The sequence below is a fragment of the Curtobacterium sp. MCLR17_034 genome, from assembly GCF_003234485.1.
In the GTDB taxonomy this organism is placed as follows: domain Bacteria; phylum Actinomycetota; class Actinomycetes; order Actinomycetales; family Microbacteriaceae; genus Curtobacterium; species Curtobacterium flaccumfaciens.
In genome coordinates, this window is the sequence record NZ_QKTH01000003.1 from 1 (window position 1) to 57,671 (window position 57,671).

General features: G+C 71.8%; 52 protein-coding genes (1 of these 52 running past the window's edge). 20 read left to right on the top strand and 32 right to left on the bottom strand.

Annotation, left to right across the window (positions count from 1 at the left end; all coding sequences use genetic code 11):
• Nucleotides 1-18: 18 nt before the first annotated feature.
• Complete coding sequence (locus tag DEI98_RS04510) at nt 19-627, bottom strand: hypothetical protein (protein WP_111038004.1); 609 nt, start codon at nt 625-627, stop codon at nt 19-21.
• Nucleotides 628-816: 189 nt separating this feature from the next.
• Between DEI98_RS04510 and DEI98_RS04515 the strand changes: the two genes are divergently transcribed.
• The 5 genes from DEI98_RS04515 (at nt 817) to DEI98_RS04535 (ending at nt 6,141) form a co-directional block, all read left to right on the top strand.
• The gene (locus tag DEI98_RS04515; protein WP_111093330.1) at nt 817-1,719 is read left to right on the top strand and encodes an ABC transporter permease; all 903 of its coding nucleotides are present in this window, start codon (nt 817-819) and stop codon (nt 1,717-1,719) included.
• 3 nt (nt 1,720-1,722) lie between these two features.
• A complete protein-coding gene (locus DEI98_RS04520; protein ID WP_111100072.1) occupies nt 1,723-2,952 on the top strand; it encodes an ABC transporter ATP-binding protein in 1,230 nt (409 codons plus the stop codon).
• Entirely contained in the window at nt 2,949-4,046 is a 1,098-nt protein-coding gene (locus DEI98_RS04525; protein ID WP_111100073.1) for a glycosyltransferase family 2 protein, read from the top strand. Before DEI98_RS04520 ends, DEI98_RS04525 begins: the two co-directional genes overlap by 4 nt.
• Before the next feature lie 74 nt (nt 4,047-4,120).
• Nucleotides 4,121-5,290 (top strand): glycosyltransferase family 1 protein, encoded by a 1,170-nt coding sequence (locus DEI98_RS04530; RefSeq protein WP_220037066.1) that lies wholly within the window; start codon nt 4,121-4,123, stop codon nt 5,288-5,290.
• On the top strand, nt 5,287-6,141 hold the full coding sequence (locus DEI98_RS04535; protein WP_071406439.1) for a glycosyltransferase family 2 protein: 855 nt from the start codon (nt 5,287-5,289) through the stop codon (nt 6,139-6,141). The genes DEI98_RS04530 and DEI98_RS04535 overlap by 4 nt, the downstream gene beginning before the upstream one ends.
• 468 nt (nt 6,142-6,609) lie before the next feature.
• On the opposite strand, the gene DEI98_RS04540 is transcribed toward DEI98_RS04535, so the two are convergent.
• The 3 genes from DEI98_RS04540 to DEI98_RS04550 form a co-directional block, all read right to left on the bottom strand.
• On the bottom strand, nt 6,610-8,313 hold the full coding sequence (locus tag DEI98_RS04540) for a glycosyltransferase (RefSeq protein ID WP_146243425.1): 1,704 nt from the start codon (nt 8,311-8,313) through the stop codon (nt 6,610-6,612).
• 122 nt (nt 8,314-8,435) lie between these two features.
• On the bottom strand, nt 8,436-9,299 hold the full coding sequence (rfbA, locus tag DEI98_RS04545) for a glucose-1-phosphate thymidylyltransferase RfbA (protein WP_111100076.1): 864 nt from the start codon (nt 9,297-9,299) through the stop codon (nt 8,436-8,438).
• A 14-nt stretch (nt 9,300-9,313) separates the two neighbouring features.
• Complete coding sequence (locus DEI98_RS04550) at nt 9,314-9,922, bottom strand: dTDP-4-dehydrorhamnose 3,5-epimerase family protein (protein ID WP_071406436.1); 609 nt, start codon at nt 9,920-9,922, stop codon at nt 9,314-9,316.
• A gap of 85 nt (nt 9,923-10,007) precedes the next feature.
• On the opposite strand from DEI98_RS04550, the gene DEI98_RS04555 reads away from it, so the two are divergent.
• The 6 genes from DEI98_RS04555 (at nt 10,008) to DEI98_RS04580 (ending at nt 17,284) form a co-directional block, all read left to right on the top strand.
• Nucleotides 10,008-10,949 (top strand): glycosyltransferase family 2 protein, encoded by a 942-nt coding sequence (locus DEI98_RS04555; RefSeq protein ID WP_071406435.1) that lies wholly within the window; start codon nt 10,008-10,010, stop codon nt 10,947-10,949.
• Nucleotides 10,939-12,498: a glycosyltransferase family 39 protein gene (locus DEI98_RS04560; RefSeq protein ID WP_111100077.1), complete on the top strand. Its 1,560-nt coding sequence runs from the start codon at nt 10,939-10,941 to the stop codon at nt 12,496-12,498. The genes DEI98_RS04555 and DEI98_RS04560 overlap by 11 nt, the downstream gene beginning before the upstream one ends.
• Nucleotides 12,495-14,105, top strand: coding sequence for a glycosyltransferase family 39 protein (locus DEI98_RS04565; protein WP_111100078.1), 1,611 nt, complete (start codon nt 12,495-12,497; stop codon nt 14,103-14,105). The genes DEI98_RS04560 and DEI98_RS04565 overlap by 4 nt, the downstream gene beginning before the upstream one ends.
• Complete coding sequence (rfbB, locus tag DEI98_RS04570) at nt 14,102-15,088, top strand: dTDP-glucose 4,6-dehydratase (protein ID WP_071406432.1); 987 nt, start codon at nt 14,102-14,104, stop codon at nt 15,086-15,088. The genes DEI98_RS04565 and rfbB overlap by 4 nt, the downstream gene beginning before the upstream one ends.
• Before the next feature lie 11 nt (nt 15,089-15,099).
• Nucleotides 15,100-15,951, top strand: a complete 852-nt coding sequence (gene rfbD, locus DEI98_RS04575) for a dTDP-4-dehydrorhamnose reductase (RefSeq protein ID WP_111100079.1) — start codon at nt 15,100-15,102, stop codon at nt 15,949-15,951.
• Nucleotides 15,952-16,141: 190 nt separating this feature from the next.
• Nucleotides 16,142-17,284 (top strand): glycosyltransferase family 1 protein, encoded by a 1,143-nt coding sequence (locus DEI98_RS04580; RefSeq protein ID WP_111095387.1) that lies wholly within the window; start codon nt 16,142-16,144, stop codon nt 17,282-17,284.
• A gap of 13 nt (nt 17,285-17,297) precedes the next feature.
• Here the strand turns inward: DEI98_RS04580 and DEI98_RS04585 are convergent, their stop codons facing one another.
• The 6 genes from DEI98_RS04585 to DEI98_RS04610 all read right to left on the bottom strand — a co-directional run bounded on the left by DEI98_RS04585 (nt 17,298) and on the right by DEI98_RS04610 (nt 23,309).
• Entirely contained in the window at nt 17,298-18,065 is a 768-nt protein-coding gene (locus tag DEI98_RS04585; RefSeq protein ID WP_111029466.1) for a family 16 glycosylhydrolase, read from the bottom strand.
• A 237-nt stretch (nt 18,066-18,302) separates the two neighbouring features.
• Nucleotides 18,303-18,575: a hypothetical protein gene (locus tag DEI98_RS04590; protein WP_111100080.1), complete on the bottom strand. Its 273-nt coding sequence runs from the start codon at nt 18,573-18,575 to the stop codon at nt 18,303-18,305.
• 40 nt (nt 18,576-18,615) lie between these two features.
• The gene (purE, locus tag DEI98_RS04595) at nt 18,616-19,128 is read right to left on the bottom strand and encodes a 5-(carboxyamino)imidazole ribonucleotide mutase (RefSeq protein ID WP_220037067.1); all 513 of its coding nucleotides are present in this window, start codon (nt 19,126-19,128) and stop codon (nt 18,616-18,618) included.
• 9 nt (nt 19,129-19,137) lie between these two features.
• Nucleotides 19,138-20,235 carry a glycosyltransferase gene (locus DEI98_RS04600; RefSeq protein ID WP_111100081.1) on the bottom strand — a complete coding sequence of 366 codons (1,098 nt, stop codon included), beginning with the start codon at nt 20,233-20,235 and terminating at the stop codon, nt 19,138-19,140.
• A 59-nt stretch (nt 20,236-20,294) separates the two neighbouring features.
• Nucleotides 20,295-21,950 carry a glycoside hydrolase family 6 protein gene (locus DEI98_RS18835; RefSeq protein ID WP_111100082.1) on the bottom strand — a complete coding sequence of 552 codons (1,656 nt, stop codon included), beginning with the start codon at nt 21,948-21,950 and terminating at the stop codon, nt 20,295-20,297.
• A 222-nt stretch (nt 21,951-22,172) separates the two neighbouring features.
• The gene (locus DEI98_RS04610) at nt 22,173-23,309 is read right to left on the bottom strand and encodes a 5-(carboxyamino)imidazole ribonucleotide synthase (protein WP_111100083.1); all 1,137 of its coding nucleotides are present in this window, start codon (nt 23,307-23,309) and stop codon (nt 22,173-22,175) included.
• 113 nt (nt 23,310-23,422) lie between these two features.
• Between DEI98_RS04610 and DEI98_RS04615 the strand changes: the two genes are divergently transcribed.
• Both DEI98_RS04615 and DEI98_RS04620 read left to right on the top strand, forming a co-directional pair.
• Nucleotides 23,423-23,911: a GtrA family protein gene (locus tag DEI98_RS04615; RefSeq protein ID WP_071406423.1), complete on the top strand. Its 489-nt coding sequence runs from the start codon at nt 23,423-23,425 to the stop codon at nt 23,909-23,911.
• 15 nt (nt 23,912-23,926) lie between these two features.
• On the top strand, nt 23,927-25,483 hold the full coding sequence (locus DEI98_RS04620) for a DUF2142 domain-containing protein (protein ID WP_111100084.1): 1,557 nt from the start codon (nt 23,927-23,929) through the stop codon (nt 25,481-25,483).
• A gap of 291 nt (nt 25,484-25,774) precedes the next feature.
• Here DEI98_RS04620 and DEI98_RS04625 read toward each other — a convergent pair whose 3' ends face one another.
• Both DEI98_RS04625 and DEI98_RS04630 read right to left on the bottom strand, forming a co-directional pair.
• Entirely contained in the window at nt 25,775-26,806 is a 1,032-nt protein-coding gene (locus tag DEI98_RS04625) for a lysylphosphatidylglycerol synthase domain-containing protein (protein WP_071406421.1), read from the bottom strand.
• Nucleotides 26,807-26,916: 110 nt separating this feature from the next.
• Complete coding sequence (locus DEI98_RS04630; RefSeq protein ID WP_111100085.1) at nt 26,917-28,788, bottom strand: glycosyltransferase family 39 protein; 1,872 nt, start codon at nt 28,786-28,788, stop codon at nt 26,917-26,919.
• A gap of 106 nt (nt 28,789-28,894) precedes the next feature.
• Between DEI98_RS04630 and DEI98_RS04635 the strand changes: the two genes are divergently transcribed.
• Nucleotides 28,895-30,172, top strand: coding sequence for an acyltransferase (locus tag DEI98_RS04635; RefSeq protein WP_181437939.1), 1,278 nt, complete (start codon nt 28,895-28,897; stop codon nt 30,170-30,172).
• A gap of 136 nt (nt 30,173-30,308) precedes the next feature.
• Nucleotides 30,309-31,259 (top strand): GH25 family lysozyme, encoded by a 951-nt coding sequence (locus DEI98_RS04640; RefSeq protein ID WP_110863324.1) that lies wholly within the window; start codon nt 30,309-30,311, stop codon nt 31,257-31,259.
• Nucleotides 31,260-31,265: 6 nt separating this feature from the next.
• Here the strand turns inward: DEI98_RS04640 and DEI98_RS04645 are convergent, their stop codons facing one another.
• Together DEI98_RS04645 and DEI98_RS04650 are read right to left on the bottom strand one after the other, a co-directional pair.
• Nucleotides 31,266-31,493 carry a hypothetical protein gene (locus DEI98_RS04645; protein ID WP_111029457.1) on the bottom strand — a complete coding sequence of 76 codons (228 nt, stop codon included), beginning with the start codon at nt 31,491-31,493 and terminating at the stop codon, nt 31,266-31,268.
• Between the two features lie 131 nt (nt 31,494-31,624).
• Nucleotides 31,625-32,848 (bottom strand): polysaccharide pyruvyl transferase family protein, encoded by a 1,224-nt coding sequence (locus DEI98_RS04650; protein WP_181437940.1) that lies wholly within the window; start codon nt 32,846-32,848, stop codon nt 31,625-31,627.
• A gap of 48 nt (nt 32,849-32,896) precedes the next feature.
• On the opposite strand from DEI98_RS04650, the gene DEI98_RS04655 reads away from it, so the two are divergent.
• Complete coding sequence (locus tag DEI98_RS04655) at nt 32,897-34,099, top strand: glycosyltransferase (RefSeq protein ID WP_146243426.1); 1,203 nt, start codon at nt 32,897-32,899, stop codon at nt 34,097-34,099.
• A 71-nt stretch (nt 34,100-34,170) separates the two neighbouring features.
• Here DEI98_RS04655 and DEI98_RS04660 read toward each other — a convergent pair whose 3' ends face one another.
• The 3 genes from DEI98_RS04660 to DEI98_RS04670 all read right to left on the bottom strand — a co-directional run bounded on the left by DEI98_RS04660 (nt 34,171) and on the right by DEI98_RS04670 (nt 36,914).
• A complete protein-coding gene (locus DEI98_RS04660) occupies nt 34,171-35,478 on the bottom strand; it encodes a UDP-glucose/GDP-mannose dehydrogenase family protein (protein ID WP_111046848.1) in 1,308 nt (435 codons plus the stop codon).
• An 82-nt stretch (nt 35,479-35,560) separates the two neighbouring features.
• The gene (locus tag DEI98_RS04665; RefSeq protein WP_071244247.1) at nt 35,561-36,109 is read right to left on the bottom strand and encodes a PH domain-containing protein; all 549 of its coding nucleotides are present in this window, start codon (nt 36,107-36,109) and stop codon (nt 35,561-35,563) included.
• A gap of 4 nt (nt 36,110-36,113) precedes the next feature.
• A complete protein-coding gene (locus DEI98_RS04670; protein WP_111100089.1) occupies nt 36,114-36,914 on the bottom strand; it encodes a biotin--[acetyl-CoA-carboxylase] ligase in 801 nt (266 codons plus the stop codon).
• A gap of 74 nt (nt 36,915-36,988) precedes the next feature.
• Between DEI98_RS04670 and DEI98_RS04675 the strand changes: the two genes are divergently transcribed.
• The gene (locus DEI98_RS04675; protein WP_071406413.1) at nt 36,989-38,584 is read left to right on the top strand and encodes an acyl-CoA carboxylase subunit beta; all 1,596 of its coding nucleotides are present in this window, start codon (nt 36,989-36,991) and stop codon (nt 38,582-38,584) included.
• Nucleotides 38,584-38,889 (top strand): acyl-CoA carboxylase subunit epsilon, encoded by a 306-nt coding sequence (locus DEI98_RS04680; protein WP_258370740.1) that lies wholly within the window; start codon nt 38,584-38,586, stop codon nt 38,887-38,889. Before DEI98_RS04675 ends, DEI98_RS04680 begins: the two co-directional genes overlap by 1 nt.
• Nucleotides 38,890-39,537: 648 nt before the next feature.
• Here DEI98_RS04680 and DEI98_RS04685 read toward each other — a convergent pair.
• From DEI98_RS04685 to DEI98_RS04700, 4 genes are all read right to left on the bottom strand, one after another.
• The gene (locus DEI98_RS04685) at nt 39,538-40,587 is read right to left on the bottom strand and encodes a hypothetical protein (RefSeq protein ID WP_071406459.1); all 1,050 of its coding nucleotides are present in this window, start codon (nt 40,585-40,587) and stop codon (nt 39,538-39,540) included.
• Nucleotides 40,584-41,837 carry a sensor histidine kinase gene (locus DEI98_RS04690; RefSeq protein ID WP_110863330.1) on the bottom strand — a complete coding sequence of 418 codons (1,254 nt, stop codon included), beginning with the start codon at nt 41,835-41,837 and terminating at the stop codon, nt 40,584-40,586. The genes DEI98_RS04685 and DEI98_RS04690 overlap by 4 nt, the downstream gene beginning before the upstream one ends.
• A 5-nt stretch (nt 41,838-41,842) precedes the next feature.
• A complete protein-coding gene (locus DEI98_RS04695; RefSeq protein WP_110863331.1) occupies nt 41,843-42,562 on the bottom strand; it encodes a response regulator transcription factor in 720 nt (239 codons plus the stop codon).
• A 176-nt stretch (nt 42,563-42,738) separates the two neighbouring features.
• Nucleotides 42,739-43,998 (bottom strand): class I SAM-dependent RNA methyltransferase, encoded by a 1,260-nt coding sequence (locus DEI98_RS04700; protein WP_111100090.1) that lies wholly within the window; start codon nt 43,996-43,998, stop codon nt 42,739-42,741.
• A 14-nt stretch (nt 43,999-44,012) separates the two neighbouring features.
• On the opposite strand from DEI98_RS04700, the gene DEI98_RS04705 reads away from it, so the two are divergent.
• A complete protein-coding gene (locus tag DEI98_RS04705; protein ID WP_111100091.1) occupies nt 44,013-44,807 on the top strand; it encodes a nucleoside triphosphate pyrophosphatase in 795 nt (264 codons plus the stop codon).
• A 95-nt stretch (nt 44,808-44,902) separates the two neighbouring features.
• Entirely contained in the window at nt 44,903-46,687 is a 1,785-nt protein-coding gene (locus DEI98_RS04710) for a biotin carboxylase N-terminal domain-containing protein (RefSeq protein WP_111100092.1), read from the top strand.
• Here DEI98_RS04710 and DEI98_RS04715 read toward each other — a convergent pair.
• The 11 genes from DEI98_RS04715 to DEI98_RS04765 form a co-directional block, all read right to left on the bottom strand.
• On the bottom strand, nt 46,663-47,718 hold the full coding sequence (locus DEI98_RS04715) for a hypothetical protein (RefSeq protein WP_111100093.1): 1,056 nt from the start codon (nt 47,716-47,718) through the stop codon (nt 46,663-46,665). The genes DEI98_RS04710 and DEI98_RS04715 overlap by 25 nt on opposite strands.
• A gap of 160 nt (nt 47,719-47,878) precedes the next feature.
• Nucleotides 47,879-49,555, bottom strand: a complete 1,677-nt coding sequence (locus DEI98_RS04720; protein ID WP_111100094.1) for a phospho-sugar mutase — start codon at nt 49,553-49,555, stop codon at nt 47,879-47,881.
• Entirely contained in the window at nt 49,552-50,394 is an 843-nt protein-coding gene (locus DEI98_RS04725; protein WP_111100095.1) for a purine-nucleoside phosphorylase, read from the bottom strand. Before DEI98_RS04725 ends, DEI98_RS04720 begins: the two co-directional genes overlap by 4 nt.
• 76 nt (nt 50,395-50,470) lie before the next feature.
• Nucleotides 50,471-50,749, bottom strand: coding sequence for a PTS sugar transporter subunit IIB (locus DEI98_RS04730; RefSeq protein ID WP_027466460.1), 279 nt, complete (start codon nt 50,747-50,749; stop codon nt 50,471-50,473).
• A complete protein-coding gene (locus DEI98_RS04735) occupies nt 50,746-51,192 on the bottom strand; it encodes a PTS sugar transporter subunit IIA (RefSeq protein ID WP_111095373.1) in 447 nt (148 codons plus the stop codon). Before DEI98_RS04735 ends, DEI98_RS04730 begins: the two co-directional genes overlap by 4 nt.
• Before the next feature lie 3 nt (nt 51,193-51,195).
• The gene (locus tag DEI98_RS04740) at nt 51,196-52,308 is read right to left on the bottom strand and encodes an adenosine deaminase (RefSeq protein WP_111022313.1); all 1,113 of its coding nucleotides are present in this window, start codon (nt 52,306-52,308) and stop codon (nt 51,196-51,198) included.
• Between the two features lie 120 nt (nt 52,309-52,428).
• Complete coding sequence (locus DEI98_RS04745) at nt 52,429-53,727, bottom strand: thymidine phosphorylase (protein ID WP_111088153.1); 1,299 nt, start codon at nt 53,725-53,727, stop codon at nt 52,429-52,431.
• Nucleotides 53,728-53,732: 5 nt separating this feature from the next.
• Nucleotides 53,733-54,215: a cytidine deaminase gene (locus tag DEI98_RS04750; protein WP_071406404.1), complete on the bottom strand. Its 483-nt coding sequence runs from the start codon at nt 54,213-54,215 to the stop codon at nt 53,733-53,735.
• A gap of 19 nt (nt 54,216-54,234) precedes the next feature.
• A complete protein-coding gene (locus tag DEI98_RS04755; protein WP_111022310.1) occupies nt 54,235-55,527 on the bottom strand; it encodes an ABC transporter permease in 1,293 nt (430 codons plus the stop codon).
• Nucleotides 55,524-56,891: an ABC transporter permease gene (locus DEI98_RS04760; RefSeq protein WP_181437941.1), complete on the bottom strand. Its 1,368-nt coding sequence runs from the start codon at nt 56,889-56,891 to the stop codon at nt 55,524-55,526. Before DEI98_RS04760 ends, DEI98_RS04755 begins: the two co-directional genes overlap by 4 nt.
• Before the next feature lie 55 nt (nt 56,892-56,946).
• A protein-coding gene (locus DEI98_RS04765) for an ABC transporter ATP-binding protein (protein ID WP_110863341.1) crosses the window boundary here: on the bottom strand, nt 56,947-57,671 show its end. The gene runs 796 nt beyond the window's last position; the window shows 725 of its 1,521 coding nt (coding positions 797-1,521); its start codon lies beyond the right edge, outside the window — the gene reads right to left on this strand; it ends in the stop codon at nt 56,947-56,949.

Sequence of the window (57,671 nt, forward strand, 5' to 3'; positions counted from 1 at the left end):
GGGTGCGGGGGGTGCGCATCACGGGACCTCGGCGGTCAGGGGGTCGGACGTCGTCGACGCGGAGCCGACGGCGTAGGTCAGGGTGACGGACCAGGTGCCGCTCGACACCTTCGCCGCGGGGAACGACACCTGCGCGCAGTTCACCGACGAGGCACTCGCCTGTGCGGTGCTCGTGGCGGTGCGCGTGACGCCGTCCTTCGTCGCGGTGAAGGTGCACTTCCCGCTCGTGTCGGTCGTACCGGAGACCAGGCCACCGGCCTGGAGGGTCTTCGAGCCGGTGTCCCAGCCGGCGAACGTGACGACGGACGTGGCCGGGTACTCCGACGGGTCGGTGTCCGGCTGGTTCGTCGCGCCGCTGCCCGGGAACGCACCGGGGGTGTCGTCGTCGGAGGCGCCGGCGTCGTCGCCGTCACCGTCGTCGGACCCACCGTCGGTCGGCGTCGAGGCCGCGTCGGTGGGGACCGAGGTCGCCGAGTCGTCGTCCGTCGGGGTCGCACTCGGGGTGCGCGAGACGGACGCGGACGGCGACGGGGTGGCGTCGTCGCCACCACCGGAACAACCGGCCAAGAGGAGACTGAGTGCACCGACCACCGCGAACGCAGCGATCGGCCTGGATGCGAGGAGCATGCTGACGGGCCGTCCTGTGGATGTTGACAAGGGTCCGGGTTGCAACAACGGTAACTCGAAAGTGAAGGTTGAGGGTTGGATCGGCCGGAATCACCCCCACTCGGGGTGCACGACGACCGTCGCCCAACCCCGTCCCGCGGGCCCGGTGAGTATGCTGTTCCGGTCCTGCCCCCACGAACGAAGAGACGTATGGTCGACCAAGCCCGCATGACCGCGCTCGCGAAGGAACCCCTCGTCGTGATCGGCGCTCCGACGAGCGCCTTCCGCGGGACCTTCCGCGAGCTGCGCGACGTCTTCCGGCAGCGCGAGATGCTCGGCATGCTCGTCCGACGTGACCTGAAGGCCCGGTACAAGGACTCGGCACTCGGGTTCGTGTGGACGCTCGTGCGCCCGCTGACCCAGTTGCTCATCTACTACTTCGTCATCGGCAAGGTCCTCGGCGCCGCCAACGGCATCGACAACTTCGCGATCTACGTCTTCACCGGCCTGACCGCCTACACGCTCTTCAGCGAGATCGTCGCCGGGTCGACCGGGTCGATCGTCGGCAACTCCGGGCTGATCAAGAAGGTCTACGTCCCGCGCGAGGTCTTCCCGCTCGCCAGCGTGGGCGCGGCCCTGGTGAACTTCACCATCCAGTTCGCGATCCTGCTGGCCGCGACGGTCGTCATCGGCGTCTTCCCGTGGCACGAGGGCCTGGTCTACCTGATCCCCTCGCTCGCGGTGATCCTGGTCTACGGCGCGGCCATCGGTCTGGTGCTGTCCGCGCTCAACGTGTACCTGCGCGACGTGCAGTTCGTCATCGACGTCGGCCTGATGGTCCTGCTCTGGGCCTCACCGATCGTCTACTCGTACTCGCGGGTGGTCGCCACCGTGAACGCCGACTGGCTCCTCACCCTCTACACGAACAACCCGCTGACCCTGTCGGTGCTCGGCCTGCAGAACGCGATCTGGCTGCACGACCCCGCCGACGTCACGTACCCGGACCACCTGATGCTCCGGCTGGGGATCGCGTTCGTGATCGGCATCCTCTGCCTCATCGGTGCGCAGCGGATCTTCTCCCGCCTGCAGGGCAACTTCGCGCAGGAGCTCTAGACCATGGCCATCAGCACCCCCGTCGCCCCGACGACCGCCGGCGAGACCGCCGAGCGTCCCGACGTCATCGTCATCGACCACGTCCGCAAGCGCTTCACGGTCCGCAAGGACAACACCTTGCGCGAGCGCATCGTCACGCTCGGCCGCGCCGGGCGGAAGCACCGCCAGGACTTCTGGGCCCTCGACGACGTCACGGTGTCGATCCAGGCCGGCTCGACCGTCGGGCTCATCGGCCAGAACGGCTCCGGCAAGTCGACCCTGCTCAAGGCCATCGGCGGCATCATCCAGCCGACCTCCGGCACGGTGTCGCGCCGCGGTCGCCTCGCCGCGCTGCTCGAGCTCGGCGCCGGGTTCCACCCCGACCTGTCCGGCCGCGAGAACGTCTACCTCAACGCGAGCCTGCTCGGCCTCAGCCGCAAGCAGACCGACGAGAAGTTCGACGACATCCTGGCGTTCTCGGGCATCGGGGACTTCATCGACACCCAGGTGAAGTTCTACTCATCGGGCATGTACGTGCGGCTCGCGTTCGCCGTCGCCGTGCACACCGACCCCGACGTCCTGCTCGTCGACGAGGTCCTGGCCGTCGGTGACGAGGCCTTCCAGCGCAAGTGCCTCGACCGCATCCGCACCTTCCAGGAGGCCGGCAAGACGATCATCATCGTCACGCACTCCCTCAGCCAGGTGCAGGAGATGTGCGACCGCGTCGTCCTGCTCAACAAGGGCAAGGTGCTGCACGACGGTGACCCCGTCCAGGCCGTGAGCATGTTCCGCGAGGTGCTCGAGGAACGCCGTCAGGGCGAGCTCAGCACCGACGTCGCCGTCGGCCGGGGCAAGGTCATCGGCGCGAGCGTGCGCGTCGACGGCAAGGAGCCCCGCGCCGAGGTCCTGCCGGGCGACGACCTCGTCGTGGACATGGAGTTCGAGCACCTGGACGGCATCGCCGACTGGGAGGCCGCGGTCCAGATCAACAACGCCGGTGGCCAGGTCGTCTACGGCACCACCACCGGCATCATGGGCCTCGAACTGCAGCCGCTGCACGGTCGCCGGAAGCTCCGCCTGCGGATCGCCGACACCGCGTTCGGCACCGGCAAGTACTTCATCAACGTGTCGATGATGGACTCGGCCGGGCGCCACCTGCACGACATGCCGGAGTGCGACTCGTTCGAGGTCCCCGGGTTCGAGCACGCCGTGGGCACGGTCTACGCTGAACCCTCGATCGAGGAGCTCGACTGACCCCGGACGACGGCGACACCGGGACCAGCGCCGACGGCACGCCCCGTGGTGACTCCGCGCCCCGGACCGACGGCACGCTCCGCACCGCGGTCGTCGTCGTCAACTGGAACCGCGCCGACCTGACCACCGCGGCCGTCCGCGCCGTGCTCGACGAGGGCACGGCCGACGACGTCATCGTCGTCGACAACGGGTCGTCCGACGACTCCGTCGCGGTGCTCCGCCGTGCCCTGCCGGACGCCACCGTCGTCGCACGCGGCGACAACGGCGGCTTCGCGGCCGGTGCCAACGCCGGCATCCGGCACACGGACGCCGACGTCGTCGTGCTCCTGAACAACGACGCCGTGCCCGCACCGGGCTTCGTCGCGGCGCTCCGCGACCACCTGGCGCACGCCGGGCCCGAGGTCGCCGCGGTGACGGGCCGCATCGTGCTCGCCGGACGCTGGACGGGCCTCCCGGCCGGGCTGGAGCCCGCACCCGGCCAGCGCGTGCTGCGCGACCACGACGGCCGTCGCTGGACGCCGTCGGCGGACGGCGAGGTCCGGCTCAACTCGACCGGCGTCCGCGTCGACCGCGACGGCAACGGGATGGACCGCGACTGGTTCGCGCCCGTCGACCGGGTCGCCGACGTCGACGTCTTCGGGTTCTCCGGCGGCGCGTCCGCGCTCCGGCGCACGGCGCTGGACGACGTCGGCCTGCTCGACGAGTCCCTGTTCATGTACTACGAGGACACCGAGCTCGCCTGGCGGCTGCACCGCCGCGGATGGCGCGTCGAGCACGCGGCCGAGGCGGTCGTCGAGCACGACCACTCGGCGTCGTCCGGCGTGCAGAGCGACCTGTTCGTCTTCCGGAACGCGCGCAACCGCATCGTCGTCGCGCTCTGGCACGCTCCGTGGCCGACCGTCGTGCGGGCGAGCGTCCGCACCCTGGTGCGCGGTCTGCGTGGGCTGGCCTCCGGTCGCACCCGCCGGGAGGCGCGGCTCGTCCTGACGGCGTTCGCGGACGTCGTGGGGACCCTGCCGGTCCACCTCGCGCGCCGGCTGCGCGAGACCCGGCGCGCGTCCGTCCCGCGCCGCAGCGTGGACCCGGGCGCATGAGTGCAGCGGGCTATCCTGGACACTCCCCCGTCGACGGCCCCGGCCACGACGTCCCCGCCCGGAAGGAACCACGCGTGCCGCAGCTCACCGTCCTCGTCGACGGGACCGCGGTACCGCAGGCGCTCGGCGGCGTCGGACGCTACGTCGAGGGGGTCGTGTCCCACCTGACCGACCCGTCGCTCGACGTCCACCTGGTCGTCCGCCCCGTGCACGCTCCGCACTTCGCCGCCGTCGCGCCGCACGCGACCGTGCACACGGCGCCGGGCTGGACCGACTCGGTGCCGCTCCGGTTCCTGTGGGAGCAGACCGGGCTGCCGGCGCTCGGCCGTCGGCTCGGGGCGCAGGTGCTGCACTCCCCGCACTACACGTTCCCGTTCAGCTGGCGCGGCGGGTCCGTCGTCACGCTGCACGACGCCACGTTCTTCTCGAACCCCGAGTGGCACTCGCGCCTGAAGCGCACCTTCTTCACCTGGTGGAGCCGCCGGTCCCTGCGCACCCGACCCGTCGTCATCGTGCCGAGCGCCGCGACCGCGACCGAGGCCGCCCGGGTCGTGCGGGGCATCCGCGCCGACGTCCGGGTCGCACCGCTCGGCGTCGACCGCACGGTGTTCCACGAGCCCGACGTCGCCGCGGTCGAGGACGCCCGGATCGCCGCCACCCTGCCCGAGGGTGCCCCGTGGATCGCGTTCCTCGGCACCATCGAACCGCGGAAGAACGTCACGGCGCTGCTCGACGCGTACGCCTCGGTGCGCGCCGCGCGTGCGGCTGCAGGGTCGGACGGTCACCCGGGTGCGGAGACCCCGTGGCTCGTGCTGTCCGGGGCCCGCGGCTGGGACGAGGCGGCCATCGCGCGGCTCGACGCCCTGCAGCCCACCGACCACGTCATCGAGGCCGGCTACCTGCCGATCGAGGACCTCGCCGGGTTCCTCGGCGGTGCCGAGTTCGTCGTCTACCCGTCCCTCGGTGAGGGCTTCGGGCTGCCCGTGGTCGAGGCGATGGCCTCCGGCGCGTGCGTCCTGACCACCCGGCGGCTGTCGCTGCCCGAGGTCGGCGGTGACGCGGCCGTCTACAGCGAGCCCGACGCGACCGCGCTGGCGTCCGCGATGACGGCGCTGCTGGACGATCCCGCGCTCGTGGCCTCGCACCGTGCGGCGGCGCTGACGCGGGCCTCCGCGTTCACCTGGGACGCCACGGCAGCCGTGCACGTCGAGGCCTACGAGTCCGTCGCCGGGGGTGCGCGGTGATCCGGGTCGCGGTGCTGACGGTCACCTACAACACCGGCGAGACCATCCGGCCGTTCCTGGCGAGCGTCGCCGGTGCCTCGAAGGACCCGGTCGCCGTCGTCATCGCGGACAACGGCTCGGCCGACATCGACGCGCTCCGGGCGATCGGTGAGTCCTACGGCGCCGTCGTGGTGTCCTCCGGTGGCAACCGCGGCTACGGCGGCGGCATCGACGCGGCACTGAGCGCCCTCGACGACGTGCTGCCGGACGTCCGTCCGGAGTTCCTGCTCGTGACGAACCCCGACGTCGTGCTCGGCGAGGGCTCGATCGACGAACTCGTGGCCGCCGCCGACCGGTTGCCGTCGGGTGGGTCGTTCGGCCCCCGGATCCTCGACGACCAGGGCGAGACCTACCCGTCCGCCCGGCAGCTCCCCTCGCTCCGGACCGGCCTCGGCCACGCGGCGTTCTCGCGGTTCTGGCCGGCGAACCCGTGGAGCCAGCGGTACTGGTCCACCACGAAGGTCGTCGAGCGCGAGGCCGGCTGGCTCTCCGGTGCGTGCTTCCTCATCCGGACGTCGCTCTTCCGCGAGCTCGACGGGTTCGACGAGTCGTACTTCATGTACTTCGAGGACGTCGACCTCGGGCAGCGCGTCGGACGGTCGGGTCGAGCGAACGTGTACGTGCCCTCGGCGGTCGTCACCCACACCGGAGCCCACTCGACGTCGTCCAACCGGCGCCGGATGGAGATCGAGCACCACCGGAGCGCCTACCGGTTCCTGTCGCGGAAGTACCGGGCGTGGTGGCTCTGGCCCCTGCGCGTCGTGCTGCACGCGGGCCTGTCGCTCCGCGCCCGCTGGGTCACGCGCAAGTAGCTCCCGCTCGGTCGGGGTCGTTGCGCGCGGGGTCTGCCGTCGCGCCCCCGCACGGGCATCGCGCCCCGACTCCTCGGGGCGCAACGACGGCAGCGGGGCGCGCACATCGGTCGCGGGTTCGGAGGCCCCGGTTCGATCGCGTTCCGCACAACCGAAGTGCACGCGAACCGCGGGATTGCGCGGCTCGAACCCACTTTGGTTGTGCGGAGCGTCGCGCGGCGCACGCGTCCGCCGCGGCGGTTCCTCCGCGGTGCGCCCCCGCGCGGGCATCGCGCCCCGACTCCTCGGGGCGCAACGACCGCAGCGGGGCGCGCACATCGGTCGCGGGTTCGGAGGCCCCGGTTCGATCGCGTTCCGCACAACCGAAGTGCACGCGAACCGCGGGATTGCGCGGCTCGAACACACTTTGGTTGTGCGGAGCGTCGCGCGGCGGGGACGCGGGCAGCGGGTGGCGACGGCGTCGGCGGGTCAGGGGTGCAGGCGCGCGCGCGACGCGCGGGCCGCCGCCAGCAGCACGGCAGCGCGGGCGTCGAAGGAGTGCTCGGCGGCGATGCGCTCGGCCACGGCGGCACGCTCGGCAGCCGACGGCCACGAGCGCGCCGGGTCGAGCAGGTCGGCCAGCTCGTCGCGGGAGCCCGCCACCTCGAGGGTCGGGACGTCCAGCACGTCGGACAGCCCGGCCACCGGGTCGGTCACGACGACTCCCCCGGACGCCAGCACGTCGAACACCCGGTTGGACACGAAGCCCCCGGCGGCCATGTCGGGCCAGTGGTCGTTGAGCACCACACGCGCCGAGGCGTAGGCCGCCGCGACCTCGGCCCGGGTCAGCGACGGTTCGCCGAGCGACTCCGCGGGGACGACCTCGTCCCAGCCCGGACCGTGCACGCGCAGATCGGCACCGAGCGCGACCGCGTCGGACACGATGGGTCGCGCGGCGCCGCGGGTCGAGCCGACGAACACCACCTGGTCGGCATCGGGGCTCGTCGCCGTGCGCGCGCCCGGGTGGAACACGGCCGGCTCGGTCGCCTGCAGCAGGGTCCGGACCGGCACGCCCGCACGCGCAGCGGCCGCGGCTGCCCACACCGGCCCGGCCGCGAACACCGCGTCGAACGACCGCAGTTCCGTGTCGGCGACGTCGTCGGGGTGGCTGATCACCCAGAGCAGGTTCACCGACGCCGGGTTCGGCGGCACCCGGTCGAGGCCCCGGATCACCAACGTCACGTCGTCCGAGGCATCGTCGGCCCGCACGTGGGCGTCACGTCGGTCGATCCGGACGCGCTGCCCCAGCCGCTCGAGTGCCCCGGCGAGCTCGGCGGCGAAGTGCACGTCGCCCCAGCCGTCGCCCTCCGGCCCGGCGGGCGCAGCGATCTTGAGCGACCAGGTGAGGTGTTCGGCGTCACCGCCGGTCACGCGCGCGGCCGGGGCCACCGGCCGGGCACCCCAGGGCGGCAGGGGCGGTCCGGTGACGACACCGTCGCCCTCGGACGCGCGGTCGCGCCAGGCGGTGAACGCGTCGACGGTCGCGGCGTCGACGGTCCGACCGGCCTCGACCGAGCGAGTCGCCTCGCCGACGACGCGCACGGCTCCGCCGTCGGCATCGGCGACCGCGCGGCTCCAGGCCGTCAGGGTCATGCGTTCGTCCGGGAGGCACGGTGCCGGCACCAGTGCCGCCCCCGGCACCGAGAGCACCGGCTGGTCCGCCGCGAAGACGGTGTCGACGTCGGTCACGGCGTCGACGCGGTCGTCCGACCACGGCAGGGCACCGGGCCGCAGCAGCCGAGCGCCGGAGCGGAAGGTGCCGTCCGGCATCCGGACCCGGGCCTGCGCGACCGAGCCCGCCGCCGCGAGGGCGTGCAGCGCCGGCACGTCGACCGACACCGAGGTGTCGACCACCACGAGCGTCCGGCCCACACCGGCTGCGACCCCGGCGTTGATCGCCGAGCCGAGGCCGTCGACGGGTTCCGGTCGGACCCACGGCAGGCGACGGCCGAACGGGTCGACCGGCGACGCGTCCGCGACGTAGCTCACGGCCCGGACGTCGACCCCACGATCGAAGGCACCACGGGCGACCGACACGAGCCGGCCGACCTCGGCGTGCCGGTCCGAACGGGTCGTGACGAGCACCGTGACGTCCTGGTCGAGCCGCGGCAGCGGGTCCGGGAACCCGGTCACGGGAACGACGGACGCCGCCGTCACGGACGCGGGACGGGCCTCCTGGCCGGGGTGGCCGGAGGCCGTCGCATCCGGACGGCGGCGTCGACCGAACCAACCGGGGGCGGGGGTCACGTGCGGAGCTAGACGCCGAGGAGTCGCTGCAGGTAGACGCCGTAGCCGCCCTTGACCAGCGGCGCGGCGAGCTCGGCGAGCTGCGCGTCGTCGATCCAGCCGTTCCGCCAGGCGATCTCCTCGATGCAGCCGATCTTGAAGCCCTGACGGTCCTCGATGACCTTCACGTACTCCGACGCCTGCATCATCGACTCGAACGTGCCGGTGTCGAGCCACGCGGTGCCGCGGTCGAGGACCTGGACGCCGAGCTCGCCGGCCTCGAGGTAGCGCTCGTTGACCGTGGAGATCTCGAGCTCGCCGCGGGCGCTCGGCTCGATCGTCTTCGCGATCTCGATGACCTTGTTGTCGTAGAAGTACAGGCCGGGGACGGCGTAGTTCGACTTCGGCTCGGCCGGCTTCTCCTCGATGGAGACGGCGGTGAAGTCGTCGTCGAACTCCACGACGCCGTACGCCTTCGGGTCGGCCACGTGGTAAGCGAAGATCGTCGCGCCCTGGACGTCGGTGTTCTTCCGGAGGTTCGTGCCGAGGCCGGTGCCGTGGAAGATGTTGTCGCCGAGGACGAGGGCGACGCTGTCGTCGCCGATGAACTCCTCGCCGATGACGAAGGCCTGCGCCAGACCGTCCGGGGACGGCTGCACGGCGTACTCGATCTCCATGCCGAACGCCGAGCCGTCGCCGAGCAGGGCCCGGAACTGGTCGTTGTACTCCGGCGTCGTGATGACCAACACCTGTCGGACGCCCGCCATCATCAGGGTCGACAGGGGGTAGTAGACCATCGGCTTGTCGTAGATCGGCATGAGCTGCTTGCTGATGCCCTTGGTGATCGGCCAGAGGCGCGTGCCGGAACCGCCGGCGAGGATGATGCCCTTCATCGGTGTCCCGTCCCTTACTTCTTCGTCCGGAGCGACTCGGTGTACGCGACGCACTCCTCGTACGTCGGCAGCAGGCCCTGTGCCGCGGCTTCCTCGAGGGTGGGGGCGCTGGTGTCCTTCTCGGACAGCACCAGCTCGCCGAGGCCCTCGGGCAGGTCGAGCCCGACCGTCGGGTCGAGGATCGTGATCCCCTTCTCGCGCTCGGGGTTGTAGTGCGCGCTGACCAGGTAGTTCACGGTCGACTGGTCCTCGAGCGCGACGATCGCGTGGCCGAGCCCCTCGGACAGGTAGACGGCCTTGCGGTCGACGTCGTCGATCCGGACGGAGTCCCACTGGCCGAACGTCGGGGACCCGACGCGGATGTCGACGATGTAGTCGATGAACGCCCCGCGCACGGCGGTGACGTACTTCGCCTGGCTCGGTGCGACGAGGGCGTAGTGGATGCCGCGGGCGACACCGGCCGCGGAGATCGACATGTTCACCTGGCGGAGGTCGAGCGGGTGACCGACGGTCTCCTCGAGCACGTCGGCGCGGTACGCCTCGAGGAATGCTCCTCGTGCGTCGCCGTGCTGGACGGGCGTGAACTCCCACGCGCCAGGGATCTTCAGTTCGCGGATCTGCACCGGGGAAGCCTAGCAAGCCGTGAGTTCGCATAGGCTGTCATGGTTCTGAGCATTGCCGACTCCCGAAACGAGACCAAGCGAGCCCGTGAAGCTATTCGTCCAGATCCCCTGCCTCAACGAGGAGAACACCCTCGCCAGCGTCATCGACTCCATCCCGCGGGAGATCGACGGCATCGACGAGATCGAGATCCTGGTGATCAACGACGGCAGCACCGACCGCACCGTCGAGGTCGCCAAGGAGCACGGCGTCAAGCACTTCGTGCACCACACCACGAACATGGGCCTCGCCCGCTCGTTCCGTGACGGCGTCGACTACGCGCTGCTGCACGGTGCGGACATCGTCGTGAACACCGACGGGGACAACCAGTACCCGCAGGCGCAGATCGCCGAGCTCGTGCAGCCGATCCTCCGGAAGGAAGCCGAGATCGTCATCGGCGACCGGCAGACGCGCACCATCGAGCACTTCTCCGGCTTCAAGAAGGTCATGCAGCGCTTCGGCTCGTGGGTCGCGAGCCGCGCTGCCGGGCTCGACCTGCCCGACGCGGCGAGCGGGTTCCGCGCGTACTCGAAGTACTCGCTCATCCGCCTGAACATCGTGACGCGCTTCAGCTACTGCATGGAGACCATCGTGCAGGCCGGCTACAAGCGCCTGGCGATCGCGTCGGTGCCGATCACGACGAACCCGAAGACCCGCGAGTCGCGGCTCTTCAACAACATCTTCCAGCACATGTTCGAGTCCGGCTCGGCGATCGCCCGTGTCTACCTGATGTACCGGCCGATGGCGCTGTTCCTCTGGGTCGCCGCGGTGCTCGGTGCGCTCGGACTCTGGCCGCTCATCCGGTACCTGGTGCTCCTGGCGATGCAGACCGGCGGCAACCACCTGCAGTCGATCATCCTCGGTGTCGTCCTGCTCATCACGGCGCTCCTGTCCATAGTCATCGGCGTCGTGGCCGACCTCACCCGCCTCAACCGCACGCTGGCCGAGGAGCAGCTCGACCTGCAGAAACTGCAGCGGTATGGCGACTGACACGGCACCGGCCGTGTCGCGCTCCGACGTCCGACCCGCGGTCGGGCGGCGCGAGCGCATCCTCGTGATCGCGTTGACGGTGGCGTTCGCCGCCGTCCTCGCGGTCTGGGCCGTCGTCACCACGACGTACAAGGCCCCGGACGAGCCGACCCACGTCGACGCCGTGCTGCACCTGGCGATCGGTGACGGCTGGCCGGCACCCGGTGCGATGCACTACCTCAACGCGGTGCACGACACCCAGATCAGCAACATGCGGCAGTCGACCGACGTGAACCAGACGTGGGGCGAGCTGCTCCGCGAGTTCCCGGGCGTGCACCCGACGAGCATCGACCAGATGTCGCAGCACCCCGCCACGTACTACGCCCTGGCCGCCGGGGTCCTGCAGCTGGTGCACTTCGAGGACCTCCGCTGGGACCTCGCCGTCATGGTGCTGCGACTGTTCGACGCCCTGCTCGTCCTGCCGCTGCCGTTCCTGGCGTGGGCGACCGTGCGTCGGCTGACGCGGTCACCACGGGCCGCCCTGGTCGGCGGTGCGGCGGTGTTCGCCCTGCCCGAGGTCGCCTCGATCGGCACGTCGGTCACGAACGACGCGCTCATGCTGCCGTTGGCCGGGGCGCTCGTGTACTTCGTGGTGCGACTGCTCACCGGCGACCTGCGGGTGCGCACGACCGTCTGGATCGGGCTGCTGCTCGGCGCGATGCTGCTCGTCAAGGGCACAGCACTGCCAGCGATCCCGTTCGTGGGCATCGCCGTGATGGCCGCTGGCTGCACCCGGGCGACCGTCTGGCGGAACGCGCTCCGGACGCTGTGGACCCTGGGACTCGCCGCCGTCGTCGGCGGCTGGTGGTGGCTGCGCAACATCCTCGTGTACCGCGACATCCAGCCGGACGGCATGGCCGGCGCACGTCCGCCGATGCCCTTCCCGGCCGGCACCGCGGCCAGCCCCGAGGTGTTCCTCCGCGACTACTGGAACGGCGTTACCCGGACCTTCTGGGGCAGCGTCGGTGGTCTCACCCAGTTCCAGCTCGCCCAGGTCCTGATCGACGGGCTGACCATCGCGTCGCTCGTCGGCATCGTCGTCTGGGGCTTCCGCCGCGGCCCGTCGCTCCGCCCGGCGATCGTGCTGGCGTCGTTCCCCGTCATCCTCATCGCCCTGCACCTGCAGAGCGGGTGGGGCGGGTACGTCCGGAGCACCATCGTCGCCGGCACCCAGGGGCGCTACTACTACCCCACGCTCATCGCCCTCATCGCCCTCAGCGCCCTCGCCTGGCGCCGGGTCACCGTGACGGCAGCCGGCACCACCCGGCTCGCCGTCGGGATGTCGATCGCGGCGATGGCCATCGCGCTGTACGGCGTCGTCTACGCGCTGCGGGCCTTCGGGCGCGACGCCGCCTTCTGGGTCGACGAGTTCGCGGTCGGCCGGTTCGACCGCTACGGCATGGCCCCCGCCGGCACGAACTTCACCCTCGTCGCCGTCGCCGCGGTCGCTCTGACCGTCACCGCCGTGCTGCTCGTCCGGTTCATGCGCCGTCCGGAGGTCCCCGCGTGAGCGCCCCGCGACCGCTCGTCGGCCGGCACGAGTGGGTCCTGCTCGGCACCGTGACGCTGGCCTGGCTCGCCTTCCTGCTGACCTTCGCCCTGGTCACCCCGGCCTTCGGGGCACCCGACGAGCCCGCACACGTCGACGCCGCGTTCCGCCTCGCGCTCGGACTCGGCTGGCCGCACGGCGGCGAGATGCACTACCTCGCCGCCGTGCGGCAGATCGTCGAGCACCCGGCACCGGCCGTCGACCGCCCCACGGTCGACGCGCTGCTGGCGGCGGTGCCCGGGGACTCCCCCGCGATCGACCCGATGTCCCAGAACCCGCCGACGTACTGGTTGGTGGCCGCCGGGATCCTGCGCGTCATCCGGTTCGGCTCGCACGACTGGGCGACCTCGGTGCTCGTGCTCCGCGTGTTCGACGTGCTGCTCGTCACCGCGCTGCCGGTCCTGGTCTGGGCGACGGTCCGTCGGGTGACCCGCTCGCCCCGCACCGCACTCGTCGCCCCGGTCCTGCTCTTCGCCGTCCCGCAGCTGGCGCAGGTCACCTCCGGCGTCACGGTGTGGGCACCGGTCGTCCTGCTCGGCGCCGTGCTCGTCTGGCTGAGCGCACGCGTGCTGACCGGCGACCGTTCGTGGTGGACCACCGCCGGGCTCGCCGTCGCCGTCACCGGACTGGCGGCCCTGAACGCGCTGGGGCTCCTGGCGATCCCGTTCGTCGTCCTCGTGTCCGCCCTGGCACCGGGCCGGACGTGGGGCCGCCGGGGCCTGCACGCCGGCGTGGTCGTCCTCGCTGCCGTCGCCGCGTCCGGCTGGTGGTGGGTGCAGACGCTGCTCGTGAGCGGGACGCTCCTGCCCGACGCCCTGCGCGCCGTCACGACCGTGCAGCCGTACCCGGCGGGCGGTGCGAACCCCGGGGCGTTCGCCGGGCGCCAGTGGGACGGTCTGACCGCCTCGTTCTTCGGCGCACTCGGTGCGAACCAGTGGCCGTTGCCGGCGATGGTCATCGACACGCTCGCGGTCGTCGGACTGGCCGTCATCGGGTGGTCGTACGCCCGCCGGGCTCCGGGCCGCCGGGTGACCACGATCCTGCTCGTCTGGCCGACGGTCGTCCTCGTCGCCACCCTCGCCTACAACTGGCGGAACTACCTCGGCACGCACCAGGGCAACGGGCTGCAGGGCCGGTTCCTGTTCGTCGCGGTCGCCGCGCTCGTGCTCGCCCAGGCGGTCGCGTGGCACGCCCTCGTCGTCCGTCCGGAGCTCCGCCGACGCCTGGCCCGGCTCGCGGTCGTCGGTTCGCTCGCGATCGGCACGTACGGCATCGGCCTGACCTACCGCGGCGGGTGGGAGAACACGCAGTTCCGCATCACGCCCGGCGGGATCTCCGCGATGGCCGGCGGCGCGGTCGCCGGGCCGTTCGCGATCCTGCTGGTCGCCATCGTGTTCGCGGCCGCCGCCGTCGCGACCGTCGTCCTGGTGTGGCGCACCGTCGCCGAGCCGGGAGCACCCGCCACCGCCGCCGAGCCCGCCGACGCCGCCGAGCCCGCCGACCCCACCAGCGGCCCGCTAGAATCGCCGCCGACCCACGAACCGACCGTCAGGAAAGAGAACTCGTGAAGATCCTCGTCACCGGAGGAGCCGGCTTCATCGGCTCGAACTTCGTCCGCCGCACGCTGGAGGACGCGTACCCCGGCCTCGAGGGCGCCGAGGTCGTCGTCTACGACGCACTGACCTACTCCGGCAACGAAGCGAACCTCGCCCCGGTCGCCGACTCCCCCCGCTACACCTTCGTGCACGGCGACATCCGCGACGCCGCGAAGCTCGACGAGGTCGTCCCGACCGTCGACGCCATCGTGCACTTCGCCGCCGAGTCCCACGTCGACCGCTCGGTCCGTGACTCCGGCATCTTCGTCGAGACCAACGTCGTGGGCACCCAGCGCCTGCTCGACGCCGCGCTCCGCCACGGCACCGAGCGCTTCGTGCACGTCTCCACCGACGAGGTCTACGGCTCCATCAGCGAGGGCTCGTGGGACGAGGAGCGCCCGCTCGAGCCGAACTCGCCGTACTCGGCGTCGAAGGCCGGCAGCGACCTGCTCGCCCGCAGCTACCACCGCACGCACGGGCTGAACCTCTCGATCACGCGCTGCTCGAACAACTACGGGCCGTACCACTTCCCCGAGAAGGTCATCCCGCTCTTCGTCACCAACCTCATCGACGACGTGCACGTGCCGCTGTACGGCGAGGGCAACAACATCCGCGACTGGCTGCACGTCGACGACCACACCCGTGGCATCGCGATGGTCCTGACCCGTGGCCGCGCCGGCGAGATCTACAACATCGGCGGGGGCACCGAGCTGACCAACAAGGAGCTCACGCAGCTGCTGCTCGACGCGACCGGCAAGGACTGGTCGTACGTCGACCGCGTCGCCGACCGTCTCGGCCACGACCTGCGCTACTCGGTCGACATCTCGAAGATCCAGGCCGAGCTCGGCTACGAGCCGCTCGTGCCGTTCGAGCAGGGCCTGGCCGACGTCGTGCAGTGGTACCGCGACAACCGCGCCTGGTGGGAGCCGCTCAAGCAGCGTGCGGCCCTGAGCTGAACCGGCACACCGTGACCAGGTACCTCATCACCGGCGCCGCCGGCATGCTCGGCCAGGACCTCCAGGCCGCACTCGCCGGCCGCGACGTCACCGCGCTGTCGCGGGCGGACCTCGACATCACCGACCCGGCCGCGGTTGACGCCGCCGTCGCCGGGCACGACGCCGTGATCAACTCGGCCGCCTACACGAAGGTCGACGACGCGGAAGACCACGAGGACGACGCCCACGCGGTCAACGCGACGGGGCCGAAGCTCCTGGCCGAGGCCGCGGTCCGCCACGGCGCGAAGCTCGTCACCGTGTCGACCGACTACGTCTTCGACGGCAACGGCACCGCGCCCTACGCCGAGGACGCCCCGACCGACCCGATCAACGCCTACGGCCGCACCAAGGCCGCCGGCGAGGCGTTCGTGCGCGCGATCGCCCCGGACACCTCGTACGTCGTCCGCACCGCGTGGATCTACGGCGCACACGGGCCGAACTTCGCCGCGACGATGCTCCGGCTCGCGGGGTCTCACGACACCGTCAGCGTCGTCACCGACCAGGTCGGCCAGCCGACGTGGACGGGCGACCTCGCCGCGCGGATCGTCGAACTCGTCGACGGGGACGCCCCCGCGGGCATCTACCACGGCACGAACGCCGGCCAGGGTTCCTGGTTCGACTTCACGCAGGCCATCTACCGCGAACTCGGGCTCGACCCGGAGCGCGTGCTGCCCACCGACAGCGCCGCCTTCGTCCGGCCGGCGCCGCGCCCGGCGTACAGCGTGCTCGGCCACGACGGCTGGTCGCGCGCCGGACTCGCGCCGATGCGCGACTGGCGCGACGCGTTGCACGCTGCGGTCGCGGCGGGTGCGCTGACCGCGTAGGCACGGCTCTCGACCGGGAGGCGCGGGTCGGGTTCCGCACACCGCGGACCCGACCCGCGCCTCCTGTCCGACCACCGACCGCGCCCAGGGGGCGCCGGGACCACCCTGGTAGTGTCGGGCAGCCGAGCGCGGGGCCGGCCCTCGGCCCCCTGACCACGGGTCCACGAACCACGACGAGGAGCACAGCACCATGACCACCCTCCACGTCATCGTCGACCAGATCGTCGCGCCCGTGCCGGGCGGCATCGGGCGCTACGCCGAGGAGCTCGCGCGACACCTCGTCGAGCACGCGCCGAGCGGCTGCGAGGTCGCGGGTGTGGTCTCCGCCGTCGGGTCCGACGAGATGGCGCACCTGCGCACGCTCCTGCCCGGACTGTCCGACCTGCAGCGACTGCCGCTGCCACGTCGTGAGCTGTCGCTCGCCTGGCAGGGCGGGTTCGTGGGCGGCATCGCGAAGGGCATGGTGCACGCGCCGAGCGTGCTCGCACCACTGGTCAAGCACGACCGTTTCCAGGACCCGGGCCGGCAGACCGTGGTGACCGTGCACGACGTGGTGCCGTGGACCAACCCCGAGACCCTCACACCGCGCGGCGTCCACTTCCACAAGGCGATGGTGAAGCGGGCGTGGAAGCACGCCGACGCCGTCGTGGTGCCGACCCACGCCGTGGCGGGTGCGCTGAACGAGATCCACCGGTTCGACGACCGGCTCCGCGTGATCGGCGGTGCCCCGAGCGGACGCCTCCGCCTGCCCGTCGACGCCGACCTGCGCGCCGAGCGCCTCGGCCTGCCCGACCGCTACGTGCTCGCGGTCGGCACGCTCGAGCCGCGCAAGGCCCTGGCGTCCCTGATCGAGGCGATGGCCCACCCGGATGCCCCCAGCGACGTGCCCCTCGTCATCTCCGGTCCGGACGGCTGGGGCGACGTCGACGTGTACGGCACCGCGGAGCGCGCGGGCCTGTCGCGCGACCGGGTGAAGGTCCTCGGCCGCATCGACGACGCGGACCTCGCGGTGGTCTACGACCGTGCGACGGTGTTCGTGTTCCCCAGCCTCGCCGAGGGCTTCGGCCTGCCCGTGATCGAGGCGATGAGCTTCGGCACCCCGGTGATCCACTCGGACGACCCCGCCGTGGCCGAGGTCGCGTCGGACGCCGGCGTCACCGTCGCCCGGTCACCGCGGGAGTCCTACCCCGCACGGATTGCACAGGCCGTCTACCAGGTCGTGAACGACCCGCAACTGTCCAGCCGGCTGGCCGTGGCGGGGCCGGACCGCGCACGCATGTACGACTGGTCCGACTCCGCTGCGGAGACCTGGCAGCTGCACGCCGACCTCTGACGGCCGGAGCGCGTCAGCCCTTGTACGTGTAGGTGCTGACCCAGTCGATGTACAGGTGCCCCGCGTCGCCCCAGTCGCCCACCTGGAACATGTAGCGGTGCGCGGTCTTCGGCACGTCGTAGGTGATCGTCTTGATCACCTTGCCGTCGAGGCGGTAGCGCACGGACTTCCCGGGGATCCACTCGATCGAGTACGTGTGCCACGAGCGCCACGAGACGCCGGTGCTCAGGCTCGTCGCGTTGGCCTCCTGGCCCGCGATCATCGAGTGGTGGTGCAGCATCGGCTGCTGGTCGAAGTTGGCCTCGGGGTAGTCGATCTCCCCGTCGGCCCAGCGGTCGGACGACGGCCAGAGCATGAATGCTGCGCCGTTGCCGGCACCGCCCGTGGCCTTGGCGCGGACGATGAACTTGCCGCCCTTGTGGCCCCAGGCTCCCGTCGGCGTGCCGAAGGTACCGGCGGCGCCGTGCTTGCCGTCGAGCTTGACGTCCATGTACCCGTTGTGCGAGCTGATCTGCGAACCCGAGTAGTACATGCCGCCGGTCCCGTCCGGGTACGGCTGCCACGAGTTGGCGTACTTCTTGGCGAAGGCGCCCTTCGCACTGGCCGCGGTGCTGAACTGCTCGCGGAAGGTCTGCTTGAAGTTCCCGACGTCGCCGAGCGGTGCCGAGCTGGCGGTCGCTGCGGTCCCCTGACCGAGCGGTCCGGCGACGAGTGCTGCTCCGAGGAGCACGACGGCGAGTGCGGCCCTCCTGGTGGTGCGCTTCTGCATGAGGTCGGTCACTCCCTGACGTGACTGTTCGCACCCGTTCCCGTGGGTGCCGGGCGGCCGGATCTCGGCTACCCGGCGTTCACCGTAGTTGCTGTCCACAATCTGCGCCTGGGGGTTGACACTGCAGCGCACCCCCAGTACACGGGGCTTGCGCGAGGATCAGCCGTCGGGCAAGAAGTCCTGGTCAGTGCGCGTGGCGTGGCGTCGGCATCGGTCGGATCAGCCGAGCGCCGACGTCGGGTGGTGAGGTCAGGGCCGTGCGCGACGGCGTCGAGCGACCACGGCGAGCACGACGGCGGCCACCACGGCGAGGACGGCGACGACCGCTGCGGCCTCGGCAACGTGGAGCGCTGCGAACCACGAGTCGAACTGCGACTTCGTCGCTACGACGTCCGGGCCCGCCCCACGGAACCACCCCGCCACGGGGTTCATCGGACCGGCCGCGCCCGCAGCGACCACGCAGACCACCGCGGCGACCACGGCGACCGCGGAGAGGACGAGGACGGGGACGGCGCGGCGCATCCCGCTACCGTAGCGCGGCTCGGACCCCGCAGCGGCAGCCTCAGAGCGAGTCGCGGAGGCGCGCCGCCTTCTCCTCGACCAGGCGCTCGAGCCCGTCGGCGTACTCGGTCAGGCGAGCGGCGACGGCCGGCTCCGAGGAACCGATGATGCGCGCGGCCAGCAGACCGGCGTTGGCGGCACCGTTGATCGCCATCGTCGCGACCGGGATCCCCGCCGGCATCTGCACGATGGAGAGCAGCGAGTCGAGGCCGTCGAGACGCGCGAGCTGCACCGGGACACCGATCACCGGGAGCGTCGTCATCGAGGCCACCATGCCCGGCAGGTGTGCCGCTCCGCCGGCCCCGGCGATGACGACCCGGATGCCACGAGCTGCGGCGCCGCGGGCGAAACGGGTCATCTTGTCCGGCGTGCGGTGCGCCGACACGACGTCCGCCTCGAACGGGATGCCGAGTTCGGTGAGGATGTCCGCCGCGGCCCGCATGGTCGGCCAGTCGGAGTCCGACCCCATGATGATCGAGACGAGCGGCGGTGCGGGTGCGGCGGTGTCGGTCACGCGACGAGCCTAGCCGAGCAGCACGCGTCGCCAGGTGTCGCCGTCGCGGCCGATCGTGCGCTCCTCGGCGACCCAGCGGGCCGCCCCCTCGTCCGCCCGGCCACGGTCGACGGCGGTCCGGACGGCATCCCGCCACGCCTGGACGTCGTCCGGCACGGCCACGGCACCGTGGGCCCGTGCGACGGCGTAGGACGGGCGGTCGGACACGACGGCGGGCAGCCCGAGCGCGGTGTACTCGAGGAACTTCAGGTCGCTCTTCGCGCGGTTGAACTCCTCGTCACGGAGCGGTGCGACGCCCGCCCGCCAGCGCTCCCGGTGCGCCACGAGCCATCGGGAGAACGCCGGGTAGTGCCCGTCGGGGACCTCGACCCGGCGGAACCAGTCGGCACCGCCCTCGTCGGTCACCCCGATGACCTCGAGCCGGATCGGGGTGCCGTCGGCGGTGGTGAGGTCGGCGAAGACGTCACGCAGGAGCTCGAGGTCAGCGGCGTGGGTGAGCGTGCCCATGTACAGCACCCGGTGCTCCCCCGCGGGCCGCTCGTCGTCGTCCGCGGTGGGGCCAGCAGTCCAGATCGTCGGGTCGAGGGCGTTCGGCACGACGACGACGTCCCGCGCCACCGGACGGACCACGTCGGCGAGTTCGGGCGTGCTCACGACGACGGTGTCGGCACCGCGCACCAGGGCGTCGATCGAGGCGAGCCGGTCGGGGTCGTACTCGGCGCGGGCCAAGCGAGCGCGTCCGGACTCGGTGAAGAAGTCGTCGTCGACCTCGGCCACGACGCGGATGCCCCGGGAGGCAGCTGCCGCCAGGAAGGGCTGCACGTCGGCACGGGGAAGGATGTCCCGCTGCACCAGGAGTGCAGCGTACGGCGCCTGGTCGGAGCCGTCGACGAACGCTGCCGGGTCCACCTGGCGCACCTCGGCGGTGCCGCTCGCAGCCAGGTGCTCGGTGCGGCGGACGACACGGACGTGTGCCGAGGCCGGGTGGGCGCCGCCACCGCCCGCGACGACGTACCCGAGGACGGGCAGGGGTGTCGGCTGTGGCGGGGCACCTGCGACGGCGCGGCGCAGGCGTCCGGCGGCCCGGCGGACGAGATCACGCGGCATGCGCCCATCCTCTCGCACACCGCGCACCGTGCGGCGTCCGCCGCACGGCGGACGCCCCCTCAGCGCACCGTCACCGTCCGGCACGGCGACGCCCTGCGGTCCGCTCCGCTCCCGGTGTTGTGGACGATCGCGCAGACGGTGTGCTTGCCGGCCGCAGCCCGGACGGTGCCCGCGAAGCCGTGCGACCCACCGGAGCCCCAGGTCGCGTCCACGTCGGCGCGCTTCCGACCGGCGTCCAGCGACGTCACCCGTTTGCCGTCGACGGTGATCGCCACCCGGCTCGCCGAGGCCACCGCGTCGCCGTCGAACGCCCAGCCGCGCACCGCGATGCCCCGGGTCACGGCCTTCGCGGACTCCAGTTCGGCGTACGGGTCGTGCCGGTAGGCGCGGACGGTCGAGCAACCGAGCGGGGTGTCCGACCCCGCGCCGATGTTCACCGCGGTGACGCAGACGCGGCGAGCGCCGGCCGCGGTGGGCACCACGACGTCGAAGCCGTGGGTCGCGCCGACCCCGGAGCGTGCGTCGACGTCCGGCCGGTCGAGCCCGGCGGTGGTGACGCCTGCGGGGACACCGTCGACGGTGGCCCGGACCCGCACGGGCTGCGTGGGGTCGTCCTCGTCGTAGGCCCACCCGGACACGCGGACGCCGCCGCCGGTGCCGGCGACGTCCTCGAGCGTCCCGCGGGGGGTCAGGTCGGCGGCGGGCACACCCAGGCGTGCGTTCGCGACGAGGGCCTGTGCGTAGGTCGAGAACCACTTGCCGGCGGCCGGGGCCCCGTTGCAGGTGCCGTCGCTCGCGCCGGGGGTCTTGACCCACAGCAGGGCGTCGAGCGCCGTGCCGTCGGACACCACCCGGGGCGAGGTGCCGAGCCCGGCCCCCGGTCCGTTGCACCAGGTGCCGCGCCAGCCCTGCCCGTTGCGTGAGGTGTCGATCACGTAGTGCGAGCCGCCGGTGGCGGCGGACACCTTCTGTGCGTACGCCTGCTCCTGCGCGGTCGGGTAGTAGTTCGCCACGTTGGTGAAGAACCCGCGGGCCTGCTGGACGCCCGCGCTGTTCAGCCGCGACGCCATCAGCGCGGGCTGCACCCAGTTCGAGTTGCCCGCGTCCAGGTAGGCGGGGACCCCGGCGGCGGTCAGCCCGGCGACGGTGCGGGAGAGGATCCGGTAGCGCTGCTCGTCGAGCGCGGTGCTGCACTTGGCGTTGCTGAGCATCGCGAGCGAGTCCGGTTCGACGATGACGGCTGCGCGGTGGCCCGCCAGCGCCGCGGTGACCTGGTCGACCCAGGCGTCGTAGGACCCCTCGTCGAAGCCGCCGGCGGAGTACCCGCCGCAGTCACGGTCGGGGATCGCGTAGAGCACGAACACGGGGGTGGTGCCGGACTGTTCGGCACCGGTGAGGGCGGTGCTGATGGTCTTGGTCAGCTGCGTCCCCTGGCTCCAGTCGCCGAGCCAGGTCGCGACGGGGTACCCGGCGATGGTCTTCGCCGCAGCGGCCCCGGCCGGGTCGGTGGCGGCCAGGGCGGCCTGCGCCTTCACGGCCTCGCTCGTCGGCGACCGGTACGGTCCGGCGCCGTAGAGCGACGCGGACGTGGCCGAGCGGATGGTCGAGGCCGAGGTCGCCGCGGACGCGGTCGCGGTCGGCAGCAGGCCGGCGACGGCTGCGACGAGGGCGATGGCTGCGCCGCAGACGGCGGCGCGGCGCGGACGGCGGCGCATGGGGACTCCCTGGACGGTGGGCACGGACCGTTCCAGGGGAACACGCGCTCCCGGCCCCCGCCAGCCTCCCGACCGGGTGCCACCCGAGGGGGTGTCCGCAGAGCGGCCGACAAGTGTGTCCCGCAACCGTGACGGACGGGAGGCCCGTGGCGGGGTCGCCACGGGCCTCCCGTCCGTCAGCGGGTCACGTCGAGGACGCGACCCGGTGTCGCGGACACCGTCTCAGTCGTCAAAGTGCGCCGCGGCCGCGCGGGCGCGGTAGACGACGTCGTCGACGTCGTCGCCGAGCACCGTGACGTGCCCGATCTTCCGGCCGGGCCGGGGCGCCTTGCCGTAGAAGTGGTACTTCGCCTCGGGGAAGGCCTCGAGCGCTGCGGGGTACCGGGCGGCGAGGTCGCCGTCCGCGGGTCCGCCGAGCACGTTGACCATGACGGACGCGGGGACGAACGAGCCGGTGGCCCCGAGCGGCAGGTCGAGGACGGCGCGCAGGTGCTGTTCGAACTGGCTCGTGGTGGCGCCGTCGATGGTCCAGTGCCCGGTGTTGTGCGGACGCATCGCGAGTTCGTTGATGAGGATGCGCTCGTCGTCGGTCTGGAACAACTCGACCGCCAGCACACCGGTCACACCGAGTTCCTCCGCGATGCGGACGGCGATCGACTCGGTCAGGTCGGCGATCCGGCCGGCGCTGTCCGGGGCCGGTGCGATGACCTCGGCGCAGACCCCGTCGCGCTGCACGGTCTCGACGAGCGGCCAGGCGACGACCTGCCCGGAGGGACGGCGTGCCACGGACTGCGCGAGCTCGCGGGTGAAGGGGACGAGCTCCTCGACCAGGAGGGCCTGGTCGCCGCCGGCCTCGGCCACGGCGATGAACCAGTCGTCGACGTCGGACGCGTCGGAGACGACCCGGACGCCCTTGCCGTCGTACCCGCCCCGCGGCGTCTTGACGACGGCACGGCCACCGTGGTCCGCCAGGAATGCTCGGAGGTCGTCGGGTCCCTGCACGGCGGCCCAGTCGGGCACCGGCAGTCCGAGTTCGCTCAGCCGGCGACGCATGGTGATCTTGTCCTGGGCGACGGCCAGCGCGTCCGGTCCGGGGTGGACCGACACGCCCGCGTCGACCAGGCTGCGCAGGACGTCCTGCGGCACGTGCTCGTGGTCGAAGGTCACGACGTCGACCTGTCGGGCGAACTCGAGCACCGTGGCGGCGTCGTGGTAGTCGCCCTCGGCGGTGGCGGCGATCGCGGCGGACATGCCCGGCCCCTCGGCGAGCACCCGGATGTCGATCCCCAGTTCGACCGCGGCCGGCACCATCATCCGTGCCAGCTGTCCCCCACCGATGACCCCGACGCGCAACGCCATGCTGTGTGATCCTTCCGGCGCTCCCACCGTGCGGTGGGAACGCGTTGTCTACAATCGCTGTTCGGGTCGTGCTCTGCACGACCGGTCACAACTCTACGGATCCTGGAGGGCTCGTGCGGCGCCTCATCGCCCAGCTGGCACGCTTCGGCGTCGTCGGTGCCGTCGGCTTCGTCGTGGACACCACGGTGTTCAACGTGCTGCGCATCACCGTCCTGAACCCCGAGGACGTCCACTCGGGGCCGTTCTGGGCGAAGGTCATCTCCACCGTCGTGGCGATCTTCGTGAACTGGATGGGCAACCGGTACTGGACGTTCCGCGAGCAGCGTCGCGCCGTGGCCACCCGCGAGGGCATCGAGTTCGTCGTCGTGTCGCTCGGCGGCATGGTCATCGCGCTCGCCTGCCTCGGGGTGTCGCACTACGCGATGGGGCTCACCTCGGTGCTCGCCGACAACGTCGCGAACATCATCGGGCTCGTGCTCGGCACGGTCTTCCGGTTCTGGCTCTACAAGGTCTGGGTCTACCACCCCGAGCGCACGGCCACGCAGCCGGCCGCCGCGGACGAGTCGGTGTCCGACGGCCCGCGGGTCCCCCACGACGTCTGACCTAGGATCGGTGGGGTGACGGCCGAGACGACCACCACCCCCGCCCCACCCCGCACCGCGCGCTGGGAACGTGTCGCGATCGCGGTGATCACGGCGACCTTCGGGCTCTGGCTGGTGGCGTGGGCGTTGCTCGTCCCGGTGTTCGAGGCCCCCGACGAGACCGCGCACATCGACGCCGCCGTGCACGTCGCCCTCGGTGACGCCTGGGCTGCCCCCGGCGAGCTGCACGTCACCAACGCCGTGCAGGCCGCGAAGGTCGAGCAGGCGACGAAGCCGTCCGACGAGTGGTCGACGGTGAGCGAGCTGCTGCAGAACGCACCAGGACCCTCGGCGACGGTCAACCAGATGACCCAGCACCCGCCGACCGCCTACCTGGCCGGAGCCGCCGTGCTCCGGGCCGTCGACTTCGGCGAGCTCCGCTGGGACCACGCGTTCATCGCCCTCCGCCTGGCTGACGTGCTGGCCGTCACCGCGCTCCCCCTGCTCGCCTGGGCATCGGTGCGCCGGGTGACCCGCAGCCCACGCGCCGCGCTGATCGGGGCCCTCGCCGTGTTCGCGACGCCCGAGCTCGCGTCGATCGGCTCGTCGTTCTCGAACGACGCCCCGGTGCTGCTCGTCGCCGGGATCGTCGTCTGGCTCGCCACCCGTCTGCTCACCGGCGACACCCGCTGGCGCACCACGATCGCACTGGCTGTCGTGCTCGGGGACCTGGTCTGGATCAAGGGCACCGGGTTGCCGGCGGTGCCGTTCGTCGCGGTGGTGGTGCTGCTCGCCGGCGCGGGGGTGCTGTCCCTGCGGCAACGGATCGTCCGCACGGTCGTCACGATGGCGGTCTCCGGAGGCATCGGTGCCTGGTGGTGGCTGCACAACCTCGTGTCGTACGGCCGGATCCAGCCGAACGGCTACACGGCCATGCGGCCCCCGAAGGACTTCCCGCCGGGCGAGAGCCCCACGCTCGGACACTTCCTCGACGTCAGCTGGGGCACCCTGTCGCGCACGTTCTGGGGCAGCTTCGGCGGTCGGGCCCAGGTGACCATCGGCGACCTGTTCACCGCCGTCCTGACCCTCGTCGCCCTCGTGGTGCTCGTCGGCTGGGCGTTCCGCCGGGGCCCTGACCTGCGGGTGGCCCTGTGCCTCGCGGTGTTCCCGGCGCTCCTGATCGGCATCCAGAACCGCACGAGCGCGCACTCGTACCTCACCACCACCGAGGTCGCCGCCACCCAGGGCCGGTACTACTTCCCCGCGATCGTCTGCCTGATCGTGCTGAGCGCGCTCGCGTGGCGACGACTGGTGCCGGCCGGCCGGGCACGCACCTGGGCCGCGGTGGCGCTGGCCGTCGTGCTGCCCGCGGTGGGCGTGTACGGCTTCGCGGTGGCGTCGGCCTGGTTCTGGAACGCGGCGCTGTTCCCGGTGACCGGCCGCGGGCTGCTGCGGTACTCCGAGATCGGGCCGGTGCCACCCGCGGTGCTCGTCGTCGTCGTGGCCCTGGTCGCGGTGGGGCTCGTCGCGTCGGTCGTGCAGGTCGCGCGCGCCGACCGTCGGACCCTGGCGACGACGGTTCCCGTCCGCTGACACGCCCGGCTGCGGAGCGCCGCGGTGGCACGACGTGCCGCAGGCGGCGCCGAGGGGTCGCGAACTGTCGGCAGGCGAGGCCGCAGACGACACTTCGTGACCCCTCGGCGGACGGCGCGCGGCGTGCGGTGGGCGCACCCACGAGACGGACGGGAGGCCCGGTGCCAGCTGGCACCGGGCCTCCCGTCCGTCGTCACGCGCGACCGGTGCCCCACTCCGTGAGCAGGAATGGTCGGGTCCGTCATCCGGACCCGACCATTGCTGCTCACGAAGCGACGCGCGCGACGCGCGTCAGGCGGCGGGGACGCCGCCCTCGACCGCGGAGGGGTCGTCGGTCGGGCGGTTGCGCCGGAACCACGTGGGGGCCGCAGCGCAGAGCAGGAAGAGTCCGTCGACCGCCAGGCTCCAGACACGGGTGACGACGACCACGACCAGTGCGATGGGCGGCGGCATGACGAGCGCCAGCAGGAGGGCCTGCACGCCCTCGCGGACGCCGAGCCCGCCGGGGGCGAAGACGGCCAGCATGCTGATCGCCGAGGCCATGCTCGCGGCACCGATCACGAAGGCCGCGTCGGTGAGCTTCAGCGACGGGTACACGCCGAGGGTGATGAAGTAGTACGCCGTGCCGGACAGCACCGCACCCGCGACGTAGAGCCCGGCTCCGCCGAGGACCGTGCCGAGGTTCGGACGGACGTCGGCCTCGAGCGGCTTGCGACGCAGGATCTTCAGCGCGATCCCGATCAGGAACACGAACACGCGCGGGATCAGGCAGACGACGCAGCCCACGAACGCCGCGATCATCAGGACGATGAGCCACGGGTCGAGGTTGTGCGTCCGCGGGTCGATGAGCAGCAGCACGAGCGCCAGGGCCAGGGTGGCGGCGATCTGCAGCGCACCTTCCAGCAGGCCGCTGACGCCGAGGCGGGCCTTCGAGACGCCGTGCTTCGAGGCGAAGTAGACCTTGCCGATGATCCAGGTCGCGGCACCGGGGATGTAGCGGCCCATCCAGGACTTCGCGTACACGTAGGTCAGGGTGACGCCGCTGCCCTTGAGCCCGGTCGCGCCGAGCCGTCGCAGCAGGTAGAACCAGATGCCGACGCCCCAGTACCGGAAGCCGAGGCTGATCACCGTCGCGAGGATCACCCACGACCACTGCCAGTCGAGCCCGGCGAGCTGTCCCCAGTCGACGCTCCGGACGTACAGCACGAGGAACACCGCGAGCAGGACGTAGAAGGCGATGGGGATCGCCTTGCCGAGGAACCGTCGTCGCTTCGACGGACGCTTCCCCTCGGGCGCGGGGGTGTCGCTGGTGCTTGCGGACAAACGGGTCTCCTGCTCAGGTCACGGGCTCAGGTCATGGTAGACGCTGGGGCGGGCCGCTCCCTGCGGTGCTGCCGCAGGGAGCGGGTGCCGGGGACGTCACCGGTCGAGCGTCACCGGGCGAGCTTGACGATCTGCACGCGGCAGGGGATCTCCGGGTCGGTGGAGCGGTCCGCGCTGCACGAGATCGTCGCGTTGTACGTGCCGACCAGCTTGCCGGCCACCGAGTAGTCGCGCGCCGGGGCGGTCGCCGGGTCGAACTGCACGAAGTACTGCACGCCCTCGTCGATGAACAGGTTGCGCATCGCGTCCGAGTGGTACGTGTAGCCCTGACCTGAGCGACCGTACACACGCGTGTCGGTCAGGAACGCGAGCGAGGAGAGCGAGCGGTAGTTCGAGCCGATGACGGTGGCGTCCTCGGGCAGCGCGCCGCTCGCCCGGATCTGGTCGGCGAGCCGGACGATCTCCGGCACATCGGTCGGCCCGAAGACGCGCAGCGCCTCGGTGCGGTTGACCGACGGGTAGAACGGCGCCGGGGACCCGAACCAGTTCTGCGTGTACGAGGCGATCGGCACCACGGCGATCGCGACGCACGCCACGATCGTGCGGACCACGCCCCGACGGCGCACCAGCCGCCAGACGGCCGGCAGCATGAGCGCCCCGATCATCGCCGTCAGGTAGAACAGCGGCCAGTAGTACCGGGCGTTGCCACCGCCGCTCGATGACGAGGTGATCATGCCGTAGCCGACGAAGTACACCAGGGTCGTCGCCGCGACGATGCAGGTGAACGCGTAGCGGCGGAACCGCACGACACCGATGACGAGTGCCGCCGCGAAGAGCAGGGCGATCGGCGCCGCGAACGGGGCGAAGGTGCTGATCTTCTGCAGGTAGTACGGCAGGGCGAGCATGCGCTCGTGCAGGTAGTACCCGGCGCGGGCCGCGATGCCGGAGTCCTTCGTGACCTTCGGCGCGGTGTCCTCGGTGGTCGACTGCGTGGGCGGCGGCACCACGGCGGGGTCCGGGTTGTCCATCGGACCCTGCTTGTAGACCGACGGGGTGAAGTCCTCGTTGGGCGAGAAGGCGTGGTCGTTGGGCGGGACCGGCAGGAACGGCCAGTCCGTTGCGCGGCCGCCGTCATCGAACTTCGAACCGATGTTGACCGACAACGACGACCCGAGCGTCACCGTGCCGTACTTGAGGGTCAGTGCGCCGACCCACGGGGCGATGACGACGGCGAACACGACGATCGTGGCGACCGGGGCCGTCCACCAGTGCCGGACGGGCTCACGGCGGCGACGGGCGGACCAGACGCGCAGCAGCAGCCAGAGGATCACCGCACCGACGGCCACGGGCAGCAGGAAGAGCTTGGTGAAGTACCCGAGCGCGGCCACGACGCCGAGCACCGCGCCGGAGGCGACCCGCGCACGCGTCGAACCGTGCAGTGCCTGGTCGGCCCACCGGAGTGCCCAGAGGAACCCGACGACCCACGCGACGACGAGCAGGTCCGGGGTCTGCACCGACACGGCGCTCATCAGGGCGGGGATCGCGGTGACCATGAAGAGCACGGCGGGGACGATGCGGTGGTTCTGCGACCAGACCAGCCACCCGCCGATGCCGAGCACGACGGCCACGGCGAAGCAGTTCACGATCGCGAAGGCCGTCTGCATGCCGAGCCCGAGGGCGATGAACGGCGCCATCATCCACGAGACCAGCGGCGACCAGTACGCGTTGATCGCGTCGGGCAGCCAGCCGTTCGCGTACTCGCGCGCGATGCCCATGTAGGAGATGCCGTCGACGTTCGTCACGCCGAGGCGGTTGTGGTAAGCCACGGCGGCGCTCAGGGCGACCCCGATCACCACGAGGACGCCCAGGATCAGGGGTGCGACGACGTGCCGGTACCGTCGCGCACCCGCCCCCGAACGCCGTCGTGCGGGCTCGTGGGTGCTCTGCGGTGCTGCGGTCGTCGTCACGGTCACGTGCTTCATCATGACATCCGTTCGCTTGTCGGACCGCACCGAGGCGGATCGCGGGCCCCGCTCGGCGTGTGGGAGACTGCCGGGGACCCCGCTCCGACCACCTCGAGGACGTTCGTTGGCCACCGAAACCCGCGCAGCCGAATCCGCAGCCGAACCGACGGCGGCCGCTCCCCGCGCAGGGGGCCGGCTCGAGTTCCCGTACCTGGACGGGCTCCGCGGTCTCGCCGCCCTGGCCGTGGTGTTCTACCACGCGTACCTCTTCACCGGGACGACCGGGACCGGGCCGACCGAACTGCCGTGGCTCCGCCCGTTCATCGGGTGGGGCTACCTCGGCGTTCCGCTGTTCATCGTCCTGTCCGGCTACGTCCTGATGCTGCCCGTCGTGACCCGGTTCGACCGCTACCGGTTGCCCGGCGGCTTCTGGAAGTTCATCTGGCGCCGCGCCCGACGGATCATCCCGCCGTACTGGGCGTCGCTCGTCGTCTTCGCGCTCATCATCCTGTTCGTCCCGGTGATGGGGCAGCCCGGCGGCACCCAGTGGGACACGAAGCTGCCGATGGGCTGGGGCACGTTCCTCACGCACTTCTTCCTGGTGCACGACTTCTTCCCGCAGTACATCGGCAAGATCAACGGCCCGATGTGGACGGTCGCCGTCGAGTGGCAGATCTACTTCCTCATGCCGCTGCTGATCCTGCCGCTCTGGAAGGTCTTCGGCGGGTGGGCGACCGCGTCCTCGCTGGTCCTCATCGGCATGTGGATGGGCGCCGAGAGCCGTTACTCGTGGATGCACCCGTGGTTCGTCGGCCTCTTCGCGGTCGGCATGCTCGCCGCCGAGCTCACCGTCAAGGCCCGTGACGAGCACCTGACCGGCAAGCTGAACGCCTCGAAGCTCGGCGGTCCGCGGTGGCAGAGCGGCGTGTTCGTGGCCGCGATGTTCGTCGGCATGCTCCTCGTCTTCTTCCGCAACCGCGACTACTGGCAGCACCAGACCTGGCCGTCCGAGGTCGTCCTCGGCATCTTCGCCGGCATCCTGCTGACGTGGATGGGGCGCAAGGCGGTCACCGGGGAGCACACCTGGCTCGCACGCTTCTTCGCGTGGAAGCCGTTCGTGCTCGCCGGCCTCGTGTCGTACACGGTCTACCTCTTCCACAGCCCGTTGCTCGGACTCGGCAACCTGCTGCTCCTGCCGATGGGCCTGTACCCGAAGTGGCAGTTCCTGATGATGGTCTTCGTGGTGATCCCGATCACCCTGGCGATCTGCGTCGGGATGTGGTGGCTCGTGGAGCGTAACTTCCTGAACCGCCGGCAGAAGCACGCCACCCGCGAGGTCTCCTCGCGCGGGCGCCTGCCCGAGGTCGAGACGGACGACGAGGGCACCCGCACCGCCCGCTGACCCCGAATGCGGACACCGCAGCGGACGCCGCCCGGGTGCGTCTCACGGACAGGTGTCGCCGAGTCCGGGTAGCATCGCTCGGACCGCGGCGTGGGAGATCAGGCCCACGGCATCTCGACAGGGAAGACGAGACCACATGCGCGCACCCATCAGCAGGATCCTCGGGCTCGGCACCGCTGCCGCCGTTGCCGGGGTCATCACCTTCGGCAGTGGCCCGGCGGTCGGCGCGACCGCCACCGAACCCGCCGGCACCGACACCGGTCAGCAGCTCTCCATCGCCGAGATGGACCGCACCGGCAACCACACCATGGGTGCCGGCATCGCCGCCCACGCCGGTGAGACCCACGTGACGACCTCCCCCGACGCGACCTCGGGCGGCGGCGTGAGCGCACAGTCCCTCAGCTCGTCGGCCGCTGCCGCCACCGCCGGCGGGCCACCCCCCGGCCGGGTGCAGGGCTTCGACATCAGCGCGTGGCAGCCGAGCGTCAACTTCCTGCAGGCCTACCGCAACGGCGCCCGGTTCGTGTACGTGAAGGCGACCGAGGGCACCTCGTACGTCAGCTCCACCTACAAGCAGCAGTACGCCACCGCCAAGCAGCGCAACCTGTACCGCGGCGGCTACGTCTACGCCCAGCCGAGCCAGGCGAGCGGCGCCGCGACCGCGAACTACTTCTTCGCCCACGGCGGCCAGTGGAGCAAGGACGGCAAGACCCTGCCGCCGCTGCTCGACATCGAGTACGGCAGCGCCGCCCAGGGCACCTGCTACGGCAAGTCGTGGGGCGCGATGCGCACCTGGATCAAGGACTTCAACAGGACCGTCGTCGCCAAGACGGGTCGGTACCCCGCGATCTACACCACGACCGACTGGTGGAAGCGCTGCACGAACAACAGCAACCAGTTCTCGAAGAACCCGCTGTTCGTCGCGATCTACCCGGTGAAGAACTTCACCACCCCCGGCACCCTCGGACGCAGCTGGTCGAAGTGGACCTTCTGGCAGTGGGCGGCCAGCGGCACGCTCCCCGGCGACCAGGACGTCTACCGCAACGACATCACGTACCTGAAGCGCTTCGCGTCCCGGACGAGCTGACGCCCGTCAGGGACGTCGCTGCGATCGACGGCCCTGCCACCAGCCGACGGCGAACAGCACCGCGCCGACGAGCAGGAACGGCCCACCCGCGAAGACGAGGAACGCCGCACCGAACGGGAAGCTCCCGCCGGTCGCGGCGTACACGGTGAGGATCAGCGCCCCGGTTCCGGAGACGGCTCCGCCGATGGCGGCGGTGACGCCGCCGGCGACGGTGAGGGATCGACGCTCGGTCATGTCGTCAGCCTAGGGGCGCGCGCCCCCGGCGCTGGGCCACCACGAACGGACAGGAGGCCCGTGGCGGTGTCGCCACGGGCCTCCTGTCCGTCACGGGCGCGAGTTCGCACCCGCCGTGTCAGCGCACAGTGTCAGCGGACGTCGCGCGTCGCCTCGGCGAAGTCGGCGTCGAGGGCGGTCGCCATGCGGGCCACGCCCTGCGCGAGCTGCTCGCGGACCGCGTCACGGTCCGCGTCGAGCGCCTCGAGCTGCGCTGTGACGTCGTCGACGAACGTGGGCTCGAGTGCGGCCTCGATCGGCTTCGAGTAGGCCTGCTGGCCCATCTGCTCGAAGAACAGCCGGCCCTTGTCGACGTAGTAGAGCACCGCGGCGGGGACCCCGGCGATGGTCGCGACGATCGCCGAGTGCAGGCGGCTCGCCAGGAACAGGCGGCTGCGCGACATCAGCCCGGCGTACTCGGACGGCGAGAACTCGTCGGCCTCGACCACGTGGGTGCGGTCGGCGTGCCGCATCAGGGCGATGACCTCGCGGGCGAAGGCGGCGTCACCCTCGGACGCCTCCATGTGCATCGGGTAGAACACCACGTCGGCGTCCCAGCGGTCGATCACACGGTCGGCGAGGTCGGCGACGGCCTGCCGGTAGGTCACGAGCTTGTCGCTGTCGACACCGGTCTGGCGGAAGCGCTTCGGCAGGAACCGGAACGGGATCCAGCCGCTGCGCTTGTAGTGGAACCAGCGACGGACGCCGAAGCCGATCGAGCCCTCGAGCTGCTCGGCGGTCAGGCCGGTGGTGCGCTCGAGCCGTTCGAGCACGTCCGCGTCGGGCGGGGTGACCGTCCCGACGACCGCGGGGTCGAAGGACGACACGATCGGCGTCTTCACGCCCCAGGACAGGAGCTTCTCGCGGGACTCGTCGTCGCGGACGGCGAACGCGCTGCACAGGTCGACGGTGGCGCGGATCAGGCGCTTGCTGACCCCGGCGGTGGTCGGGCCGATGCCCTGGAACGCCCCGACGAGGTTCTTGTTGACCGCACGGACGAGCAGCATCTTGCCGAACCAGTACACGAGGCCGAGCTTGTTCGTGTAGTCCTTCAGGATCTCGCCGCCACCCCAGAGCACCACGTCGGCCCCGCGGGCGGCACGGAGCAGGGCGAACAGGTCGCCGATGCCGGTGCTGTACGGCGAGACCGGCAGGAACCGGATCCCGAACCACGCGGCGTCCCGCTCGGGGTACTGGGACAGGGACACGATCTCGGCGTCCGGCCACCGGCGACGGACGAGCTCGACGTTGCCGGCGAGGATCGCCCGGTCCCCGCGGTTGTGGGGCGAATCGCTATTGTGGATCAGTACGCGCACGGGGTGAGAGCCTACCGGACCGTCCCCCGCCAGCCCCGGAAAGGCACGATGTCCCGCACCACTCGCTCCGCCCGCTCCCGCCAGGACCGCACCCGCTTGCTCGTCCTGGGCTCGACGTTCCCGGCCCGTCCGGACGACGGCGTGCCGGCGTTCGTGCTCGACCTCGCCCACCAGGAGGCCACCGAGTTCGACACCCTCGTGCTCACCCCCCGCGTGCCGGGCGGTGCCGCGAAGGAGCGCATCGGCGAGGTCGCGGTGCGCCGCTACCCGTACTTCCCGCGTCGCTTCGAGGACCTGGCCGACGGCGCGATCCTCGACAACCTCAAGGAGCGGCGCTCCCGCATCGTGCAGGTGCCCGCGCTGGTGCTCGCGCAGTACCTGGCCGTGCGGCGCGTGGTGCGCTCCGCGAAGCCCGACGTCATCCACGCGCACTGGGCCATCCCGCAGGCCCTCGTCGCGACCCTGGCCGCCCCGGGTGTGCCCGTCGTCGTGACGACCCACGGCGGGGACATCTACGCGCTCCGCGCGGCTCCCCTCGTCCGGCTCAAGCGCTGGATCTTCGGACGGTCGGCGCACGTCACCACCGTGAACTCCGAGATGCGCGAGCGCCTGACCGAGTGGGGCGTCCCCGAGTCGCGCTCGACCGTGATCCCGATGGGTGTCGACCTCGGCCCGGCCCGCGACACCCGTGCCCGCGTCGCGCCGCAGGAGCACCACGTCGTCGCCGTCGGTCGTCTGGTCGAGAAGAAGGGCTTCGGCAACCTGATCGAGGCACTCCGTGGCCTGGGCGACGACGTGCCCTGGCGGCTCACCGTGGTCGGCGACGGCCCGTACCGCGCCCAGCTCGAGCAGCAGGCGGCGGGTCTGCCGGTGACGTTCCTGGGCCAGCGGGGCCGCACCGAGGTGCTCGAGACCCTCGCGTCGGCCACCGTCGTCGCGGTGCCGTCGATCCCCGCGGCGAACGGCGACCAGGAAGGCCTGCCGGTCACCCTGCTCGAGGCCGCGGCGGTCGGGGCCGCGATCGTGGCGAGCGACCTGCCGGGCATCCGGGACGTCGTGCAGGACGACGTGTCCGGCGTGCTCGTGCCCCCGGGCGACGTCCCGGCGCTCCGCGCAGCACTGCAGCGCGTCCTCACCGACGACGCAGCACGCTCGCGATACCAGGAGCAGGCCGTCGTCTCGGCGGCGGAGTTCTCCACCGAACGGATCGGCGAGCGCTACCGGGCGGTGCTGCGCGCAGCCATCGGCTGACGACGCGGCGAACACACCGGAGGCCCGGTGCCGGTCCCACGGACCGGCACCGGGCCTCCTGTCGGTCGCGGCTAGCGCCCCATGCCGCGGTACGTGAAGCCGGCGGCGGTCCACGCGTCACGATCGAGGCAGTTGCGGCCGTCGATGACGACGGGCGACGCCACGAGTGCGGCAGCGGCGGTCGCGTCGAGCTCACGGAACTCGGTCCACTCGGTGAGCACGAGCACGAGCTCCGCCCCGCCCAGCGCCTCGGCCGCGCTCTCGACGTAGTCGAGCTCGGGGTGCACGCGGCGCGCGGTGACGACGGCCTCGGGGTCGTACGCCGAGACGACGGCGCCGAGTTCCTGCAGGCGGGCTGCGATGTCCAGGGCCGGCGAGTCGCGCACGTCGTCGGAGTTCGGCTTGAACGCCAGGCCGAGCACCGCGACGCGCTTGCCGCTGACGACCCCGCCGAGCAGCTCCTGCGCCAGCTCGACGACGTGGGCGCGACGACGCAGGTTCGTGGCGTCGACGTCGGCCAGGAACGCCAGGGACTCCCCGACGCCCAGCTCGTTCGCCCGCGCCTGGAACGCGCGGATGTCCTTCGGCAGGCAACCGCCACCGAAGCCGAGGCCGGCGTTCAGGAACTTCCGGCCGATGCGGGCGTCGTGGCCGATCGCGTCGGCGAGCGCCGTCACGTCGGCACCGGCGACCTCGGCGATCTCGGCCATCGAGTTGATGAACGAGATCTTGGTGGCGAGGAACGCGTTGGCGCTGATCTTCACGAGCTCGGCGGTGGGCAGGTTGACGACGAGTCGGGGCGTGCCGGTGGACAGCGCCTCGGCGTAGACCTCGTCGAGGGCGGCGACGGCCTGTTCGCCGGCCTCGCCGTCCGGCACGCCGTAGACGAAGCGGTCCGGCGCGATGGTGTCCTGCACGGCGAAGCCCTCACGCAGGAACTCGGGGTTCCAGACGAGCGTGGCACCGGGGACGTCCTCGCTGACCTCGGCGGCCAGGCGTGCGGCGGTGCCGACGGGCACGGTCGACTTGCCGACGACGAACTCGCCGGCGGACAGGTGCGGCGTGAGCGCGGCGACGGCGGCGTTCACGTAGGTCAGGTCCGCGGCACCGGTGGGGCCCTGCGGGGTCCCGACGGCGAGGAAGTGCACGCGGGCACCGGCGACCTCGGCCATGTCGGTGGTGAAGCGGATCCGACCGGACTCGAGGGCCTCGGTCAGGATCTCGGGCAGGCCGGGCTCGAAGAAGGGGGCCTCGCCCGCGGCGAGCCGCTCGATCTTGGTGGGGTCGACGTCCACGGCGACGACCTCGTGTCCGAGTTTGGCCATGGAGGCGGCGTGCACGGCACCGAGGTAGCCGCAGCCGATCACAGAGATACGCACGTCGAAGAAGGTACCGGTTTCTCGCCGAACTCTCATCACGGCACCCGCAGCGGCGCCCGCGGCGACGGTCACAGCGGCCGGATCAGGCCCGCACGTCGCCCCACGGCGGACGGTCCGGACCGCCGACGATCTCGTCCCAGTCCGGCTCACGGTGCCGACGCCTGGCCTCGTAGGCCTCCACCAGGTCGTGCAGCACGGCGACGACGAGGTCGGCGTGCGGCACGTCGGCGAGGACCACCGCGGGGTCGTCGCCGGGGAACACGAGCACGTCACCGGAGCGGAACAGCCCCTGCAGCCCGCGGCGCCGTACGGTCACGTCGTAGCCGCGGGAGTGCAGGAGTTCCCGTCGGGTCCGCGTGCCGAGTCCGTTGACCACGACCAGGCGACGCGTGGTGACGACGTACCGCTCCGACATCCAGCGGAACAGCGGGACGGCGCCGCCGAACACGACGAGCACCACGACGACGAGCGCGACGACGGCGTTCAGCCACGCCAGCTGCGCCTGGAACACGCCGAAGCCGAACCCGCCGGCCGCGGTGACGAGCACGACGAACACCGCCGGTCGCACCAGCCGACGGGCGTGTGGTCGCAAGCGTGCGACGACACGTTCGGGCGGGGGCTCGGCGGTCATGCCGTCATGCATACCGCAGGTGGGTGACGTCCCCCACCGCGACGCCCCTGGTGCCGCCCGCCTGGTCCCGGATCGTGATGCGGCCGGCGTCGTCGATGCCGGTCGCGTCGGCCTCCTCGACGGTGCCGTCCGGCAGCTCGAGGCGGATGCGGCGACCGATCGTGCCGCACGCGGCGCGGACGTGGGACCGGACCGTCTCGGCGGCGGGACCCCCGGTGACCAGGCCTGCCACCGCCTCCAGGACGGACCGCAGGAAGGCGGACAGCACCGCGTCGGCCAGGGCGGGTGCGTCGTCGACCGCGCCGGCGAGCAGGAGCGAGGTGGACGTCGGGGTGGGCAGCCGATCAGCCGGGATCGTCAGGTTCACGCCGGCCCCGACCACGACGCTGCCGTCGGCGGCGACCTGGCAGAGGATCCCGCACACCTTGTCCCCGGCGACCTGCACGTCGTTCGGCCACTTCACGACGACGTCGGCGCCGGGCGGGAGCACCGACGCGATCGCGTCGCGCATCGCCGCCCCGGCGACCAGCGGCAACCAGCCGCGGTCGTGGTCGTCCAGGTCCGCACGGACGAGCACGCTGGCGGCGAGCGTCTCACCGGCCGGAGCGGTCCAGGTGCGGTCGAGCCGGCCCCGACCCGCGGTCTGGTGCAGGGTCGCGAGGACACTGCCGTGCTGCTGCTCGGGGGCGGCGGCGAGCAGGTCCGCGTTGGTGGACCCGGTCTCGGCGGGGACGGTGATCGTCGCGCCCGCCGACCGGACAGCCTCGCTGGTGGCGGGGAACGACGGCGACGGGGATGTGGACATGCACGCAAATGTACGGGCAGGAACCGTGGGGGTCCTCCAACCGGCAGCGTGGCAGCCGCCGGTAGGGTGAGCGGGTGACTTCAGGAGACACCCCCGATCTGTCGACGACGGCCGGCCGACTGGCCGACCTCCGCGACCGGTACCACGAGGCCGTGACCGCCGCGGGCGAATCCGCCATCGCCAAGCAGCACGCGAAGGGCAAGGGCACCGCGCGCGAACGCATCGAGCAGTTGCTCGACGAGAACTCCTTCGTGGAGTTCGACGAGTTCGTGCGGCACCGCACCACGTCGTTCGGCATGGACGCCAAGCGCCCCTACGGTGACGCGGTCGTCACCGGCGTCGGCACGATCCACGGCCGCAACGTCGCCGTCTACGCGCAGGACTTCACGGTCTTCGGCGGGTCGCTCGGCGAGGTCGCCGGCGAGAAGATCATCAAGGTCATGCAGCACGCGCTCAAGACGGGCGTGCCGATCATCGGCATCCTCGACTCCGGCGGCGCCCGCATCCAGGAAGGCGTCGTCGCGCTCGGCAAGTACGGCGAGATCTTCCGCCTGAACACCCAGGCCTCAGGCGTCATCCCGCAGCTGTCGATCGTGATGGGTCCGGCGGCCGGCGGTGCGGTGTACTCCCCCGCCCTGACCGACTTCGTCATCATGGTCGACAAGACCAGCCACATGTTCGTCACTGGCCCCGACGTCATCAAGACCGTCACGGGCGAGGACGTCGGCTTCGAGGAGCTCGGCGGCGCCCAGACGCACAACGCGGTCTCCGGCGTGGCCCACTACCTGGCCGAGGACGAGACCGACGCGCTCGACTACGCGCGCTCGCTCATCGGGTTCCTGCCGGACAACAACCTGTCCGACCCGCCGGCCTACGACGTCGCCCCGGAGCTCGAGACCACCGACGCCGACCACGAGCTCGACCTCGTGATCCCGGACTCGACGAACCAGCCGTACGACGTCACCACGATCATCGAGCACATCGTCGACGACGGTGAGTTCCTCGAGGTCCAGCCGCTCTTCGCGCCGAACATCCTGATCGGCTTCGGCCGGGTCGAGGGCCGCACGGTCGGCATCATCGCGAACCAGCCGCAGGCGATGGCCGGCACGCTGAACATCGACGCCGGCGAGAAGGCCGCCCGCTTCGTGCGGTTCTGCGACGCGTTCGGCATCCCGATCCTGACCCTGGTGGACGTGCCCGGCTACCTGCCCGGCACCGACCAGGAGTGGACCGGCGTCATCCGCCGCGGCGCGAAGCTGCTGTACGCCTACGCCGAGGCCACCGTCCCGCTCGTCACCGTCATCACCCGCAAGGCCTACGGCGGCGCGTACATCGTCATGGGTTCCAAGCAGCTCGGTGCCGACATCAACCTGGCGTGGCCGACCGCCGAGATCGCCGTCATGGGCGGTCAGGGTGCCGTCAACATCCTGTACCGCGCCGAGATCAAGCGCGCCGAGGAGTCCGGCGAGGACGTCGCCGCGGTCCGCACGAAGCTCGCGAACGAGTACACGTACAACGTCGCGTCGCCGTACCTGGCGGCCGAGCGCGGTGAGCTCGACGGCATCATCCAGCCGCACGCCACGCGCGTGTCGGTCATCAAGGCCCTCCGGTCGTTGCGGGGCAAGCGCGCCACGCTGCCCCCGAAGAAGCACGGGAACATCCCCCTCTGATGGAACCGGTCGAATCGCCGCGCACGGGATCATCACAATCCCGCGGCCTGATGGGTCGCCACGCAGCAGCCGTGCCCTCGGACGAGCCCGCCTCGGTGGCGGACGTCCGGGTGGTCTCGGGCGACCCCACCCCCGAGGAACTCGCCGCCGTCGTGGCCGTCCTGCAGCGCCAGGCCGACGAGGCCGCTGCCGCCGGACGCGCCGCCGTGGTCGTCGAGCCCCGCACCGGGTGGGACGCCGCGGCCCGCGGACTCCGCCGCCCGCTCGATCACGGACCGGGCGCCTGGGGCCGATCGCTCCGCTGATGTACCCCTGGTGCGCGGGCGACCGGAACGGTTGCAGGGCGCACTTCCCGGTCGGTATCCCCTCACTCGGGGGACACGTTCAGCGGATACGGACCGGAAATGCCGGAATTGTCCCCCATAATGACGACTGACATGCAGCTCGTGCGTCGGCATAGTAGTTGGTGTTCGGTGTCCTTCAACGAAAGACATCGCAGGACGGTGGCCGACTAGGGTACGAAGCCACCGCCCGCTGCGAGGCAGGGCGACATTCGGGTTGTCGCTCAGCCTCGGGTCGTGAACGGGCCGGTCGGTATCCGACCGGCCCGTTCCCCGTTTCCGGGGGTCTGTCGCGGGTGCGGGCGGGCGTCGGTGCGGTTGGCGGGGGCGATGCGGAACGACACCGTCGACGTCGTACGACAACGACATGGTCGCTTCCGTGCGCGCGCCAGCCCGGCGCACCCACGTGACGGCCGGGAGGCCCGTGGCGGGGCCGCCACGGGCCTCCCGGCTGTCCCCCATCGCGTCCACCGCCGCCCGCACGCCCGGCGCACCACGCGCGTCCGCACCGCGTCCCCACCACGTCCGCGACGATCCACGCGTCGATCACGTGGTGCATCGTCGCAACACGCGCGCACGCGCTGCCGCGCGCTGTACCGGGCGTGCCGCGCGCTACGCCGGCTCGTGCCGCGGGATCTCCAGCCAGAGCGCGACGGAGTCGTCCTCGTCCCCGTCGTCGTCGTCCATCCCCGCTCCGAGCGCTGCGGACTCGCTGGCCGCGCCGTCGAGACGGAGTCCGACGACGGTCACCGCGGAGTCGGATCCCTCGCCGACGGTCCGGACGATGACGTTGTCGGCGTCGCGGGCCTGCCGGAGCGCCTCGGCGACACGGGCGTGGATGCGGCGGATGTCCGGGGCGTCCAGGTCGTCGAGCCCGCCGTCGTCGTGCAGTTGGACGGTCGCTCCGCGGCGACGCAGGCGCATCACCTCGTCGCGGACGTCGTCGGACAACAGGGACCGGCCCCGGATCTCGTCGCGGATGGCCTGCTCGAGGTGCAGGCACTCGGCGCGGTCGGCGTCGTCGAGGTCGCCGCAGGAGTCGATGATGCGCTGCAGCATCGGCAGGGCCATCCGGGTGGTCTGGCTCAGCCGGAACTGCCGCTCGAACACGTGGGCGTCCTGCGCGGCCTGCCAGTCGGCGGTCTCCTGCTCGGCGAGGACGAGCTCACGGGTGTTGCGGATGGCGCGGCTCATCGCAGCGGCGAAGACCGTGGCGATCGCGACCCAGGCGACGCTGCCGACCACGCCGAGCCCACCGAGCGAGCCGAGGCCGGCCCAGGCGACGGTGTACACGGTCAGGAACAGGACGCCGGCCCACGCGAAGGGGCCCCGACCGCGCACGACGAGCACCACCATGAGCGTGCCGATGGCCGCGATCCACCAGGTGGCGGAGCCCGGACCACGACCATCGACGAGGACGGGGGCGGCGATCACCGGCATCACGATCGCGGTGGCGAGGGAGAAGCAGGCCGTCCAGACCGGCAGGACCCTGCCGGGGACGAACAGTGCGAGGCCGGTGGCCGCGGCGTACAGGACCATGCAGGCGATGATCGGGGCGACCTGGTCGACGCGCGGCAACGTGGCCGCGGCGAGGACCAGGTGGTAGAGGGAGAACAGCGACGCCAGGCCGAGGGCGATGCTCGCCGGCAGGGAGACCTTCATGCGGTCGTCCTCGCGGCCGGCGACCACGTCAGCACGATGCGGGTGCCCTCGCCCGGGGCGGTGTGCACCTCGGCGCGACCGTCGACGGTCGCGACCCGCTCCACGATGGAGCGGCGGACACCGAGCCGTTCGGCGGGGATGGCCGCGACGTCGAACCCGCGGCCCTCGTCACCGACCTCGACGAGCACCCCTTGGCCCTGCTGCTCGATGCGGACCCAGCGGGAGACGTCAGCGTCGCCGGCGTGCTGCACGCTGTTCACCGCGGCCTGCAGCGCCGCCGAGGCCAGCGCGTCGGCGACCGACGCGGGCAGGCGGACCGACCCGGTCGGCGTCGGGACGAGGCGGACCGGGGCGGGCAACGCACCGACCCCCTCGCGGATGCGCGCCCGGAGTTCCCCGAGGGCGACCGGCGCGACGTCACCGGGACCGTCGGTGGCGGCGGCCTCGAGGTGGTCGATCGCGTTCCGGGCCATCCGCGCGGCGAGGGTCTTGGCCTCGAGCGTGTCGGCGCGGGCGGCGGAGAGCAGCGTCGTGAGCACGCTGTCGTGCACGATGGCGTCCACCTGGACCCGTTCGACCTCGGTGGCGTGCTCCCGGATGGCGAGCGAGTACCGCCGCACGGCCGTGGACTGCGCCGTGTCGACCGACGTGGCCGCACGCCGCAGCACCACCGCGATGACGAGCACCGCGCCGCTGAGCAGCGCCGTGTAGACGCCGTCCAGCAGCACGGCGAGGACCCCGACGTCGCCGCCGAGCGGGCTGAGCCGGATGACGACGTACACCGCCGGCACGAGCGCCGTGTAGACCGTCGCACGCCACGTGGCGAAGCCCATCGCCGCCGCCGTGCAGCCGACCGTGCAGAACCACCACGGCCACGGCTGCTGCGCCGACGGGATGGGCTCCTGCACGGTGGCCGTCCACGTCACGAGCACGACGAGGAACAGCAGCGCGCAGACGATCTGCGCCAGCTGGGCGACCCGCTGCACGAAGGCCGAGACCCCGATGAACACGAACGACGCCGCGAGGGCGAGCATCAGCGTCGGGCCCCAGAACGGGTCGAGGTACGGCAGCTGCTGCAGGACCGCGGGCGCGTCGACGATGCCGAGGCCGATCGCCGCCATCGCGAGGAGGATCGCGAACGCGCGCTCGACCGACGCCTGCGTGATCGAGGCGCGGACGCTGCGCGCCGGATCGGCGCCGAACGGCGCCGGTTCGACGACCGTCCGCGCCGACTCAGCCGCGGTCGCCATCCGTGTCAGCGACCGTCGCCGTCGGGGTCGATGCCCGAGTCGAGCCCGGGGAGGATCCCGTCCTCGACGGCTCGACGCAGCAGGTCGACCTTCGTCGGGGCCGGGCGACCGACCTCGACGTACTTCACACGGATCCGGTCGAGGTACTCACGGGCCGTCGAGTAGCCGATGCCGAGCTGCTGGGCGGCGAGCTTGAGCGGGAGACCCGAGGCGTAGAGGTGCAGGATCTCGCGCTCGCGACGGCCGAGCTGCGCCTTCGCGAAGTCACGGTCGGCGTCGATGGCGCTCGCCCACTCGAGGTTGTTGAGCACGTCACCGCGTGCGACGGTGGCGACCGCCGCCATCACCGTCTTGGTGGCCGAGGACTTCGGGATGACGCCGGCAGCCCCTGCTGCGAGCGCCTCACGCACGTTGGCGACACGGTCCGCGATGGAGTGCACGAGCACCGCCGATCCCGTCCCCTGCACGCCCTTGACGTTCTCGGTCACGGTCGAACCGTCACCGAGGGACAGGTCGAGGACGACGACGTCGACCTCTCGCCCGTCGAGGTTCTCGACGTACTCGGGGACGCTGGCGGCGGTGAGCACCACCTCGAACCCCTCGTTCTGGCACGCCGCCTGGATCCCGAGTCGGACGGACTCGTGGTCGTCGACGATCGCGACCCGGACCGGCCTGGTGGCCGCCCCTGACGTCTCGGTGCTGGTGGTTGTCGTTCCTGCTGCCACAGTGGCCTCTCGTTCCGATGCGCGACGCCGGCCCCTGAAACCGGAGTGCCATCAACGACCCAGGATACCCAGCCCGGACTCAGGTGCGGGGCTTCTCCGCTGCGCCACGCTGGCCGGTCCGCCGATTGGTGGACACCCCGACACGCAAGGACCCGCGGTCGAGCGACCCCCGGACCTCAGCGCGCGGGGACCAGGCGTGCGACGGCTTCCAGGTGGTGGGTGTGCGGGAACAGGTCGAAGGCCCGCAGTGCTTCGAGCCGGTAGCCGAGGTCGGCGAACGTCGCGACGTCGCGGGCCAGCGCCACCGGGTCGCACGCCACGTAGACGATCTGCTCCGGCTGGAGCGCGGCGATCTGCACGACCACGTCACGACCAGCACCGGCGCGGGGCGGGTCGAGCACGATCGTGCCGGCGCGGAAGCGGTCCTTCTCGGCGCGCGAGGCGTTCGCCACGGTGTTCGTCAGCCAGCGGTCGACGCGGCCGGTCTCGGCGCGGGCGCCGAGCCACTCGGACAGGTTCTCCTGCGCGTGCTCGGTGGCACGGGCGGCGCTCTCGACGCTCGTGATGCGCGCCTTCGGGCCGACCAGGTCACCGAGGGCGGCGGCGAGCAGGCCGACACCGCCGTACAGGTCCAGGTGAGTGCCCTCGGGGTCGAGGCGGTCGCGGTCGACCAGGTCCTGCACGGCCTCGGTGAGCACGGTCGCCGCGGCGCGGTGCACCTGCCAGAACCCGTTGTCGTCGACCTGGAACGTGCGCTCCCCCACGACCTCGGTCACCACGGTGGGCTTCTGGTCGTCGATGACGAGCCGCGCGCCCTCGGAGCCACTCGGTGCGAGGACGTCGATGACCGAGGACCCCGGCAGCGCGCCACGGCCGAGCGGGGCGCTCTGCTGCACGACGGCGGTCGCGAGCGGCAGGCCGGTCACCGGGATGACGGAGTGCGAGCGGGCCGCGAACGGGCCGGCGGTGCCCTGCTCGTCGACGTGCAGCCGGACGCGGGTGCGCCAGCCGAGGCCGTTCGCCGCGTCGTCGCCGGGCGCGGCCTCGACGACGACGTCGTGGCCGAGCACCTCGGCGAGGTCCATCCGCGCGAACCGCGCGAACGAGTCGACGAGGACGTCGTGCTTGAGCGTGCGCTGGTGCGAGAGGGCGATGTGACCGAACTCGGCGCCACCCGGGCGCGTCTCGGGGTCACGCTCGAGCGCGGCCTCGGGCCAGACGTGGTCGACGCGGTGTTCGCTCGGCGTGATGACGCTGACCGTGTCGGCGCGCCAGAACGACTTCTTGCGGTCCTCGGTCACCCGGGCGACGACGCGCTCCCCGGGGATCGCGTCCGAGACGAAGACCACCCGTCCTTCGTGCCGTGCCACCGAGATGCCGCCGTGGGCGATCCCGGTGACGTCGAGTTCGAGCAGCGTGCCGACGGATTCACCCATGGTGAGATGGTCCCATGCGTCTGTACCTCGCGAGTACATCCCCCGCCCGCCGAGCACTCCTCGCCCAGTCCGGGATCGAACCCGTGCTCGTGTCCCCCGGGGTCGACGAGGACGCCGTCGGCGCCGCAGCAGCGGCATCCCTCGGCCGTGACCTGACCGGTCCGGAGCTCGTCTCGCTCCTCGCCGTCGCGAAGGCGTCCGCGGTCGCCGACTCCGCGGTCGCCGGGTCACCGGTCGACGGCGTGGTGTTCGGCGGCGACTCCGCGTTCGAGGTCGACGGACAGCTGTACGGCAAGCCGCACGACCCGGCGGTCGCCCGGGAGCGCTGGCGGCAGATGCTCGCCGCCGGCGGCGGGACCCTGTGGAGCGGGCACTGCGTGATCGATCGACGACGCGACGACCGGCACCGGGACCCGGAACCGGCCACGGGGCGGCCTGGAGGCGCGGTACCGGCCCGCACCGTGCCTCCCGTCCGGTCCCTGGTCACGTCCACCGCCGGTGTCCCGCAGCTGGGTGCCGTGGCGCCCGGCGGGTCGGCGCTGGCCGCCGCCGGCGACCGCGTGGTCGCGGTCGACAGCGCGGTGCTGACCTTCGCCGACGACGTGTCCGTCGATGAGATCGACGCGTACGTCGCGACGGGCGAGCCGCTCAAGGTCGCGGGTGCGTTCACCATCGACGGTCGGGCCGCGGCGTACATCACGCGGATCGACGGAGCACCGTCCGCCGTGATCGGGATGTCGCTGCCGGTGCTGCGGTCGATGCTCCTCCGGGGCTTCGGCATCGCCTGGCACGATCTCTGGGCTCATTAGACGCGGCGCACTGTAGACATCCACACCTGTTCCGGGTGGTTCTTTGTGGGTGCCAGTCAAAACGCACTCCCGCCGCACGAATACGCTGCTGTGTCATGCCCCGTATCAGCAAGGTCCTCATCGCGAACCGCGGCGAGATCGCCGTCCGCATCATCCGCGCGGCCCGCGACGCGGGCAAGGCATCGGTCGCGGTCTACGCCGACCAGGACCGCGATGCCCTGCACGCCCGCCTCGCCGACGAGGCCTACGCGCTGAACGGCACCACGAGCGCCGACACGTACCTCGTCATCGACAAGATCATCTCGGTCGCCCGCCGCTCCGGCGCGGACGCCGTGCACCCGGGCTACGGGTTCCTCGCCGAGAACGCCGACTTCGCCCGCGCCGTCATCGACGCCGGGCTCGTCTGGATCGGCCCGTCGCCGGAGTCGATCGAACGCCTCGGCGACAAGGTCTCCGCGCGCCACGTCGCCGAGAAGGTCGGCGCACCGCTCGCCCCCGGCACCATCGAGCCCGTGCAGGACGTCTCGGAGGTCTTCGACTTCGTCGACCAGGTCGGTCTGCCCGTCGCGATCAAGGCGGCGTTCGGCGGTGGCGGTCGTGGCCTGAAGGTCGTCCGCGACCGTGCCTCGGTCGAGGAGCTCTTCGAGTCCGCCACGCGTGAGGCGATCGCCGCGTTCGGTCGGGGCGAGTGCTTCGTCGAGAAGTACCTGGACAAGCCGCGCCACGTCGAGACCCAGTGCCTGGCGGACGAGCACGGCAACGTCGTCGTGGTCTCCACCCGCGACTGCTCGCTGCAGCGACGCCACCAGAAGCTCGTCGAGGAAGCCCCGGCGCCCTACCTGACGCCCGAGCAGCAGACCGCGCTGTACGAGTCGTCCAAGGCGATCCTGCGCGAGGTCGGCTACGTCGGCGCCGGCACCTGCGAGTTCCTCATCGGCGCCGACGGCACCGTGTCGTTCCTCGAGGTGAACACCCGCCTGCAGGTCGAGCACTGCGTGTCCGAAGAGGTCACCGGCATCGACCTGGTGCGCGAGCAGTTCCGCATCGCCGAGGGTGGCGTGCTCGACTACTCGGACCCCACGCCGCGGGGACACTCGTTCGAGTTCCGCATCAACGGCGAGGACCCGGGTCGCAACTTCTTCCCCGCGCCCGGCCCGGTGCACGCCTTCAACGCACCGTCCGGCCCCGGCGTCCGTGTCGACTCGGGTGTCGTCTCCGGTGACGTCGTGTCCGGCTCGTTCGACTCGATGCTCGCGAAGCTGATCGTCACCGGCGCCACCCGTGCCGAGGCGCTGGAGCGTTCGCGTCGTGCACTCGCCGAGTTCGAGGTCACCGGCCTGCCGACCGTGCTCCCCTTCCACCGTGCCGTGGTGTCCGACCCGGCGTTCGCGACGGCCGACGACGAGCCGTTCAGCATCTACACGCAGTGGATCGAGACCGACTTCGTGAACGACATCCCGGCGTGGAGCGGCTCCCCCGAGGAACTGCCGGCCCCGGCTGCGCGCGACAGCGTCGTGGTCGAGGTACAGGGCAAGCGCATCGAGGTCACCATGCCGTCGATCGTCGGTGGCGGTGCTGCCGGCGGCGTCGCCGGTCGTCGTCCGGCCGGCCCCACCGCTCCCCCGAAGCGCCGCTCGTCGGCCGTCCGCGGGGGTCTGGCGAAGTCCGGGTCGTCCGTCGCGTCGCCGATGCAGGCCACCGTGGTGAAGCTCGCGGTCGCCGAGGGTGACACCGTGGTGAAGGGCGACCTGCTCGTCGTGCTCGAGGCCATGAAGATGGAGCAGCCCGTGCAGGCCCACAAGGACGGCGTCGTCACCGCGCTGAACGCCCCGGTCGGCCAGACGGTCTCGTCCGGTCACGTGCTGCTCGAGCTCGCGTAGCGCGGGGTTCCGTCTCGCAGCTCGGTTGGCGCCCCGCTGTGGTCATCGCGCCCCGACTCTTCGGGGCGCGATGACCGTCTGAGGGCGCGGATCGCAGCGTGACGCCAAGCCGTACCCCAGTCCGGACCGAGCGGCACCCCGGCATCGTGCAGGATCCGCGGGAGCTGCCCCGCGGGCATCGCGTCCGCCCACATCACCCGTGCGAAGCCGTTGACCTCACGACGGCGACGGAGACGGTCCTCCCGGCGCTTCTCGTCGACCAGGGCGTCCGCCGCTGTCCGCCCTCGTCGCGGGTCGTCGTACTTCACCCGGCCGTCGAACTCGACTATCACCCCGGGTTCCGCGAACCACAGGTCCACCCGGTCGCGGAGCAGGCCGTCGTGCCGGAACTCCTGCTGCAGTACCGGGTCCGGAGCGCCGAGCACGTGCGCACCCCACCGTGTGATGCTCTCCCCCGGTGACTCGGCGAGCGGATCCGCGTGCTCGATCAGTTCTCGCGCGCGTCGATGCCCGCGAGCACGGCGACTCCCGAGCACTTCGAGGATCGTCGTCCGCTCGACGCCGCGCCGCAGGACCGCGTCGAGCACGACGATGGCACGCCACGGGTGTTCGCGAAGGGCGACGTCGACCGCGGTCTCGGTCAACGTCGTGACGGGCACACGGTCGACCTCGACGGAGGACGGTCGCCTGCCGGCGCTGCCGATGCGCTGGATGCTCTGTTTGACCTGGCCCCGGTCCCGCGACGGGTCGGTCACCGTGACACGCTCGCCGAACGCCCCTATCCACGGAAGTCCGAGCATCGCGACCGCTGACCGGTGTGACACCACGACGGAGCCCCTCCCGCCCGCGAGCACACTCCGGACGAGCATGCGATGTCGTTCGCGTCCCGTCATCGACGCCCACTCACCTGACCCGACGTACGTGCCACGGTGCACCCGGACGAGGGCGCCGACTTCCGCTGCACGACGGATCGCCGAGGCGCGGCCGGGGTCCTGCGCGAGGCCGACGGTCGAGATGGGTTCGTGTTCCATGCTCCGATGATCGTGACGCACGGTCCATCGCGAGCGGGGTTTGCGCGATCTGTGGACAGGCCACGGAGCAGCGCACCCCGTTGCGGGCATCGCGCCCCGAAGAGTCGGGGCGCGATGCCCGCAACGGGGCGCAACACGAACGAGCGGAGCGGACCGCGCCCTACGACACCAGGGGGCGCACCGCGTCGGCGAGGGCGTCGACCAGGCGCTGGGCCTCGGCGGGGGTGTCCGCGACGGTGTCGATGTAGACCTTCACCTTGGGCTCGGTCCCGCTCGGGCGGACGATCACCCGGGCGTCGCCGGACAGGTCGTAGCGCAGGATGTCCGAGGGCGGGAAGCCCGCCACCCCGTCGGCGTAGTCCGTCACCGTGTGCACGTCGAGCCCGCCGAGCGTCGTCGGTGGCGTGGACCGGAGCGACGCCATGATCTCGCCGATGCGCGACAGGTCGTCGACGCGGGTCGCGACCTGCCCCGAGGCGAACGCCCCGAACTCGGCGGCGAAGGCCTCGAGGTGGTCGGCGATGGTCGAGCCGGACGCGGCGAGCTCGTCGGCGAGGGACAGCAGTTCGAGCGCAGCCGAGATGCCGTCCTTGTCGCGCACGACCGACGGGTCGACCAGGTAACCGAGCGCCTCTTCGTACCCGAACAGCAGATCGGGCACGCGGGACACCCACTTGAACCCGGTCAGGGTGTCGCGGTACTCCAGCCCGTGGCGCGCAGCCACACGGGCCAACGCCGGCGACGAGACGATCGACGCGGCGAGGGTGCCGGTCGCGCCGGACTCCGATGCCCGGGCGGCGGCTCGCCACCCGAGGAGCCAGCCGACCTCGTTGCCCGACAGTCGACGGTACGACGGCGCACCGGCGTCCGAGGCCGTCGGGATCGCGAGCGCGAGCCGATCGGCGTCGGGGTCGTTCGCGATGACCAGGTCGGCGCCGACGGCGAGACCACGGGCGATCGCCAGGTCCATCGCGCCGGGCTCTTCCGGGTTCGGGAACGAGACCGTCGGGAATGCACCGTCCGGCTCGATCTGCTCCGGCACCACCGTCGGTGACGCGAACCCGGCGGCGACGAACACCGCCCGAGCGGTCTCCCATCCGACGCCGTGCATGGCCGTGTAGACGACCTTCGGCTGCTCGTCGACCCGGAGTGCCGGAGCGGGCACGATCGCGGCCGTGGCGGCCACGTAGGCGTCGACCAGGGCCGACGACGCGACGGTGTAGTCCGTGCCACGCGGCAGGTCGGCGACGGACCCCGCGGCGACGGCGTCGATGGCGTCCGCGATCTCACCGTCGACGGGCGGCACGATCTGCGAGCCGTCGTCGCCCTGACCGAGGTAGACCTTGTACCCGTTGTCCCGCGGCGGGTTGTGGCTCGCGGTGACCATGACGCCCGCGCCGACGTCGAGGTGCCGGACGGCGAACGCGAGCACCGGCGTCGGCAGGGCCGAGGGCAGCAGGGTGACCTCGAGCCCGAGGCCGCGCATGACCTCGGCGGAATCACGCGCGAAGACGTCCGAGTTCACCCGGCCGTCGTACCCGATCACGACGCTGCGCGAGCGCCCGGTGTCGATGAGGAACCGTGCGAGCCCCGCAGCGGCCTGGGTCACGACGACCCGGTTCATCCGCAGTGGGCCCCAGCCGAGCTCGGCACGGAGGCCGGCGGTGCCGAACTGCAGCCGGCCGTCGAACCGCTCGGCGAGCGCCCGGACAGCGGGACCGTCACCGTCGGCGGCCGCGTCGATCGCCGCGGCCAGCTCGTCGCGGGTCTCCGGGTCGGGGTCCTGCGCCAGCCACGTCCGCGCGGTGCCGAGCACCTGGTCGAGGTCGAGCTTCACGACGCCGGCTGCCCGAGTGCGGCGACCACGCGTGCGAGCAGGTCGGCGATCACCGGCTCGGCCTGCTTGCCGGCCTCGAGCACCTCGGTGTGCGACAGCGGGGTCTTCTGGATGCCCGCGGCGAGGTTCGTGATGAGCGAGAACCCGAGGACCTCCATGCCGGCCTGACGGGCCGCGATGGCCTCGAGCGCGGTGGACATGCCGACGATGTGTCCGCCGATGGTCTTCGCCATCTGGACCTCGGCCGGGGTCTCGTAGTGCGGGCCGCGGAACTGCGTGTAGACGCCCTCGTCGAGGGACGGGTCGACGGACTTCGCGACCGAGCGCAGCCGCGCCGAGTACAGGTCGGTCAGGTCGATGAACGTCGCGCCCTCGAGTGGGCTGTCCGCGGTCAGGTTGATGTGGTCGCTGATGAGCACCGGGGTGCCCGGGGTCCAGTGCTCCTTGATGCCGCCGGCGCCGTTGGTCAGCACCATGATCGAGGCACCGGTCGCCGCGGCCGTGCGGACGCTGTGCACGACCCGACGGACCCCGTGGCCCTCGTAGTAGTGGGTACGGGCACCGATGACGAGCGCGTGACGGCCGTCGGCGAGGCGGATCGACCGGATCGTGCCGGAATGTCCGGGGACGGCCGAGGCGCTGAACCCGGGGACCTGCTCGGCCGGGATCTCGGACACGGTCTCACCGATGATGTCGGCGGCCTTGCCCCAGCCCGACCCGAGGGTCAGGGCGATGTCGTGCCGCTCGATGCCGGACAGTTCGGCGATGGCGGATGCGGCGTCCCGCGCGACCTCGAACGGGTCGGCAGCGGGGTCGTTCAGCGGGTTCTCGGTGCTCATGCCCCAACTCTAAAGGGCGGACGCCCGCCGCAGCGGCCGCCGCCGCGCCCGCCGCACCGCCGCCGCCGCACCTGCCTCAGTGCTCGCCGAGCGCCCGGTCCACCGCCGCCGTGATCTCGCCCTGGTCGAAGTGGTTCGCGATGACGATGACCTCGGCGTAGGTGTCGCCGATCGCCTCGACGAACTCCTGACTCGTCAGGATCACGTTGGCGTCGTCGGAGACGTCCCGCACGGACGCGACGTCCGCCGCGACGACGGACGCCGACAGCCCGAGGGCGTCGAGCGCCTTCTCGGCGTTCACCTTGAGGATGCCGCTCGAGCCGATGCCGGCGCCGCAGATGGTCACGATCTTCACGCGGAGACCCCCATGATCGCGCGGACCTCGTCCGCGGTGGTCGCCGCCGCGATCCGTCCGGTCACGGTGGCGTCGTTGAACAGGTTCGCGATCTCGCCGATCGACTCCAGGTGGGTGCCGACCTCGGCCACCGCGAGCCCGAGCACCACGCTGACGGGGTCGTTGTGCGGGTGGCCGAACGCCACCGGCGTCGCGAGCGTCACGATCGCGAGTCCGTCCCGCACGACCGCGCCACCCGGCCGGGCGTGCGCGAACGCGAGCCCCGGCGAGATGACGATGTACGGCCCGTGCTCCTCGACCATGCCGATCATGGCGTCGGTGTACTCGTCGGTGGTGGCGCCCGAGGCGACGAGCGCACCGCCGACCAGGCGCATCGCGTCACGCCACGCGGGCGCGTCCGCACCGAGGAGGACGGCGGTGTCCGGCAGCGGTGGCAGTCCCATGCGTCAGGCCTCCTGGTACCCGGCCGTGATGGTGGCGATGATCTCCTCGCGGTCCTCCAGCGGCAGGAACGACCCGAGCGCGGCGTTGATCTGGAACGCGGCCAGGTCGTCGAGGTCGTACCCGAACGTGCCGGCGAGCAGCGCGAGCTCCTTGGACAGCGAGGTCCCGCTCATCAGGCGGTTGTCGGTGTTCACCGTGACGCGGAAGCCGAGCTGGTAGAGCACGTCGAACGGGTGGTCGGCGAGGTCGTCGCCCCACGCGGCGATCGCCCCGGTCTGCAGGTTGGACGACGGCGAGACCTCGAGCGGGATCTCGCGGTCACGGACCCACGAGGCGACCTCGCCCAGGGAGGCCAGCGTCGAGCCGTCCCCGGCGTCGGACAGGGCGACGTCCTCGAAGATGCGGACGCCGTGCCCGAGGCGGAGCGCCCGGCCGTCGACGAGCGCGGAGCGGATGGATGCGAGCCCGTCGGCCTCGCCCGCGTGGACGGTGACGGGGAACAGTTCGGACGCCAGGTAGTCGAAGGCGGCGCGGTGGTTCGAGGCGGGGAACCCGGCTTCGGCACCGGCGATGTCGAAGCCGACGACCCCGGCGTCGCGGTGCCGGACGGCGAGCTCCGCGATCTCGAGCGACCGGTCGGCGTGCCGCATCGCGGTGACGAGCTGGCCGACGCGGATGCGCCCACCGGCGGCGTCGACGGCTTCCTCGATGCCGGCCTGCACTGCCTCGACCGTCTGGTCGAGGGTCAGTCCGCCCTGCAGGTGCTGCTCCGGCGCCCAGCGGACCTCGCCGTAGACGACGCCGTCGGCGACCAGGTCCTCGACGAACTCGCGGGCGATCCGGGTGAGCTGCGGTGCGGTCTGCATCACCGACGTGGTGACGTCGAACGTCTTCAGGTACTCGACCAGGGAGCCGGAGTTCGACTGGTCGGCGAACCACTGCCCCAGCTCGGCCGGGTCGGTGGTGGGGAGCGACACACCCGCCGAGGCCGCGAGCTCGATGATGGTCGCGGGACGCAGGCCGCCGTCGAGGTGGTCGTGCAGCGAGACCTTCGGCAGGTCGTTGATGACCGCCCCGGCGTCGGGCAGGCGGTAGGTCGGGGCGTCGGCGCTCATGCCCCCAGGCTATCGGTGGTCACCGCCGCCGCGCAGGCACCTGTGCACAACCCACGACCGAAGACACTGGAGGCTCCCCACAGGTGTGCAGGGAGCCTCCGGTCGGTCGGGTGGCCCGGTTCAGGACCCGATGCGCTCGCGCACGATCGGCCCACGTGCCGCGGCAGCGGAGCCCTCCGGGCCGATGGTCCACGCACCCTCGAGCGACTCCAGCGCACGCGGGATCCGCGACGCGTCGTCGGAGTGCAGCGTCCAGAGCGGCTGGCCCTCGGTCACGGTGTCCCCCGGCTTGACGTGGAGCTCGATGCCCGCACCGGCCTGCACCGGGTCCTGCGCGCGGGCACGACCGGCCCCGAGCCGCCAGGCCGAGACGCCGAACGGCAGCGCGTCCTGCTGCGTGAGGACCCCCGACGTCGGCGCGGTCACGACGTGCTGTTCGCGGGCCACGGGCAACGCAGCGGACGGGTCCCCGCCCTGCGCCTCGATCATCCGACGCCAGGTGTCCATGGCGCGGCCGTCCGCGAGCGCCGCGGCCGGGTCGGCGTCGGGCAGTCCGGCCAGGGTGAGCATCTCGGTCGCGAGCGCCACGGTCAGCTCGACGACGTCGGCGGGGCCGCCGCCGGCGAGCACCTCGACCGACTCCCGCACCTCGAGCGCGTTGCCGATCGTCAGCCCGAGCGGGACCTCCATGTCGGTCAGCAGCGCCGAGGTCGCGACCCCGGCGTCGTTGCCGAGGTCGACCATGGTCTGCGCGAGCTCCCGGGACGCCTCGTAGGTCGGCATGAACGCGCCGGACCCGAACTTGACGTCGAGCACGAGCGCCCCGGTGCCCTCGGCGATCTTCTTCGACATGATGCTCGACGCGATGAGCGGGATGCACTCGACCGTGCCGGTGATGTCGCGGAGCGCGTAGAGCTTCTTGTCCGCGGGTGCCAGGCCGGACCCGGCGGCGCAGATGACCGCGCCGACGTCCTGCAGCACCTGCATCATGCGGTCGTTCGAGATGGACGCCTGCCACCCGGGGATCGACTCGAGCTTGTCGAGCGTGCCGCCGGTGTGCCCGAGTCCGCGACCGGACAGCTGCGGCACGGCGACGCCGAACGACGCCACCAGGGGTGCGAGCGGCAGCGTGATCTTGTCGCCGACGCCACCGGTGGAGTGCTTGTCGACCGTCGTCTTGCCGAGCGACGAGAACGACATCCGCTCCCCCGACGCGATCATCGCGAGCGTGAGGTCCTTGATCTCACGCCGCTCCATCCCGTTCAGGAAGATCGCCATCGCCATCGCGGCCATCTGCGGGTCCTCGACGTAGCCGCGGGTGTACGCGTCGACGAGCCAGTCCACCTCGGCGGTGCTGAGGGCCCCGCCGGAGCGCTTCGTGCGGATGAGGTCGACGGTGTCGAACGGCTCGACGGCCATGTGGATCAGTGCTCCTGCTGGTAGGTGGCGAGGGTCCGCGGCCCGAAGGCGTCCGGCAGGACCTCGTCGATGGTGCGGATGCCGGAGAGCGTCTCGAGGAGCATGCCCTCGGTCGAGTGCTCGAACAGCAGCTGGCGGCAGCGGCCGCACGGCATCAGGGTCGCCCCGTCGCCGTCGACGCACGTGAACGCGACGAGCTTGCCGCCGCCGGTCATGTGCAGCTGCGACACGAGGGAGCACTCCGCGCAGAGCGTCACCCCGTAGCTCGCGTTCTCGATGTTGCAGCCGGAGACGATCCGGCCGTCGTCGGTGAGCGCCGCGGCGCCCACCGGGAACGACGAGTACGGCGCGTAGGCGCGCCGCATCGCGGCCGTGGCGGCGTCCCGCAGGACACCCCAGTCCACGTCGTCGACCGGGAGGCCCGTGGCGGCGTCCGTCGGGTCGGTGGCGGTGACCGCCTGGTCACCTGCAGCGTGTGCGTCGGTCATGTGTCGTGCCTCCAGGCCGTCAGCTCTTGATGTAGGGCTTGCCGGACGCAGCGGGGCCGCGTGACTGCCCGACCAGGCCGGCCACGGCGAAGATCGTGACCACGTACGGCAGCATCAGCAGGAACTCGCTCGGCACGGGCGAGCCGACCGCGCTGAGCGTGTTCTGCAGGTTCGACGCGAAGCCGAACAGCAGGGCGGCGAGCGTGGCCTTGATCGGGTCCCAGCGGCCGAAGATCACGGCGGCCAGGGCGATGTAGCCCGCGCCCGCGGTCATGTCCTTCGTGAAGCCGCCGGTGGCGTCGAGCGTGAAGTACGCCCCGCCGAGGCCCGCGATCGCACCGGCGAGCGAGACGTTCCAGAACCGGGTGCTCGTGACGTTGATGCCCACCGTGTCGGCGGCCTGCGGGTGCTCGCCGACGGCGCGGAGTCGCAGACCCCAGCGGGTCTTGAACAGGCCGAAGGTGACGACCGCGACGGCGACGTAGGCCAGGTAGACGACGACCGACTGCTCGAAGAAGATCGGTCCGATGATCGGGATCTGGTGGAGCACCGGGACCTCGAACTTCGGGAACCGGATGCCGATGTTGAGCGTCTGCTGGTTCGGGGACAGCACCTGCGAGTACAGGAAGCCGGTCAGGCCCGAGATGAAGGCGTTGATGACGACACCGACGATGACCTGGTCGACCAGGTACTTGATGCTGAACGCCGCGAGGACGAACGACACGAGCACACCCGCGACGAGGGCACCGACGAGACCGACCCAGGGCGACCCGGTGAGCGAGGCGATGAGCGCCGAGGTGAACGCACCGGCGAGGAACTGGCCCTCGATCGCGATGTTCACCACGCCGACCCGCTCGGAGATCACGCCACCGAGTGCACCGAAGACGAGCGGGACCGCGAGGCCGAGCGCGCCGAAGAGCATGCCGGGGATGGTGATCGAGTCGCCGGCGACCGCCCACGCGAGGAAGCCGACCACGAAGACGATCGCGAACACCGAGGTCACCCAGAGCGGCACACGACGGGAGGCACGGGTCTCGACGATCGCGTACACCGTGGCGAGCGCGAGCAGCACGGTGACGACGATCCCGGTGGCCGTCGCCGGCAGCGGGAGGTTCGGCAGCGCGAAGAAGTCGCCCTTCGAGGCCAGGCGGAGCGTCGCGGTTCCGGGGCGGTGTCCGAAGCCGAACAGCACGAGCGCGAGCAGCGTGAACACGCCGTACCCGATCGGGAGCTTCCAGCTGCGGGTCGTCTCGACCGGGCGGCCGTCCAGGGGCATGCGCGGCGCGGCCGCGGTGGGGCTGAGGGTGCTCATGCGGCGACCGCCTTCTTGCTGTTCTTGCTCGTCTTCGTGCGCTTGCGTGCACCCGGCTGCGGGATCCGGAAGATCGCGCGGACGAGCGGCGGCGCCGCGATGAAGAGGACGATGAGTGCCTGGATGACGCCGACGATGTCGATCGGGATGCCGTTGGCGGCCTGCATGGCGTAGCCACCGTTCTTCAGGACGCCGAACAGGATCGCCGCCCAGAACACGCCCCACGGCTTCGAGCGGCCGAGCAGGGCCACGGTGATGGCGTCGAAGCCGATGCCGGCGTCGATGCCCGAGGTGAAGCCCGTGGTGACGGCGCCCTGCACCTGGTAGGCACCGGCGATGCCGACCAGTGCACCGGAGATGACCATGACCCAGATGGTCAGCGACGGGACGCTCATGCCGGCCACACGGGCGGCACGGGGGTTCTCACCGATGGTGCGGAACCGGAAGCCGAGCGACGACTTGTTGACGAGCCACCAGACGACGACGACCGCGATGATCGCGACGATGAACCCGAGGTCCACGCCGTACCGCACACCGAAGAGCTGCGGCAGGAGCGCGCTGTCCTTGGTGGCTGGCGAGATCGGGTTGCTGCTGCCCGGGGCCTGCAGCAGGCCCGGGGTGCGGAGCAGGTAGCTGACCAGGTAGAGCGCGACGTAGTTGAGCATGATCGTGACGACCACCTCGTTCGCACCCGTCCGGGCCTTGAGCACCCCGACGATGCCGCCCCAGACCGCGCCGCCGACGATGCCGGCGATGATCGTGAGCGGGATGTGGATCGCGGCGGGGCCGTCGAACGAGAACCCGACCCAGCCGGCGGCAGCGGCGCCCATCAGGATCTGACCCTGGCCGCCGATGTTGAACAGCCCGGCGCGGAACGACAGCGCGATCCCGAGCCCGGCGGCGATGAGCGGCACCGAGTAGTCGACGGAGCGCGTGAGCGGCCCGATCGCCTGCTGGAGGGAGTCCGCGCCGAAGTTGAACACCGAGCCCTGGAACAGCGAGGCGTAGGCGCCGCCGACCGCGGTGCCGATCGCCTGGAGCATGTCCGTCGGGCGGGCGAAGAAGTAGCCGGCGGTCGCACGGACGTTCTCGTCCGTCACCGCGATGAGGATGCCGCACGCGACCAGCGCGAGGACGACGGCGAGCACCGTGACGAGCACGGAGCCGTTCAGGATCCCCTGCAGGGCGGCCTGCCAGCGGTCACCACCGGCGCCGTTGCGGCGCTCGGTGTCCTCCGCCGAGTCCGTCATCAGGTGCGGGGTCGACTCGACCTCCTGCAGACGGTCGTCGGTGAGCGGGGCGTCCGCGGTGCCGTGCGCAGCCGGGGTCGGCTGCTGCGTGTTGTCTGGCGGTGGGGTGGTCACGCGGCCAGCTCCGTTCCGGTCGTGGGTGTGGCTTGGATCTCGCCGGCCGAACCGGTCATGCGGCCAGCTCCGTTCCTTCTGGGATCTCCCCGGCCATCATGAGGCCGAGGACGTCACGGGGGGTGGTCGCGGGGACGATGCCGACGATGCCGCCGCGGTACATCACGGCGATGCGGTCGGCCAACGCCACGACCTCGTCGAGCTCGGTGGAGACGACGATGACCGGCACACCGGTGTCGCGGGTGGCGACGATGCGCTTGTGCACGAACTCGATCGAACCGACGTCGATGCCGCGGGTGGGCTGCGCGGCGACGAAGAGCCGCAGCTCACGGCTCAGCTCGCGCGCCAGGACGATCTTCTGCTGGTTGCCGCCGGACAGCCGACCGGCCGCGGTGGTGCGACCCGGCGTCCGGATGTCGAACTCCGCGATCTTCTCGTCGGCGAAGGCGTCGCGTTCCGCCGAGCGGATCGTGCCGGCGCGGACGAACTCGGCGTGGTCGGCTCGGTCGAGCATCAGGTTCTCGGCGATGGTGAACTCGCCGACCAGGCCGTCCTCCTTGCGGTCCTCGGGGACGAAGCCGACGCCCGCGTCGAGCACCTGCTTGACGCTCCGGCCGGTGAGCTCCTTGCCGTCCAGGGTGATCCGGCCGGCGTGGGCGGGCTCGAGGCCCATGATCGCCTCGGTGAGCTCGGTCTGGCCGTTGCCCTGCACCCCGGCGATCGCCAGGACCTCGCCGCGACGCACCGTGAAGGAGACGTCGTCGACGAGCACGATGCCGG

Coding starts and splice junctions, on each gene's coding strand:
- DEI98_RS04510 (WP_111038004.1), bottom strand. CDS start 627: ATGCTCCTCGCATCCAGGCCGATCGCTGCGTTCGCGGTGGTCGGTGCA.
- DEI98_RS04515 (WP_111093330.1), top strand. CDS start 817: ATGGTCGACCAAGCCCGCATGACCGCGCTCGCGAAGGAACCCCTCGTC.
- DEI98_RS04520 (WP_111100072.1), top strand. CDS start 1,723: ATGGCCATCAGCACCCCCGTCGCCCCGACGACCGCCGGCGAGACCGCC.
- rfbA (WP_111100076.1), bottom strand. CDS start 9,299: ATGAAGGGCATCATCCTCGCCGGCGGTTCCGGCACGCGCCTCTGGCCG.
- DEI98_RS04560 (WP_111100077.1), top strand. CDS start 10,939: ATGGCGACTGACACGGCACCGGCCGTGTCGCGCTCCGACGTCCGACCC.
- DEI98_RS04580 (WP_111095387.1), top strand. CDS start 16,142: ATGACCACCCTCCACGTCATCGTCGACCAGATCGTCGCGCCCGTGCCG.
- DEI98_RS04590 (WP_111100080.1), bottom strand. CDS start 18,575: ATGCGCCGCGCCGTCCCCGTCCTCGTCCTCTCCGCGGTCGCCGTGGTC.
- DEI98_RS04600 (WP_111100081.1), bottom strand. CDS start 20,235: ATGCCGCGTGATCTCGTCCGCCGGGCCGCCGGACGCCTGCGCCGCGCC.
- DEI98_RS18835 (WP_111100082.1), bottom strand. CDS start 21,950: ATGCGCCGCCGTCCGCGCCGCGCCGCCGTCTGCGGCGCAGCCATCGCC.
- DEI98_RS04610 (WP_111100083.1), bottom strand. CDS start 23,309: ATGGCGTTGCGCGTCGGGGTCATCGGTGGGGGACAGCTGGCACGGATG.
- DEI98_RS04630 (WP_111100085.1), bottom strand. CDS start 28,788: ATGAAGCACGTGACCGTGACGACGACCGCAGCACCGCAGAGCACCCAC.
- DEI98_RS04640 (WP_110863324.1), top strand. CDS start 30,309: ATGCGCGCACCCATCAGCAGGATCCTCGGGCTCGGCACCGCTGCCGCC.
- DEI98_RS04645 (WP_111029457.1), bottom strand. CDS start 31,493: ATGACCGAGCGTCGATCCCTCACCGTCGCCGGCGGCGTCACCGCCGCC.
- DEI98_RS04655 (WP_146243426.1), top strand. CDS start 32,897: ATGTCCCGCACCACTCGCTCCGCCCGCTCCCGCCAGGACCGCACCCGC.
- DEI98_RS04665 (WP_071244247.1), bottom strand. CDS start 36,109: ATGACCGCCGAGCCCCCGCCCGAACGTGTCGTCGCACGCTTGCGACCA.
- DEI98_RS04670 (WP_111100089.1), bottom strand. CDS start 36,914: ATGTCCACATCCCCGTCGCCGTCGTTCCCCGCCACCAGCGAGGCTGTC.
- DEI98_RS04680 (WP_258370740.1), top strand. CDS start 38,584: ATGGAACCGGTCGAATCGCCGCGCACGGGATCATCACAATCCCGCGGC.
- DEI98_RS04685 (WP_071406459.1), bottom strand. CDS start 40,587: ATGAAGGTCTCCCTGCCGGCGAGCATCGCCCTCGGCCTGGCGTCGCTG.
- DEI98_RS04690 (WP_110863330.1), bottom strand. CDS start 41,837: ATGGCGACCGCGGCTGAGTCGGCGCGGACGGTCGTCGAACCGGCGCCG.
- DEI98_RS04700 (WP_111100090.1), bottom strand. CDS start 43,998: ATGGGTGAATCCGTCGGCACGCTGCTCGAACTCGACGTCACCGGGATC.
- DEI98_RS04705 (WP_111100091.1), top strand. CDS start 44,013: ATGCGTCTGTACCTCGCGAGTACATCCCCCGCCCGCCGAGCACTCCTC.
- DEI98_RS04710 (WP_111100092.1), top strand. CDS start 44,903: ATGCCCCGTATCAGCAAGGTCCTCATCGCGAACCGCGGCGAGATCGCC.
- DEI98_RS04715 (WP_111100093.1), bottom strand. CDS start 47,718: ATGGAACACGAACCCATCTCGACCGTCGGCCTCGCGCAGGACCCCGGC.
- DEI98_RS04725 (WP_111100095.1), bottom strand. CDS start 50,394: ATGAGCACCGAGAACCCGCTGAACGACCCCGCTGCCGACCCGTTCGAG.
- DEI98_RS04735 (WP_111095373.1), bottom strand. CDS start 51,192: ATGGGACTGCCACCGCTGCCGGACACCGCCGTCCTCCTCGGTGCGGAC.
- DEI98_RS04740 (WP_111022313.1), bottom strand. CDS start 52,308: ATGAGCGCCGACGCCCCGACCTACCGCCTGCCCGACGCCGGGGCGGTC.
- DEI98_RS04745 (WP_111088153.1), bottom strand. CDS start 53,727: ATGGCCGTCGAGCCGTTCGACACCGTCGACCTCATCCGCACGAAGCGC.
- DEI98_RS04750 (WP_071406404.1), bottom strand. CDS start 54,215: ATGACCGACGCACACGCTGCAGGTGACCAGGCGGTCACCGCCACCGAC.
- DEI98_RS04755 (WP_111022310.1), bottom strand. CDS start 55,527: ATGAGCACCCTCAGCCCCACCGCGGCCGCGCCGCGCATGCCCCTGGAC.